This window comes from Microbispora sp. NPDC046933, from assembly GCF_040644635.1.
Taxonomy (GTDB): domain Bacteria; phylum Actinomycetota; class Actinomycetes; order Streptosporangiales; family Streptosporangiaceae; genus Microbispora.
On sequence record NZ_JBEYWW010000041.1, the window covers coordinates 1 to 56,282 of the forward strand.

Here is a 56,282-nt window from a genome sequence, read left to right on the forward strand (position 1 = left end):
ATCACCCCGACTCCGGTTCTGGTTCTGGTTCTCAAAGCCGAGCTCCTTGCAAGTCGTGCAGGACCCCTGACCGAGGGGGCGACTCCTGGTCCCACAAAGGGGGGTGTTCATGAATGCGAACGACATTCATGAGGAGGAACAACACGCATCAAATTACGGATCTGTTAAGCGCCGGTCAACGGATTCGCCCGCGCGAGTTTCCGCTCGCCCAGTCGCTCGCCCCGGTTGGGCAGGTGGAGGCGGACGGCGGTCGTCTGAGATCATCGTGAAACGTTCACGCCGGATCGCGGGGAAGGATTGGCGGATGAGCGAGGAACCGGGGGCGAGCACGCCGTTCAGCGCGTGGTTGCGGTCGGCGAGCGAGCCGGACTGGACGGCGGTGGTCACGCACCCCTTCGCCGCGGCGATCTGTCGCGGCACCGCCGACATGCGCCGTTACCTGGAGCAGGACTTCCAGTTCGTGGACGCCTTCACGGCGCTGCTCGGCGCCGCGGTCGCCGCGGCCGACACCTTCGAGTCGCGAGTGGCCGTGGGCCGCTTCCTCGGGCAGACCGTCGCCGACACCGAGCGCGGCTACTTCCACCGCGCGCTCGCCGAGCTCGGCGGTGAGCTGACCCCGCCCACGCTGGAGCCGGTGACGATCGAGTTCCGGGCCCTGATGGACGAGGTGCGCCGCAGCCAGGACTATCCGCTGATCCTTGCCGTGCTGTGCGTGGCCGAGTGGACCTATCTCGGCTGGGCTTCGTCGTGGGCCGGCCTGCCCGAGAATTTCGTCCACCGGGAGTGGATCGAGCTGCACAGCGGGCCGGAGTTCGAGGCGTGGGTGGGCTTCCTGCGCCGTGAGCTCGACCGTCTCGGTCCCGGCCTCGACGAGCACGGCCGGGCCCGGGTGCTCGACGTCTTCCGCCGGGCGACCACCCTGGAGCGCCGCTTCTTCGACATGGCCCTAGGCACGTAGGGCGAGGGCGGCGAGGCGGCGCAGGGACAGCCGCAGGAAGACCACGCTCACCGGCCCGGCGACCCGCCAGCCGATCCGCCCCACCGGGCCGAAGGGCACGTGGAGGTTCTCCTCCCAGATGATCCTGCTCCCGCCGCCGGGACGGGGCAGCACGTGGAACCGCCCGGTGCCGCGCACGACACGGCCGGTGTGGCGGACCTCCACCTCATGTGGCGGACGCCAGCCGGTGACGTCCATTGTGTCCATGAACGACAGCGGGCCGATCCCGGTGGCCGCCGCCAGCCTGCTGCCCCTGCTGCGGCCGTCACCGGCGACCACCCACGCCCGCGTCAGCAGCATCCACTCGTGCTGCCGGGGCCAGTCGGTCAGCACGGCGAAGACCCGCTCCGGGCTCGCCTGCGCGTCCACCGCCACCGAGAGGGTCTCCACCCCGTACGTCCTACCCAGGTGAGCGTCCTACCCCAGGAAGCGGATGTCGCGCGCGGACGCGTCGCCGGCCGCGAACTCCAGCAGGCACTCGCCCTCGGCAGCCAGCGCGTCGCGGGTGGCGGCGTCGAGCGGCGCGAACGGCTCGATCTCCAGGACCGCCTTCTCCCTGGCCCGCTCGGTCTGCCCCCGCTCGATTCGCCACAACCCCGCGACGAAACCGTCGACCAGGATCGTCGCGCGGATGATCCCGTTGATCGTGAAGACCCGCGGCCGGTGCTCCTCGGCCATCACCCGCGTCCGGTCGGCGTGCGAGAGCAGCAGGTTGTCGAACTCGGGCAGGAACCGCACCGGCGCGTCGGCGTCCGGGCCGGGCAGCGGCGCCCCGGGCAGGTCGAACAGCTCCACACCGTTCTCGTCGCGGTAGGTGACCAGGTCGAGGCCCTTCACCACCGAGCGCAGCCCGGTCAGCCCCGACCAGGTCTGCATGTCCTTCACCGACGCCGGCCCGAAGGCGCGCAGGTAACGCAGCACCATGTCGCCGGCGGCCGAGCCGTCGCCGAGCGGGCGGCCCAGCCACGGCTCGGCGGGGACGTGCCGCGCCTGGCCCGAGGCGCCCCACACGCCGCGCGGCGGCACCTGCACCAGCGGCACGACCGCGCGCACGGCCTTGGCCAGCACGTCGCGGCCCGGCCACCGCTCACCGAGCAGCTCCTCCAGCTCCGCGAAGCTCAGCGGCCGCTCCTCCATCAGGGCGCGGGCGGCGCTCGCCACCTCGCGGAGATCCACCCCGTCCAGCAGCCTGCCGTATGAGATGCGCAGCAACCGGTCGAGGAGCGGCTGCATGACCGGGCGCAGGGCGAGGCAGTCGTCGGCGCTGACGAGGTGGATGGTGCCGCGCATCAGCGCGATCCGTACGGCCGCGCGGTCGGTGAGCAACTCGGCCAGGTCCTCGTGCCGGAAGTCCAGCAGGCGGGTCCACAGGCCGACGTAGGCTGAGAGAGGAGCCTGCGACTGCATGCCGACCAGATGCTCGACCGCGGCCAGGGCCTTCGCGTCGTGGCGGCGCAGCAGCATCTGGCGGTCGAGCAGGGCGCGGTTGAGTTCGCGTCGGGTCAGCACGCCGCAAACATAACGCCCGGCACCGACAGAACCGGGGGGTGCCGCTGATGATCAGCATTGACGTCCCGCTGTGGGCCGCACGGCTGCGGGCGCTGCGCCGCGGCCGGTTGTGGAGCCGCCGCGACCTGGGAGAACGGCTGATCGAAGCCGCAGGGGAGGCCGAGCCCAGTCTGCCCGCGAACGCGGTGCGCGCGTGGGAGGCGGGGGAGCGGCGGCCGGACCCCGGCCACGCGGAGCTGCTGTGCCGTGTGTTCGGCGTGGACGAGGCTGACCTGTTCGTCGGGCCGCAGTCGGGCACCACCCTGTGGCACCACCTGACCGGCATTCCGCTGATGCCGGGCCTGTTCCCCGAAGAAGAGGAGGAGAGGGTCGGCCGGGCCATCGAGCGTCCCTGGCGCGCCGACGCGGGCACGGTCGGCTACTTCGAGCGGGTGCTCGACGCCTCCGCCGTGCCGCACGCGCGGCCGGCCGATCTCGCGGCGGTGCTGCGGCCCGTCTTCGCGGGCATCGAGGCGTTCCGCCGCGACGCCCGGCCGTCCGCGCGGGGGCCGCTGCTCGCGCTCGCCACCCGCGACGCGGAGTTGATCAGCGGGATGGAGCACGAGGCGGGCGACGCGCCCGGCGCGCGGGCCTGGTCGGACCGGGCGATCCGGGAGGCGCGCGAGACCGGCGACACCCTCACCGAGGTCTTCGCGCTGGTCCAGCGGGCCGAGCTGGTCGACGCCGCCGAGCCTGGCGAGATCGTCGAGGCGGCCGTGGCCGCCCGCGAGCGTGCGGGCGTCCCGGCGGAGGTCGAGACACTGTCCCGGCGGCACGAGGCCCGGGCGCACGCGCTGGCGGGTGAGGTGGAGCTGTGCCACCGCTGCCTTGAGGAGTGCCTGGAGGAGGAGTCGGGCGAGACGCGGGCGGAGCTCTGCGCGGGCTGCCTGGTCGACCTCGGCCGGCCCGGCGGGGCCGTCGAGATCCTGGAACGCGAGCCGGCGCCGGCCGCGCCCGCGCCCGCGTACCTCGCGGCGTACGCGCTGGCCCGCATGGCGCACGCCTACGCGGACGCGCATGAGCGGGAACGGTCGGCCGACCTCGCCCGGCAGGCGCTCGCGCTGGCGCGCCGCGCCGGGGCCGCCCGGGCCCTGCGCGAGCTGGGCCGCGTCCACCTGCCGCCCGCTCCGGAGGCGCGCAGGCACGCCTTCGTCTGAGTCGGTGACCCGCGTGGGTGCCGTGTGGGTGCCGTGGGGATGCGGGTGATACCACGAGGTGGCGCCGGGCTCGATGGGCTGGTGCGGACCGGGAGCCGGTTGCGTACGGCCGCCGCCCGGGCGTCACCGGGTGACGCCCGGGCGGGACGCGTGGGTCAGGCACAGGTCCGGCACAGGTCAGGCGCGGACGAGCGGCGTGTCCACGAGATGCTCGGCGAGGAACCACGCCTGCAGCTCGCCCGTACGGATGACCTCGGAGACGAGCAGGTCGTTGGTGCCGTCGTCGCCCATCTCGTCCGCCCGGGAGGCGGCGTCGTGCGCGGCGACCAGGATGGCCTCGTGCGCCTCCAGGAGCCGGGAGAGCATGGCGGGCACCTCCTCCACGCCGTCCGGAGGCCGCGGTATCACGGTCATCTCCGCCACCTGGCGCGGATCGCCGACGGCGACGCCGCCGAGGGTCTGGATGCGTTCTGCGACCGCGTCGATGATCGGCAGCTGCTCGCTCGCATGCTTGTCGAGAAGCAGGTGCAGCTGGTAGAAGGTCGGCCCCCGCATGAGCCAGTGGTGCTTCTTGTACAGGCTGTAGAGGATCTGCGTGTCGGCCAGGATCTGGTTGAGCCGCTGGCAGGAGTACTCCCGCGTCTCCCTCGGCAGCCCGACCGGGAAGTCCCGCACGGTCCCGAACGCCTGTATCTCGGTCCCCCGCTGGTGGAGCCAGGGCTGGCTGCTCTCACGGATTCTGGAGGAAGGGTTGACAGCCAAGACGTCTCTCCTCACTCGATCGGTTTATGTCCAATAGGTAGTCTTTCGCCAGTCATGACCTCTAAACACCCTCCTGGGGCTTTTGTCCTCGGATGTCTCCGGCGGGCCATGATCCGCCGGTGGTGATCTCCGTCGCCCGCGGCGCGTCGCCGTGATCGGAAAGGCGTGGCGCAGGAATTCATTCCATTGATTGGTCAAATATTTCCGACATGCTAGGTTCGGGATATTACGACAAGGAATTAGGAATGAATTTATTTGATGGGAGAATCATGGAGTCGCTGGTCGTCGAGCGGGTGGAGACGTTCGTCGTCGAACTGCCCTCCATCAGGTCGTTCAGCATTTCCGGAGGGACCGTCACCACGGCGGGAAAGCCCGCGGAACGTGTTCTCGTCAAGGTGACGGCCGGTGGCGTGACCGGCTGGGGTGAGGCGACGCCGACGCCCTCCTGGACGTACGAGACCGTGGAGTCGATATCGACGACCATTCACCGTTACCTCGCTCCGGTGTTGATCGGACGGCCGGCGTGGGATCTCGACGGCGCCTGCGCGGCCTACGAGAAGGTGATCAACCGGGGCCTCACGATCGGTTCCCCCATCGCCAAGTCCGCGCTCGACATCGCCCTGCACGACCTGCTCGGCCGGGCTCTCGGCGTCCCCGTCGGCGTGCTGTGGGGCCAGCGCCGACTCGACCGGATCCGGCTCGGCTGGATCGTGGCCGGGCAGACCCCCGGCGAGGTGCGCAAGGCGGTCGAGGAGGGGCGGGCCGAGGGCTACCACGCGTACAAGGTGAAGGTGGGCCTGCACGACGAGGCGACGGACGTCGCGGTCGTGGCGGCGGTCAGGGAGGCGGCGCCCGACGCGCCCATCTGGGTGGACGCCAACCAGGCCTACACCGTGGACGCGGCGCTGCGGATGGCGCGCCGGCTCGCGGAGTTCGACGTGTCGGCGTTCGAGCAGCCGCTGCCCGCCAACGACGTCACCGGGCTGCGCAGGCTGCGCGACCACAGCCCGCTGCCGGTGGCGCTGGACGAGAGCCTGCGCCACCCCTCAGACCTGGCCACGTTCGTGAAGCTCGACGCGGTGGACATCGCCATCGCCAAGGTCCAGCGTTCGGGCGGGCTGACGCTCTCACGGCGGCTGTGCCAGCTCGCCGAGGACGCGGGGCTGCGCATCATGGGCTCGGGGCTGACCGACACCGATCTCGGGTTCGCCGCCTCGCTGCACCTGTTCGCGGCGTTCGGCGTCGACACCCCCGTGGATCTGAACGGACGGCAGTTCGTACGCTCGGCGTACGTCGGGGGGAGCACGGTGGAGGTGGCCGACGGCACCGCCGCAGTGCCTGCGGGGCCGGGCCTCGGCGTCGAGGTGGACGAGGACGCGGTGCGCGCCCTCGCCTCGGCGCACTGGAGCGTCTGACGGCGGCTCCGGCCGGTGGCCTGGGGCGGGACGACCTCCCGCCCCGGGCAGTCTGTCCGGGCGCCCGGCTCAGTGCAGCCAGTCGTCCAGGTTGGCCGCGACGAAGTCGTCGTCCACCAGCCAGGGATAGGCGGCGCGCACCCGGGCGATCTCCTCGGCCTGCCCCGGGGACAGACCCTCGCCGGGGTCGAGGCACCACGTGCCGGCCAGGAGGCCCTGCCCGCGCAGCACCTCGTGGACCCCGGCGATGCAGCCGTGGAAGCCGCCCGCCACGTCGAAGACGGCGCCGTTGGCGTCGGTGAGGTCGGCGGCGCGACTCAGCAGGGAGCGCAGGACCTCGTCGTCCCCGGCCCACGCGCGCCGTACCTCCTCGAACATGAGCACGGCCGCGCGGGTCCACACCGCCCACTGGCCGAGCAGCCCGCCGACGACGCGGCGGCCCGCGACCGGCGTGAGCAGGTCGCCCAGGATGTTGTCGTCGTTGCCGGTGTAGAGCGCGATGTCGTCACCCCGTCCGGACGCGGCGACGGCCCGGACCACGTCGACCGTACGGTAGCGGTCGAAGGGCGCCATCTTGATCGCAACCAGGGACTCCTGCTCGCTGAGCGAGCGCCAGAAGGACGGGCTCAGCCGGTGGCCGCCCACCGCCTCCTGGAGGTAGAAGCCGATGACGGGCAGCACCTCGCCGACGGCCCTGGCCCGCTCCAGCAGTTCCGGCTCGCCCGCGCCCGGCACCTTCGGCGACAGCAGCACGGCGTGGTAGCCCAGCGAGGCCGCCAGCTCCGCCTCGGCGACGGCCTGCGCCGTGTCGCCGCACGCCCCGGCGACCAGGACGAACGGCCGGTCGGCCTCCTTCGCCACCACCTCGGCGGAGATCTCCAGCACCGGCCGGAGCAGCCCCGCCTCGCGGATCTCGAACTGGGTCGTGTGCACGGCGACGGCCACCCCGCCCGCCCCGGAGGCGAGGTAGTAGCGGGTGAGCGCCCGCTGGCGGCACTCGTCCAGCGTGCGCCCGGCGGTCAGCGCGAGCGGGTGCGCGGGGATGACCGTCCCCGCCGTGAGCAGGTCGAGCGACATCTCAGAACCTCCCGTCGCGAACGGCGAACTTGGTCGGCTTCCCGGACAGCGGCAGCCCCCGCGACAGCCAGCCGGCCTGCCATGCGATCAGCGTGTCCAGCGGCACGTCCGGATAGCCGAACAGGCCGTGGCAGCGGGAGGCGTCGCTCAGCAGCGCCGTGCCGCTCTCCTCGCCGGTGAAGGTCGCCTCGACGCCGAGAGCGGCGCCGAGCCGGGTGGCGATCCGCCGCACCGACGCCGTCTCCGGGCCGGTCAGGTTGAGCGTGAACGCCTCCGGAGCGCGGGCGTGCGACAGCGATCGCAGCGCGACCTCGTTCGCGTACCCCTGCCACACCACGTTGACGTGCCCGGTCGTGACGTCGACCGGTTCACCCGCCGCCACCGCCGCGGCGATGTCGGCGATCACGCCGTAGCGCAGGTCCACCGCGTAGTTGAGGCGCAGGATCGCGACCCGGGTGCCGTACGCGGCGGCGGCGTGCTCGAAGACGCGTTCCCTGCCGAGGCAGCTCATCGCGTACTCCCCGACGGGACCCGGCTGGTCCTCCTCCGCGCAGCCGCCGGAGGCGAGGTCCGCCAGCGGATACACGTTGCCGGTGGAGAAGGCCGCGATCGCCGAGTCACGGTAGCGCCGGGCGACCGCCGCGGGCAGCGCCGCGTTGACCGCCCACGCCTGGTACGGCGCGGCCGACGTGCCGAACTTGGCGCCGACCATGAAGACGACGTTCGCCGCGTCGGGGAGCCCGGCGAGGTCGTCGCCGCCCATCAGGTCGTGGCGCACCACGTCGACGCCCTCGTCCGCCAGCGCCCGCGCCGCGGCGTCGTCGGACCAGCGCGAGACCGCGTACACGCGGGCGGAGCCGCGTCCCGCGGCGTCCAGCGCGCGCCGGGCCAGCCGGACCAGGCTCGGCCCCATCTTGCCGCCGGCGCCGAGGACGACGAGGTCGCCGTCCAGCCGGCCGGCGTCGGCGACCAGCGCGGCCGAGGGGGTGGCCAGCCGGTCTTCGAGCTCCCGCTCAGAGGTGAACATGTCGCGCTCCTTGATGGTGTGGCCGGCGGTAGCCCACGCCCAGCCGGTCGAGGAGCGGCAGGTGGGCGGTGAGCCGCCGGGAGAAGTCGCCGAGGTCCCGGCCGGAGGTCCAGGCGGCCTCGGCGACGGCGCAGAGCCGGGGGAAGGCGTTGTAGTCGAAGCGTTCCCGCGTGGGGAGGTACTCGCCCCAGAGCTGGGCCTGCACGCCGAGGACGCCTTCCCCGGCGTCGAACCCGTAGACGGTCTCCAGCGGGAGCGGCCCGGCGATGCTGACCGGCTCGCCGGGGGCGTCCGACTCGGCGTAGTCGAGATAGGTGTGCGTGTGCGGCGCCGCCACCACGTCGTGCCCTGCCCGCAGGGCGGCCTCGATCCGGTCCACGCCCCGCCACGCCATGATCGCCATGTCCTCGGGCGGGTCGTGGTCGAGCATGTCGTCCCAGGCCACGGCGCGGCGGCCGAGCCCGCGCAGGTGCCCGGCGAGGAGCCGCCCCCACCAGCCGTGCAGGGCCTCCGGGCCGGGGAGTCCGGCGTCCGCCACCCGCCGGGCCGCCTCGGGGCTGGCCGCCCACTCCTCCGTACGGACCTCGTCACCCCCGATGTGGACGAACCGGGACGGGAACACGTCGCACAGCTCGTCGAGCACGTCGCGGGCGAACCCGGCGGCGCGGTCGCTCACGTTGAGCACGTGCGAGGAGATGCCCCACGAGGTGCGGACCCGCACGGGCTCGGCGGACGGGTGGCCGAGCCAGGGGCAGGCGGCGATCGCGGCCTGGGAGTGCCCGGGGAACTCGATCTCGGGGACCACGGTCACGCCCCGGGCCGCCGCGTAGTCCACCAGGTCGCGCAGCTCCCGCTGGGTGTAGAAGCCGCCGTGCGGGGTCCCGTCGAACCTGCCCTCCCGGGCGTGGCCCGCCGGGGACTCCGCGCGGTGGGCGCCGACCTCGGTGAGCGGCGGGTGCGCGCGCACCTCGAACCGCCACCCCTGGTCGTCGGTGAGGTGCAGGTGCAGCACGTTGAACTTGTGCAGCGCCAGCAGGTCCACGTACGCGCGCAGGAAGGAGACCGGGCGCCACCAGCGCGCCACGTCGATCATGACGCCGCGCCAGGCGTACCTGGGCACGTCGCGGACGGTCACGCACGGCACCGCGCCGGGCGCGCCGAGCTGGCGCAGCGTCTGGACGCCCCAGCCCAGCCCGGCGGCTCCGGCCGCGGCGATCCTGGCCGTTTCCGATGTGACGGTGAGCGTGTAACCCTCGTCCCCCAGCGACGGGTCGTCCACGAGGTCGAGGACGATCTCCCCGGGGGCGTCGCCGCCCTCGGGGAGGCCGAGCAGCTCCCGCGCCGCGTCCGCGTGCGGGCCGCGCACCCGGGCGCCCCGGTCGAGCGGGAACCGGCCCTCTCCCGGAATGAGCGAGGTGACCTGGGGAATCACCGCCCGAGCACCTCGCGGAACGCCGCGAGCGCCTCGCCGACGGGCGGCGCGTCGGGATACCACACGCGTTCCCATTCGAGCGCGAGATAGCCGGAGTATCCGATGCGGTCCAGCTCGGCGAGCACGCCGGGCACGCCCACCGCGCCCTTGCCCGGCAGCACCGGCGCCAGGTCGGCGGGCGACGCCGCGTCCTTGATCTGCACGTGCCTCAGGTAGGGCGCCAGCGCGTCCGCGGTGGCCGGGGCCGCCTCGCCCGCCCGCCACGGGTTGACCACGTCCCACAGCGCGCCGACGCGCGGTGAGCCGACCCCGGCCAGGACCGCGGCGATCGCCTCGCCGGTGAGGAAGACGTCATGGGTCTCCAGCAGCACGTCGACGCCGTTGTCCGGCAGCCGGTCCGCGACCTCCGCGAGCCTCCGAATCGCGGCGGCGGCCGGGCCGGCCTGCCCTTCGACGCCGCCGAAGACCCGCACGAACGGCGAGCCGAGCGCTTCGGCGATCTCCACGTGACGCAGCACCTCGGCCACCGGGTCGCCGTCCGGCCGTGCCACCCGGGTGTAGGAGCAGACGGCGACGATCTCGACCCCGGCGGCGGCGAACGCGCGGGCGACCTCGCGCAGCTCGCCGGTGGGCGTGTCGGGCGAGATGATCTCGCCGTCGGCGCAGCGCAGCTCCACACCCCTGCAGCCGTACCGGGAGGCCGTGGCGATGACGTCGCCGACAGGGGCGCCGGGCATGCCGAGCGTGCTGAACGCGAGAGGGTTCACGACTGTCCCTTCACAGTGATGGAGGACCCCTGACGGGATGACTCGTAGACGGCGAGGGCGACGTCCAGGACGGACAGCGCGTACTCGGGCGTGACCTCGGGTGAGCCGTTCTCCGCGCAGGCCCGCGCGAAGTCGGCGAGCTGCGCCGCGAACGCCGTGGCCATCTCGCCGGGCTCGGGCGCGGCCACCTGGGTGGCGACCCCTCTGCGGAAGGACCAGACGCCCTCGCCCCGGCTGATCCGTATCGCGCCCTCGCCGCACACGACCTCGGCCTCGTCGGTGAACGGCAGGCCGGTGCCGGTGACGGAGATGGTCGAGCGGGTGCCGTCGGCGTGCCGCGCCAGGGCGACCGCCTCGGTCTCGACCGATCCGCCCGCGGGTGCGGCGGTGTGGCCGGTGACCTCGACGATCGGCGAGCCGACGAGCATCTGGAGCTTGTCGATGCTGTGGGTGCCGACGTTGAGCACGATGCCGCCTCCGGCCATGCCGGCGTCGAGGAACCAGCGGGGTCGCGCCGGGTCCGCGTAGTCGGCGGTCCGCCGCTCCGAGGCCACCACGACGCGGCCCAGCTCACCCGAGGCGAGGTAGGAGGCCGCGGCGCGCAGCGTCGGGACGAACCGCAGCACGTGCCCGACCGCGAACACGACGCCCGCCGCGCGGCAGGCCTCGATCATGCGGATCGAGTCCTCGCGCGTGGTGGCGATCGGCTTCTCGAGCAGGACGTGCAGCCCGGCCGCGGCCGCGTCCAGGGTGATCGGGGCGTGCAGGGCGTGCGGGACGGTGATCACGACCGCGTCGAGGCCGCCCGCGTCGATCATCGCCCGGTGATCGGTGAAGGCGCGGGCCCCGGCCTCCGCGGCCAGCTTCTCCGCCGCCTCCTCGCGCACGTCGCACACCGCGACGACCTGCGCCTGCCCGCCGGTGCGGCGGGCGGCGGCCACGTGGAACTCCGCGATGGTGCCCGCGCCGATGACGCCCAGGCGCAGCGTAGGCAGGCGCAGCCCGGATGTTGTTGTCACGATTTCCTTTCCGGTTCGGATGGGGGCGCTTTCAGCCCTTGAGTCCCGCGGACATGGTTCCGCGGACGAAATAGCGCTGGGCCAGGACGAACACCACCAGCATCGGCAGCAGGCTCATCATCGCCGCGGCCGTGACGAGCTGGTCGTTCCCGACGAACTGGCCCTTGAGGCTCAGCACGCCGACGGGCAGCGTGTAGTGCTCGGGTGAGGTGAGATAGATCGTGGGTTCGAGCACGGCCTTCCACGACGTGGTGAACGTGAAGACCGCGAGCGTGGCCAGGGCGGGCTTGGCCAGCGGGAGGTGGATCCGCCAGAACACCTGCCAGGGGTTGGCGCCGTCGAGGCTCGCGGCCTCCTCGAAGTCCTTCGGGATGCCGAGGAAGGTCTGCCGCATCAGGAAGATCCCGATCGGCGTGGCCAGCCAGTACGGCGCGATGAGCGGCAGCAGGGTGTCCAGCCAGCCCAGCGAGCGGAAGAGCAGGAAGTTCGGGACGATCGTGATGACGGTCGGCAGCATCATGGTGCCGAGGGCCATGGTGAGCAGCGCGTCCCTGCCGGGCAGGCGCATCCTGGCGAGGGCGTGCCCGACCATGGCGCTGGTGAGCACGTTGCCGGCCACGGCGAGGGCCGCGATCACGAGGCTGTTGGTCAGGTAGAGCCCGAACGGCGTGCGCCGCCACACCTCCGCGTAGTTGTCCCAGTGGACCGGGTCGGGGATCCAGCTCGGCGGCACCTGGATGTACTGCGCGAAGCTCTTGAGCGAGTTGCTGAGCGCGGCCACGAACGGCACCAGCATGACCAGCGCGCCCGCCGTGACCAGGACGTAGGAGATGGTCTTACGCATAGTGCACCCACCTGCGCTGGAGCCGGAACTGCACCAGGGTCAGCGCGAGCACCAGCACGAACAGCACCCACGCGATGGCCGAGGCGTAGCCCATCTGGAAGAACTGGAAGCCCTGCCGGTAGAGGTGGAGCACGGTCAGCTCGCTCGCCCCGTGGGGACCGCCGTCCGTCATCACGAAGACCTGCTCGAACGACTGCAGCGTCTCGATCGAGGTGAGCACCAGCACCAGGAAGGTGGTGCCGGAGATGCCCGGCAGGGTGATGTAGCGGAACCGGTTCCAGGCGGACGCGCCGTCGATCTTCGCCGCCTCGTAGCGCTCCTCGGGGATGGCCTGGAGGCCCGCGAGGAAGAGCACCATCATGTAGCCGACGCCCTTCCACACCGCGACCGCCGCGAGCGTGGGGATGACCAGCGCCGGGTCCTGCAGCCAGTTCTCCGACGGCAGCCCGAGGAAGCCGAGCACCTGGTTGGCGAGGCCGGTCTGCGGGTTGAAGACGGCGTCGGCGACGTACGCGACGACCACCCACGACGAGACGACCGGGACGAAGTAGGCCGCGCGGAACAGGGCCATGCCGCGCAGCCGCTGGTTGAGCGCGATCGCCAGGCCCAGGGCCAGGGCCGTCTGGGTCGGCACGAACAGCACGGCGAAGTACGCCGTGTTGCCGAGGGTCCGCCAGAAGACCTCGTCGCCGAACAGCCGGGTGAAGTTGCCGAACCCGACGAACTTCGGCGGGGAGACCAGGTCGTAGTCGGTCATGCTGAAGAACAGCGAGGCCAGCAGGGGCCAGGCGGCCAGCGCGACCAGGTGGAGCAGGTAGGGCGAGGCGAAGGCGAACGCCCAGGCACGCTCGCCCGCGTGCCGTCTGCCGGACGATGGCCGCGGGTCGGCGGCCACCTTCCCGGCCTTCCTCGTGAGCACCGTCACTGCGTCTGCCCCGCGTAGAAGCGGTCGATGACCTCCTGGGCCTCCTTCTGGCCGGTCGCGAGCGCGGTGTCGACGGGCGAGGCGCCCGACAGCGCCTCGCTGATCCGCTTGGACAGGGCCTCGGTGTACTCCGACCACACGGCGTTGACGCCGAGGTCGGTGGCCGCGTCGAGCGAGTCGAGGAACGCCTGGCGGCGGTCGGCGGGCAGGGCCGTCGCGGCGACCTTCTTGTTGATCGGGATCGCCTCGCCCAACTCGGCCCATTTGCGCTGCGGGCCCTCGCCCGAGAAGAAGGTGATCCACTTCCACGCCGCGTCGGCCTGCGCCGGTGAGGCCGCCTTGCCGACCACCCACGAGTTGACGATGGCGACGTTGCCGCGGCCGGCCGGGCCCTTCGGCATCGGGGCCACGCCGAAGTCGACGCCCGCGCTCGCCGCGGGCAGGGTGCGGGCGTAGATCCCGTACGACATCGCGACCCGGCCGGTGGCGAACAGCGTGTGGACGACGCCCTTGCCGAGGCCCTCGGTGGTCGCGTAGTCGGGGGCGAAACCGTCCTTGCCCCCGTCCGTGCCCATCGCGCCGAGCATCCAGTCGAGCGCGGCCTTCGACTGCGGGCTGTCGACGACCACCTTGCGGTTGCCGTCGGTGACGATGTCGCCGCCGAACGCCTTGATGATCGGCCACCAGCTCTCGGTGAAGCCCGGCGAATAGGCGCGGAAGCCGTACGTGTCGGGCTTGCCGTCGTTGTTGGTGTCCTTGGTGAGCTTCCTGGCGGCGGCGGCCAGGTCGTCGTAGGTCCAGTCGGGGGTCGGCGTGTCGACTCCGGCCTCGGCGAACAGCTTCTTGTTGTAGAACAGCACCGGCGTCTGGGCGCCCTGCGGGAAGCCGTAGATCCGGCCCTTGGTGTCCCGGTTCAGCTCGATTCCGGAGTAGTCGGCGGCGTTGACGGTCTTGACCCGGTCGGTCAGGTCGGCGAGGGCGCCGCGCGCGGCGAACTCCTGCACGAGCACGCCGTCGGACAGCCACACCTGCGGCGCCTGGCCGCCGGCGATCTCGGTCCGCAGCTTCTCGAAGAACTTGACGTACGGTGCGACCTCCAGCTGCACCTTGATCGACGGGTTGGCGGCCGTGAACTCCTTGACGAGCTCCCGCATGGTCGTGTCGGCCGGGTCTCCGGCTGCGGCGTAGAAGCCGAGCTTCAGAGTGACGACTCCCGAGTCGTCGGCCGAGCCGCCGCCACACGACGCCGTGGCGGCCACGGTGAGCACGGCCGCCGCGGCGGCGGCGAGCATGCGCAGTCTCATTGGGTCCTCCAGGAGGAAGGGGGAAGGGGGTGAGGATGATGACGGCCGGCGTCAGCGGGGGACGCGGACCTCGACGAGGCTGCCGGAGGCGGCGCCGCAGGAGGCCCGTACGGCCAGGCGGGGCTGCAGCACGACACGGCAGACGGGGGCGGCGGGGCCGAGCTCGATCCGGCGGAGCAGCAGTTCGGTCGCCATGCGGCCCACCTCGGCCTTGGGCGGCGACACCGCGGTGAGCGGCACCTCGGACAGGTCGGCGACCTCGTCGTCGTAGGCGACGACGGCGATGTCGTCGGGGACGGTCAGGCCGACCCGGCGCAGGTAGGGCAGCAGCGCGGTCGCCTCGCGGTCGCCGAGGCACACCACCGCGCGGATCTTCTCCGTCACACAGGCGTTGGCGTACGCGAGCATGTCCGGGCCGGTCCAGACGGGCTGCCTGGCCACGGCGTCCGGGATCTCCGGCAGCCCGAGGTCGGCCACGGCCTGGCGGTATCCCGCGAACACCTGCTCGGAGGTGGCGGTGCCGATCCGGCCGAGGTAGCCGATCCGGCTCCGCCCGAGCCCGTTGAGGTGCAGGACCGCGGCGTAGCCGCCGCCGTGCACGTCGGTGCAGACGTAGGAGGTCGGGTCGGCCGGCCGGGGGTCCGGCGGCCTGCGCTCCACCAGCACGTACGGCACGGGCAGCTCGCGCAGGCGGGCCAGGTGCGCGGCGGGGTCGGCGGTGAGGTGCAGGTTGGGCACCAGCAGCAGGCCCGCGACGCCGACGTCGACGAGCTGCCGGATCTGCGCGAGCTCGACGCCGGGGTCGTAGTCGGAGCACGCGAGCACGAGCTGGACTCCGGCGGCGGTGGCCGCCCGCTCGATGCCCTGGACGATCTGGGGGAAGTAGTAGGTGTTCGACGGGACGAGCGCGCCGATGAGCCGTGGCCTGGCACCGGTGGTGGTGGCGGCGGTCACGAAGGTGCCCGATCCCTGCCGCCGCCGGACGAGTCCTTCCTCGACCAGCAGGTCGACGGCGCGGCGCACGGTGTTGACCCCGACCGAGTAGGTCTTCGCCAGCTCGGCCTCGGTCGGCAGCCTGCCGCCGACCGGCCAGCGGCCCTGCACGATCTCCTGCCGCAGGCGCGCGGCGAGAGTGCGGAATCGGCGTCCCCTTGGGAGGGAATTCATTCCGTCAGGTGGCTCCATAACGGGATTCTTCTCGTCAAATCCGGGCAATGTCAACCTAAAGTTATGCCCTTTTTTGGGCATTAGATGGCATGAATTCATGCCGTAATGCCGTAATGCCATAGGTCACCAGCGGGCGGTGACGTTCCTGTCCTTGTCGTACGCCCCGGCCCAGTAGCGGCCGGGAGCGGTCAGGCGGTGACCGGCGAACCCGACCTCGCCCGTCGGCTGCTTCAACGCCTCGGACGTCGCGGTGGCCCAGCCGTCCGCGCCCGCCTTCACCGTCACGTAGCGCCCGGCCGAGAAGGTGAACCGGCCGCGCACGGTCGCGGCCACCGGCTCCCCGCTCTCCTTGTCGACGACCCGCAGCCGCACCCGTGCGACACCGCCCTCCACCGTGACGGCCATCGAGTCCACCACCATCGGACGCAGGTCCGTGGTCCCGGTCGTCACCGAGACCGGGGCGGACGCGGGTCCGCGGTGCCCGGCGACGTCCACCGGCACGATCCTGTACGTGTACCCGGTGCCGGGCAGCAGTCCGGTGTCGGTGTAGGTCAGGCCGCGGGCCCGGCCGGCGAGCGTGCCCGGCCCGGGGGTGAAGCCCGGCTCGGCCGACCTGTGCACCTCGTAGTGGTCGACCTCGGTGTCGTCGTGGGCCCTGCCGTAGGTCAGGTCGACGGTGGCGTGGTCGAACGCGACCGCCTCAGGCGGCGAGCCGACCCCGGTCGGCGGGCCCGAGTCGGCGGGCGGCTCGGGCCACCGCGCCGACGGGCCCCAGATCGTGGGCAGCTCCCGATAGGAGTCGTAGTGGTGCAGCGCCACCCCGGCGAAGGCCGGACTGCCGGAGAACGCCTGGTAGACCTTCGCCAGCTCGGCCTCCAGCGCGTCCCTGCCCTCCTCGCGGAAGGTGATGCTGGACGGGTCGCCGCTCGTCGCGATGTCGAGCGTCTCCACCCCGACCACCACGGAGAGCGGCCTGCCGATCCGTTCGGCGTAGGCGATCTCCCCGGCCGCCTGCGCGATGATGCCGGCGCCGCCGTCCGCCTGGTCGCGGTAGTCCATGATCGAGACGTAGTCCGCCATGTCCTGGATGTGCTCGGCCATCGTCGCGGTCTTCCCGCCGTACGAGATGTCGGTGCAGCAGGCGGAGGTGTCCAGCCAGCGGGGGATCGCCGGGCCGAACAGCAGCGGCTGCCCGGACGCGTCCCGGCGCGCGATCATCGCTCGCAGCGTGTCCAGCCACTGGATCTGCACGTCCGGCTTGTCGCTGTTGAACCACGGCAGGCTGTACGGCTCGATGTCCACGTTGATCCCGTCGAAGCGCTCGGCCGGCGCCGACGAGAGGTTGTAGTCGAGCACCCGCTCCATCTCGCGGACGGCGCGGTCGCGATGCCGGGCGAGCGCTCCGAGGTAGGGCGGGCGGGTCCCGGCGGCCACCGTCGCGTGCACCTTCATCCCCCGGCGGTGCGCCCAGGCCACGAGGTCGCGCAGCTCCGGGCGCGCGTCCTCGATCATGTCGCGCCCCGCGTACGTGTCCACGCCCAGGTACATCGTCCAGCCGGGCGCGAGCACGGTCTCCAGCAGGCGGCGCGACCCGGGGTTGAGCACCAGGTTGTAGGAGGCCTTCTCCCAGATCCACATCGCCCGGTCCTGCCGGTGCGCCACCGGGCGCTCCTTCTTCGCCGCCCCGAACGCCACGTACGTGCCGGCCGACCTGGACACGTGGCCGCGCGCGTCGACCGCCTCGGCCTCCAGGCTCGCCATCACGTCGCCGTACTTCGCGGGGTTCACCGGCGCGACGTACCGCCCGCGGGCTCCGGCGGCGCGCTGCCACGGGCCGCCGTTGACCCGGATCCGCACCGTGCGGACGTCCGCGCCGGCGACGTTCACTCGCACGAGCGAGGGACGGGTGAGCCGCGCTCCGTCGGCGGGCTCGGCGATCGACACCTCCGGCGCCCGGGCCCGCGGGTTGTCCACCCGCAGCGTCAGCGGCTCCGACCACGTCCCGTACCGCGTCTCGGCGGCCGTGGCCTTGGCGTAGACCTCGACCTCGCCGTCCATTCCGCTGGTGTCCAGGTCGTAGGACCACGTCCCGGTGTCGTCCGCGTCCGGGTCGCTCACCCTGGCACGCTCGATCCGCTCACCGTTCACCACCACGTTCACGTCGTACGCGCCGGTGAAGCGCCCGGTGAGCCGGATGACGCCGGGAGCGGCCTCGGAGGAGTCGATCACCACCGACGGCGGGTCCGCCGCGGCGGCCGGAACCGCCGGCATGGCCGCCAGGGCGAGCACGAGCGCCCCGGCGGTCCTCAGAAGGCCTGCGGGCATGGAAGCACCTCCATAGGAATGAATTAATGCCGGATTACGAAATATCCGCACAGCGGAATCCGTGAGATGGCGAAACCATAGCTCCGATATAGAGCGATAAAAATGGAATGAATTGCCTCCCAGTCGCTACTGTGGAGCCGTGAATCGCGTACGCCTTCGGGCCGTGTCGCCGGCGCTCGCGCTGGTGCTGCTCGCGGCGACCGGTTGCGGGGGCGGCGGGAGGCAGACGCTCACCGTGTTCGCCGACACCGCGCTCACCGGGACGTTCGGCTCGCTCGGCAGGACGTTCGAGGCCGCCCACCCCGGCATCGCCGTCCGGTTCGACTTCGGCGGCGGCTCCGCCCTGGCGCAGCGGATCGTACGGGGAGCGCAGGCCGATCTGTTCGCCGCGGCCACGGCGGCCATCCGCCGGTCGGGGGTGCCGGGCCCGCGGGTCTTCGCCCGCGACCGGCTCCAGATCGCCGTGCCGAAGGGCAACCCGGCCCATGTCGCGGGTCTGAAGGACCTGGCCGCCTCCGGCGTCAGGGTGGCCCTGTGCGCCGCGTCGGCGCAGTGCGGGGCGGCCGCCCGCGCCGCGCTCGCCGCCGCCGGTGTGACCGTCAGGCCCGTCGCTCAGGAGGGGGACGCCAAGGCGGCGCTGACCAGGGTCCGGCTCGGCGAGGCGGACGCGGCGCTGGTCTACCGTACGGACGTCAGGGCGGCGGCGGGAGCCGTGGAGGGCGTGGACTTCCCCGAGGCGGCCGGGGCGGCCGAGGACTATCTCATCGCGACCGTCCCCGGGACCGGGCGCCTCGCCCTGACCCGGGAGTTCGTCGACCTCGTCCTGTCCGACCAGGGCCGCACGGTCCTCGCGAGCGCCGGCTTCACCCCCGTGACAGGGTGACCTGCGGGCCTTCCGCGAGCCTGGCCGCCGTACGCTCGGCCGTGGCCCTGGCCCAGCGGCCGGTCGTCAGGAGGGCGACCACCAGCACGATCAGCCCGTACAGGGCGTTGACGCGGTAGGCCGCAGCGCTGGAGGCCATGGACCCCGCGATGGCCACGCCGAGGGACTGGCCCACCTGCCTGCTGGTCGAGGCGACCGCGGCGGCCACCCCCGCCTGCGCGAGCGGCATCCCGGAGACCGCGGTGTTGGTGATCGGGGGGTTGAGCATGCCGAACCCGATCCCGAAGACCAGGTAGATCCCGAGCAGCAGGGGGAGCGGTGTGGTGAGCGTCACCTGGGACAGCAGCGCTCCGGCGGCGGCCAGGCACACGCCCGCGACGATCAGCGGCACGCGCGGGCCGCGGGTGCCGACGAGCCGTCCCGACAGCGGCCCCACGATCGTCGTGGTCGCCGCGACCGGCAGCGTGCACAGCCCCGCGGCGAGGGCGGAAAGCCCGCGATGGCTCTGCAGGTAGAGCGTGTTGAGGAACAGGAACGCCCCCAGCCCGGCGAAGCCCGACACCGCCATGACGGCCGCGCCCGAGAACGGCGCGCTGCGGAAGAACCGCATGTCGATGAGTGGTTCGGGCCTGCGCAGTTCGAAGACGACCAGCGCCGCCAGGGCCGCCGCCGCGACGACGAAGCAGACGGCGCTCACGGCGGGGCCCGCGGCCCGGCCCTCGATGATCCCGTACGTGAGCGTGCCGAGCAGGACGATGACCAGCACCTGCCCGACCGGGTCGATCCTCCGCGCCGAGGGCGCCTTCGACTCCGGGACGAAGCGCCAGGTCAGGAACAGCGCGAGCAGGCCGATGGGCACGTTGATCCAGAAGATGGCCCGCCAGCTCACCGTGTCGGTGAGCAGGCCGCCGACGACCGGTCCGAGTGCCATGCTGACGCCGACCACGCCGCCCCACACGCCGATCGCCTGGGCCCGCTCCCTGCGGTCGGTGAACGTGTTCGTGATGATCGACATGGCCACCGGGTTGAGCATCGACCCGCCGACGGCCTGGACGATCCGGGCGGCCACCAGCCAGCCCAGGCTCGGGGCGAGGCTACACAACAGCGACCCGGCCGTGAAGATCACCAGACCGGTCTGGAACGTGCGGCGACGGCCCACCCGGTCGGCCGTGGAGCCCGCCAGCATCAGCAGGCTCGCGAGCGTCAGCGTGTAGGCGTCCACCGTCCACTGGAGGCCGGAGACCGGCGCGTGCAGGTCGTGCCCGAGCGACGGCAGAGCGACGTTGACGATCGTGTTGTCGAGGGACACGATCAGCAGGCTCATGCAGCAGATGAGAAGGACGAGTATCCGCCGTCGGCGGGTCATTTGCGACACCACACCACACAACCGTACAGATCCGGTCATGGGACGCTTGCGGCAGGGCAAACCGAATGAAATTCTGCTCGCATGCGTGCGACGGCGAACGGCATCGAGATCTGTTACGAGGTTTTCGGCGAGCCCGGGGGACGTCCGGTCGTCCTCATCATGGGGCTCGGGGCGCAGATGATCAGCTGGCCCGAGGAGCTGATCGGGCTGCTGGTGGAGTCAGGCCACCGGGTCGTCCGGTTCGACAACCGCGACGTGGGCCTGTCCACCCACTTCACCCCGGCGGACGACTCCGCGCCCGCCCCGTCGTACACGCTGGACGACATGGCCGACGACACGGCCGGCCTGATGGACGTGCTGGGCTGGGAGAGCGCCCACGTGGTGGGCGCGTCGATGGGCGGCATGATCGCCCAGGCCCTCGCCATCCGCCACCCCACCCGGGTCCGTACGCTGACCTCGATCATGTCCACGCCCGGGCCCCGCGTGGGGAGGGCGACCGAGGCGGCCATGACCGTGCTGATGGCGCCCCCCGCGCGGGACCGCGACGAGGCGATCGCCCGCGCCGTCGCGACCGCGCGCGTGGTCGGCTCTCCCGGCTACGAGATGGACGTGGAGCGCGTCACCCGGCTGGCCGCGGAGGCCTACGACCGGGGGTTCGACCCTGCGGGCACCGCCCGGCAGTTCACCGCGATCCGGATCTCCGGCGACCGTACGGAGGGCCTGCGCGGGCTCTCGGTGCCCGCGCTGGTGATCCACGGCGAGGACGACCCGCTGGTCACCCTCGAAGGCGGGACCGCGACCGCGGACGCCATCCCCGGCGCGAAGCTGCTGACCTTCCCGGGGATGGGCCACGACCTGCCCCGCCCGCTCTGGCCCGTCATCGCGGAGGCGATCGCGGAGCTGACCGAGCGGGACTGACAGGGCGGTTCAGATCTCGAGCTTGTCCTCGATCGCACGGAGCTGGTGCCGGGCCATCGCGAGGTTGGCCCGGTTGCGGTCGAGGGCGAGGTAGAGGAACAACCCCTTGCCGCCGCGGCCGGTCAGCGGCCGGATGATGTGATACTGCGTGCCCAGCGTGATGAGGATGTCCTCGATCGCGTCGTTGAGCTTGAGCGCGTCGATCGCGCGGAGCTTGGCCTTGACCACCTCGGTGTTGGCCGCGGCGGCCACCTGGAGGTCGAGCTCCTTGGAGCCGCCGAGCGTGCCCAGCGCCATCCCGCTCCCGTAGTCGGCCACCGCCGCGCCGACCGCGCCGTCGATGGCCAGCATCTCCTTCAGCGAGACGTCCATGTTCGCCATGTCTGCTCTCCTGTTCTGGGTTGTCATCCGCGTTCGACGATGGCGGCGATCTTGTTCGCCGCCCTGCGTCCCTCGATCCGGAGCAGGCCGAGGTTGGCTCCCTGACCCGCGAGAACGGTGAGGACGAGCGTGGGGCCCGCGGCGTAGCACGCGGTGTGCCCCTGGGTGCCGGAGATCAGCGTCTCCTCCAGCCGCCCGATCCTGGCGAGATCGGTCATCTTCCGGCTCAGCGACAGCAGCGCCGACGTGAGCGCCGCGGTCTGCTCGGTGTCGGCGGCCAGGTCCGTCGTCACGAGCATGCCGTCGACCGTGCAGGTGAGCGCTCCGGTGATCTCGGGCGCCCGTTCGCGCAGGACGACCAGTTCCTCGTGTATGTCGTGGCGCAGGTCCACAGAGACACCCCTTCCGGCCCGCTTGAGCCACCCGATCACTACAGCGCCTCCAGCGCGTCACGCAGTCTGAGCAGCAGGTTCACGTCGGCCGCGTCGCCGTTGACCCGGGGGAGTCCCGAGCCGGCACGCCCGGGCGGCGGTGTTGGCGGCGGTGTTGGCGGCTTGGGCGTGCGCCTGGGCAGCGCCGCCGTCTCGCCCGTCACCACCAGGCCGGCCGCCGCGAGCTCCCGTACGGCCAGCAGCGTGGAGTAGGCCGGACGCCCGAGACGGCGGGCCAGCTCGACCGGCGTGGCGGTGGAGTCCGCGGCGAGCAGCAGCTCCCACTGCAGCCGGGTGAGCAGCGCGTGCGTGCCCGGGATCCGCCGCAGGGGCGTCACCGGCCGCGTGTCCAGCTCGGCCGACGGCCAGGCCCGCTCCAGCCGGGCCCGGCGCCTGGCGCACTCGCGTAGCAGCCCCGGCACGTCGAAGAACCAGTGGACCCCGAGCCAGTGGGCGTCGCCCTCCCTGAACCTGGTCCGCACCGTCCTCGATGTCAGAAGGAAGAACGCCGCGTCGAGCGTGGCGGACAGCAGGCAGAACTCCAGCTCGCCCCGGCTGAGCACCCCTCTGTCCACGAGCAGGACGCCGCCGTCGCCGCCGGGACCTGTCTCCTGCCGCGCGTGCCGCATCCCGTTCGCGCTGATCCGCCCCGACGCGCCGAGCAGCTCCTCCACCCCGGGCGTGGCCGCGCACTCCACGTACGACACCCGGCCGCGGACGTAGTAGACCGTGCCTTCCTTGCCCACCCGCAGTGAGCCGGTGGCCTCGTCCTGGGCGAGGCCGGTGAGCACGGCGTCGAGAGTCGGGGCGGCCACCGGTCAGGTTCCCATCAGGAGGCGACCAGCTCGTCCGTGATCGTGCGCAGCCGCCGCCGTGCCAGGGCGAGGTTCGACCGCTCCACGTCCAGGCGTACGCACAGCAGCAGCGGGCCGTCGAACATCATCTCCATGGGCCGCACCAGGTGGTAGGCCGAGCCCGTGGTCACGATCACGTCCTCGATCCGGAAACCCGTCTCCTGGGAGGCCATCGCGATCCCGTCGAGCGTGGCGCGGTAGGCCTCGCTGAGCCCCGCGGCCGCCCTTCCGGGATCGGCGATCCCCTTTCCCGCGACGGCCATGCCGCTGGTGTGGTCCACGAGAATGGCGCCGAGCGCGCCCGGGATCGACATGGCCTCGGTGAGGCAGTCCTCTATCCCGATCAACTCGTAACTCCTCGCCTCGCCGGTACAGCGCGGCCAACACTAGAGGAGCAGGTGGACGGGTCGCCCGAGCCGGAAACGGCCGGGATAAACGGATTAGTCCTGAAGAATAAGAATTCTTCTTCCCGGAATGGTAATCCCAGTTTTCGTGAAATTTCCTCGTATCATGGAGGCGTGGAACGGATTCTCGTCAGCGCCTGCCTGCTCGGCAGCAGGGTGAGGTACGACGGAGGGGCCAAGACCAGCGACGACGACCTGCTCGCCCGCTGGCGCGCCGAGGGGCGGCTGGTGCGGTTCTGCCCGGAGGTCGAGGGCGGGCTGCCCATCCCCCGGCCGCCCGCCGAGATCGAGGGCGGCGCGGGCGGCGCGGCCGTCCTGGCGGGCGCGGCCCGGATCCTGACGCCCGAGGGCGACGACGTGACCGCCGCGTTCCTGTCCGGGGCGCAGCAGGCCCTCGCCGTCGCCCGGTCCTTCGGCGTACGCGTCGCGATCCTCAAGGAGGGCAGCCCGTCGTGCGGGTCGCTGCGGATCTACGACGGCAGCCACCGGGGCAGGACCACCCCCGGGCAGGGCGTGACGACCGCGCTGCTGGAGCTGAACGGCATACGCGTCTTCGGCGAGGACCGGATCCCGGAGGCCGCGGCCTACCTGGCGGATCTCGTCACGGAGACAGGGGATCCGAGGTGACGATGACGGCCTTCTCGTCGGGCTTGTGCACCAGGACGTTGTCCACGTAGGACCGCACCGCCGCCTCCAGGCCGACGTCCTTGTCCGCGGCCTCCGACATGTACCAGCGGTGGTCGAGCACCTCGTGGAAGAGCTGGGCCGGCTCCAGCTTGCGCCGCAGGTCGGCCGGGATCGCGTTCACCACCGGCTGGAACACCTCCGCCAGCCAGCGGTGCGCCACGATCGCCTCGTCCTCGTGCCGCAGGCCATTGGACACCCGGAACGAGTCGAGGTCGTTGAGCAGCCGCCTGGCCTGGTTCTCCTCCACGTCGAGACCGGTCAGGCGCAGCAGGCGGCGCTGGTGGTGCCCGGCGTCCACGACCTTCGGCCGGACGATCAGGCGGGAGGTGCCGGCCTTGCGGCGCACCATCATCTCGGCGACGTCGAAGCCGAGCGAGTTGAGGCGGCGCACCCGCTGGTCCACGCGGTGCCAGTCGACCTCCTCGATGATCTCGTCCTCGGTCAGCTCGTCCCACAGCCGGTGGTAGCGCTCGACGAGCTGCTCGGCGAAGGCCAGCGGGTCGATGGTCGGGTGGAGCAGCCCGCCCGCCTCCAGGTCGAGCATCTCGCCGTAGATGTTGACGTGCGCCACCTCGATGTCGTGGGCTCGCTGGCCCTCGCTGATCGCCGGGTGGAGCTCCCCGGTCTCGGCGTCCACCAGGTAGGCCGCGAACGCCCCGGCGTCCCGCCGGAACAGCGTGTTCGACAGCGAGCAGTCGCCCCAGTAGAAGCCGGTCAGGTGGAGCCGTACGAGCAGGACCGCGAGCGCGTCGAGCAGGCGGATCAGCGTGTCGGGCCGCACCGAGCCCGACAGCACGGCGCGGTACGGCAGCGAGAACTGCAGGTGCCGCGTGATCAGGGCGGAGTCGAGTTCGGAGCCGTCCGGGGCGGTCCTGCCGGTGACGACGGCGACCGGCTCGACGGCGGGGGCGTCGTGCCGCGCCAGGTCCCACAGCAGCTGATACTCCCGCTTGGCGTACCGGGTGCTGATCTCCTTGATCGCGTACACCCGGCCGCTGAGCCGGGCGAAGCGCACCACGTGGCGGGAGATGCCGCGGGGCAGCGTCACCAGGTGGTGGACGGGCCACTCTTCGAGGGGGACGTCCCATGGCAGGCGGATCAGGTCGGGGTCGCTCGGGGCGCCGGTGATCTGCAGGGGCACCAATCGCTCCTTATCTGGGGGCTTCCACCCAAGTGTCGCGGATAGAGTCGGGCGCTATGACGCTGGTGGACGAGTTCATCGACTGGTACCTGGCCGAGAACCCGGTCAGGGCGGCCCTTCTGGGGGCCGACGGATACGACCGCACGCTGGGCGATCTCAGCGCGACCGCCTTCACGGCGCGGGAGCGGGCGGCCGAGGAATGGCTGCGCAAGCTGTCGGAGTCGACGCCCGAGAGTCCCGAGGACGAGATCGACAGGGACCTGGTCGCCGCCCATCTTCGCGGGCAGATCGCGCTGGCCCGCTGGCCCGAGTGGCGGCGCGAACCGGCCGCCTATCTCGGGGTGATCTTCGGGTCGATGTTCACGCCGTTCCAGCAGCGCCTCAAGCCGGAGGCCGAGCTGGTCGACGCCGCCGTCGCGCGGCTGGCCGAGGTGCCCGCCGTGCTCGCCGCCTGCCAGGCCAACCTGGACTCCGATCTCGCCGCCGACCTGCTGGTCAAGCGCGGCCTCGACCAGGCCCGTACGGGACGTCGCTTCCTGACCGAGACGCTGCCGGCGCTGGTCGGCGACCCGGAGCTGCGGGCGCGGCTGGCGCGGGCCGCCGAGCCCGCCGCCGACGCGTTCGACGGGCTGGTCCGCTTCCTTGAGGGCTTCGAGGCCCGGGGCACCTGGCGGATGGGCGAGGAGCTCTACTCCGCGCTGCTGCGTGAGCAGGAGATGCTCGGGTACGGCGCCGCCGAGCTGCACGAGAAGGGCCGCCAGGCCTGGGCCGAGCTGGACACGCGGATGACCGAGGTCGCCGCGCGCCTCGGCTCCGCCGGCTGGCGGGAGGCGATGGAGTCGCTCATGGACGACCACCCGCCGACCCTGGAGGCCATGCGCGCCGAGTACGAGGCCGAGACGCTGCGGGCGCGCCAGTTCGTCCTTGAGCGCGGGCTGGTGACCTTCCCCGAGGGGGAGGTGTGCCGGGTCGAGCCCTCGCCGGAGTTCCAGCGGCCCATCATCGCCGTGGCCAGCTACCTCGCCCCGCCGCCGCTGTCGTCCTCACGCGACGGGGTGTTCTTCGTGCCGTACACGCCTGACGGCTTCACCGAGGAGCAGGTGCGGCAGCGGCTGCGGACCAACTCGCGCCCGCAGATGCCCTCGATCAGCGTGCACGAGGGGTACCCCGGTCACCACTGGCACCTGTCCTGGATGGCCGGCAACCCGCACCGCGCCCGCAAGATCTTCCGTACGCCCTACTTCGTCGAGGGCTGGGGGCTCTACGTCGAGAAGCTCATGCACGAGCAGGGCTACTTCGACACGCCCGAGACCGAGCTCGCCCACCTCGACTGCCGCATCTGGCGGGCCGCCCGGATCGTGGTGGACACCGCGCTGCACTGCGACGACATGACGATCGAGCAGGCGGAGGAGTTCCTGACCACGAAGGCGTCGCTGTCGCCGGGCACCGCCGCCGGGGAGGTCAGCCGCTACTGCGCCTGGCCCACGCAGGCGCCCTCCTACCTGACGGGCGCGCTGGAGATCGAGCGCATCCGGGCGGACTACGAAGGCGATCTGCGGACCTTCCACGACACGATCGCGGGCTCCGGCGGGCTCCCGCTGGGCCTCGCCCGGAAGGTCGTGCTCGGCTGAGAGTTCAGCCGCTGAGTGCGCGTTCGATGACGGCGGTGAGCTGGTCCTCGGTGAGCACCGTGGGCCGGCCCACCCCGAGGGCGCGGACGTAGACCTCGCACAGCCACTCCAGCAGGCGCGTCGCCTCGAACGCCTGCTCCAGGCCGCCTTCATCGCCGCCGCCGATCGTCACCGCGCCGTGGCTGGCCATCAGGGCGGCCTGCCTGCCCTCGATCGCGGCGATGACGTTGCGGGCCAGCTCCGGCGTGCCGTACGTCGCGTACGGCGCCACCCGGACGGCGCCGCCGAGGAGCAGGGCGTTGTAGTGGATCGGCGGCAGCTCGGTCATGGTCGAGGCGACCACGGTGGCGAAGACCGAGTGGGTGTGCACCACCGCCCGGGCTCCGGTCGCCGCGTACAGCGCGAGATGCATCGGCGTCTCCGAGGAGGGCTTGCGCTCCCCCTCCACGACCCGCCCTTCGAGGTCGACCACGGGGCAGTCCTCCGGGCGCAGCCGGTCGAGCGCCACGCCCGAGGGCGTGACGACGACCAGGTCGCCCACCCGGGCGCTCAGGTTGCCCGAGGTCCCGATCACCAGGCCGAGGGCCGCCGCCCGCCGGCCGTACTCGCACAGCTCGCGCCGCAGCTCGTTCACCTGCTCGTCCACCTGCTCGTTCACCCGCTCGTTCATCCCGGCGAATCTACACAATCGGCGGTGTTTCGTGATGTCCTGATTTCATGTACGAGGCTTCCGAATGGCGCCGCGAGGGGGACACGATTCTCAGGACCGTGGTCGCCCGTGACTTCCGTACGGCCATCGCGATCGTGAACGACATCGCCGAGCAGGCCGAGGCCCTGAACCACCACCCCGACATCGACATCCGATGGCGCACCCTCCACCTGGCGCTGACCACCCACGACGCCGGCGGCCTGACCGACCTCGACTACAAGCTCGCCGCCCGCATCGACGCCATCGTGGCCGACCACGAGGCCGGACCGCCGGGGTCCTAGGGCAGTCCTAGAGCGCGTTCAGTGCGGCGACGAGCTGTTCCTCCTCGCGTGCGAAGTGCGCCTCCAGCTCGGCCGACAGGCGTGTGAGACTGGCCCTGACGGCGGCGGGGTCGCCGGAGCCCGCCTCGCCGGCCGCCGCACGCACCTCCCCCCTGATCCGGGCCAGCCGCACGTGCTCTTCGCGCAGGCGGTCGAGGGTCGGGGCCAGCCCGGGGAAGGCCCGCTCCAGCAGGGGGAAGCCCCGCTCGTTCTCGTTGACGTGGTGCTCCTGGAAGGCCGTGCAGAAGGACAGGCAGCGCTCCCGCAGCGCCCCCTCCAGGCCACGACCCGGCAGGTCCACCGGCGTGCCCGCGGCGAGCCCGTCCTCGACCGCGGCCAGCAGCGCGGCCATCTCCGCCCGCAGCCCGTCGTGGATCCGCACCAGCTCGTCGCCGATCGCCCGGGCCCGCTCGCGATCTCGCCGGTAGAGGGCGACGACGGGGATGACGCGGGAGGTGCGCGCCTGGTAGTCGGCGAAGACCGGGACCAGCTCGGCCTGGCGGGCGTACATGCGGTCGCGCTCCTCGCCCGTGAGAGGTACGGCCGTGGCGGTGAACGTCTCGATCGCCGTCCCGTCGCCCGCCTCGACGGTCACCGTGGGATCGGCCAGCAGGTTGTGGTACCAGTCCGGGTGGCGCGGCGCCCCCGCGTAAGAAGCGAAGACGAGAATTCTGTCCCCGTCACGCAGGCAGGCGACCGGGTTCGTCCGGGCGGCGCCCGTTCTGGCGCCGGTGGTCGTCAGCAGGATCAGCGATGCTCCCTCGAACGGTCCGCCGACCGTGCCGGCGTTCGCCCGGAACTCTTCGATGATCTTGTCGTTCCATTCGGACATGCGACGATGGCTCCTGAACCTCGAATGCATTTGCTTTGATAGCAAAGCTATTTTGGAGATCAACATATGTCAATGGATGAGGGACTGAGCCTGGATGAGGGGGTCCGGACCCTCCTGCTACTGATGCCGCGTCTGGTAGGGCGGGCCAAGCGCATGCCGGTCCCCGAGTCGCTCCGGACGCTCGACCTGGCGCCGCGGCACCTGTCGCTGCTGTCCTACCTGCTGTTCGACGGCCCGCTCACGGTGAACGAGCTCGCCGCCCGCCTGGAGGTCGCCCCGGCCACCGTGAGCCTCATGGTGAGCGACCTCAGCCGCAAGGGCGTCGTGGACCGGCGCGAGGACGACGCGGACCGCCGCCGCACGATCGTGAGCATCGCCGAGGCCAACCGGGAGGCCGTCGACGGCTGGCTCGCCCGTGGCGCCCATGCCTGGCGCAGCGCGCTGGAACCGCTGACCGGTGAGCAGCGGCGGATGTTCGTCGAGACGCTCCGCGCGTACGAGCGAGCCGCCGTCGCCGATGCCAAGTGACGCGCTATATGACCGAATTTAATTTCATATCGCGGTTTTGGTTCCTGCCTCGCTTGTGATTCCACGTTATTGGCTGGTGAGCTTGCCGCATGCCCGTGGCAGTGAAAGAATTCATACAGATTTTCGAATCGCTTGAGGGGGTGTGATGGGTCTGTTCGGGTCAGATGCCGAGCACCCTCGTCGTTCGAATAATGCCGACGGCGACTGGTGGGACCGGTTGATCGCCGATTCCCCTTTGTGGTCGTCCGAGGGTTCGCTCGCCCGCGACGAATGCGCCATTGGTGTTTTTCCGATCGTTGGAATGGAGGGCTCACAGAGTCCACGCGACGATTCAGCCAATGCCGGGTCTGGTAGTGCCGGGTCTGGTAGTGCCACAGCCGACAGTGCTGCTGGAGACGACGCGGCCGATGACGGCGGTGCTGCCGACGGTGCTGCTGACGGTGCTGCTGACGGTGCTGCTGGGGGCGACGCTGCGGATTCCGCTGGCGCGGGTGATCGCCGGAGCCGGTCGTCGTGGGTGCTGGTGGGTTCTCTTCGCGAGTCGGCGCAGGCGCTGGCGTTGGCGCCGTTGCCGGAGGATGTGGACGTCTGCCTGGGTGAGGCTGAGGAGTTGATGTTCGCGCGGGATCGGATCACGTGTGCTCTTGCGGAGCGGGTGGGGCGGGTGCATCGGGCGGGGCAGGCCAGGCGGCATGGGCATGCCTCGACCCGTAGTTGGTTGCGTACGGCCGGGGGGATGAGTGTGGCGGGGGCGGGGCGCCTGCTGACTCTGGGGGTGGAGTTGGCCCGTCTGCCGGGGGTGCGGGAGGCGTTCGCCGCCGGGAGATTGTCCGCGGGGGTGGTGGAGGCGATCTGCGCCGCCACCGCCAACCTGACCGATGAGCAGGCCGGGCTGGTGGAGCCGATTTTGCTGGAGCTGGCGGGCAGGGCGGGCCCGGCGGAGGTGGCCAAAGCCGGGCGTTACCTGCGTGCGGTGCTGGACCCGGATGGGGAGGAGCGTGATGAGCAGGCCGATTACGGGCGGCGGTTTTTGAGGGTCCGCCCCGGCAAGGGGGGCGGGCTGGAGGGGGAGTTCTACCTGCCCCGTGAGGCGGCCGCCCGGCTGCGTGCGCTGCTGGACGCCTACGCCAAACCCAAGGCCGAGGGGGATGACCGTTCGTTGCAGGTCCGCCAGGCCGACGCGCTGATCGCGCTGCTGGAGCAGAAGATCGCCGCCGAGCTTCTGGTGCTGGTCAACGCCGAGTCCCTCCCCGCCGATCCCGAGGACGCCACCCCCGCCGACAGCACCCACGCCGACGACACGAGCGACCCCGACACCAGCGGCCCAGACACCAGCGCCCCCGGCGATACCGGCGACACGGGAAGCGCCGCCGATCCCGGCGACATCAAGGACACCGAGGACACAGGCGACAACGACGCCAGCGATACCCACGACACCGGTGACTGCGCCCCCCGCGACACCGGCGACATCGAGGACAGCGGCGATATCGAGGACACCGGTGCCAGTGCCCCCGAAGACACCAGTGCCAGCGGCCCCCGCGACACCGGTGACTGCGCCTCCCGCGACACGGGAAGCGTCGACGACCCTGGCGGTGCCAGTGCAGAGGCCGGGGCCGGTGTGGCTGTGGACGCCGCTGCCGAGAGTGCCGCCCTTGCTGCCGCCGGCCCCTGCGGTGAGGAGGCCGGCGGCTCCGGGGCCGGTCAGCAGCGGGCCGGTGGGCGCGGGCCGCGCGACACCGTGAGCACCGCCTCTGCCGAGGGCGGCGACACCGCACCCGTCAAGGGCGAGGACTGCGCCCGTGCCGAGGGGCAGAACCGGGCCCCCGCGACGGGGGACGACGGTGCCCTTGCCGAGGCGGAGGACAGCGTCGTTGGTGAGGCGGAAGCCACCGGCCCTGGGTGTCCTGACCAGATGGCCGACGCCGAGTTTCCCGGCGGCGGTGGCACGCCTCCGCACACAGCGCCTCCGCACACAGCGCCTCCGCACACAGCGCCTCCGCAGGCAGCGCCTCCGCAGGCAGTGCAGCCGGATCCTCCTCCCGAGGACGCCGCTGTGCGTCACACCCACGCCGGGCACCGGCCTGCGGGGGAGTGTCGGCATGGGCAGGGCACGCCTGGGGACCACGGCGACATCCGCTGCGGACAGCCGCCACCAGGAACGCCACAGGGAATGTCACCGGGGACGCCACCGAAATCGGCACCGGGATCGGCAGCGGAGGCGTCACGGGAGGCGCTCCTGGGGACGGCGGGGACGCTGCCGGGGGTGCTGGGGACGCTGGGTGCGGCGGTGCCGGGGTTGTTGCTGGTGACCGGGCAGATGCTGCCGGTCTCCGGCGTGCACCGCCTGGCCCGCACCAGCGCCCTGGTGCGCCTGGTCATGGACGCCGACGGGCAGGTGCTCGACATGGGCCGCAAAGTCCGCCTGGCCACCCCCGCCCAACGACGGGCGATCTTCGCCCGCTACGCCACCTGCTGGATCGACGGCTGCCCACTGCCCGCCACGATGTGCCAGATCGACCACGCCGACAACTGGAGCACCGGCGGCCTGACCGACCTGAAACTGCTCGGCCCCGCCTGCCAGTTCCACAACCGCGACCGCTACCGCCACCCCGGCCGCTACACCCGCCGCAAGGAAGGCACCGACCGATGGGCCTTCACCTACCACCGACTCCCAGGAGCCAGACGACTGCGGGAAGGACGACCAGGATGACGCGAGGTCTGTAGTGCGCTGTCCACAAGGTTCATCGGGGTCGAGGGAGCGGAGCGGAAGGGAGCGAGGACCGGAGCGAAGGCCCAGCGGAGCGGGCTTCGCGAGGACCGGAGGTTCCTTCCGGCGCAGTGAGCGACACGGCCAAGGTTCTTGGAGTGGATGGACCCGGCCAAGGTCCTTGGAGTGGTGACCGACCTCGCCAAGGTCCGCCAAGGTCTGTGGACAACGCACTAGTCGAACAGGCCGGGCGGGGGGACGGGGGCGAGGATGGCGTCGCCGTCGCGGATGGGAGCGGCTCCCGCGACCAGCCGGGTCAGGTCCTCGTCCGCCAGGCATCGAGCCTGGGTGAGGCCGCCCGCCGCCTTCCTGGTGAGCGCCTCGATCGGCAGGTCGCCGGGCGAGGCCGCCAGGACGACGTTGCCGAACCTGCGCCCGCGCAGGATGCCGGGCTCGGCCAGCAGCGCGACGTGCGGGAAGACACGGCTCACCGTGGAGGCGACCCGTTTCACGAAGGGCAGGCCCTTACCGTCCGCCACGTTGATCAGTGCGGTGCCGGAGGGGCGCAGGACGCGAGCGATCTCCGCCATGTACTGGACGGTCGCCAGCTCGACCGGCATCGTCGCGCCCGTGAACGCGTCGAGCACGAACAGGTCGGCCGAGTCGTCCCCGAGGTCCGCCGTCGCCGCGCGGCCGTCCATCACCCGGACCTTCAGCCGGGGCACCGACTTGAGGTTGAGCTGGTCGCGTACGAGCTGGACCAGCTCGGCGTCCGGCTCCACGACGATGTGGCGGGAGCCGGGCCGCCGTGCGGAGATGTAGCGCGGAACCGTGCAGGCCCCGCCACCGATGTGGACGGCGTCGAGCGGGCCCTCGGGCAGGCAGTCGATCACGCTCGCCATGAGCTGCGTGTATGAGAAGTCCAGATAGGTGGGATCGGTCAGGTCCACGTACGACTGGGGGACACCGTCCCTGATGAGCATCCACCCGTCCGGCCGGTCGAGGTCGCGCAGGAGCTCCACCTCGCCGAAGGTCACTGGATAGCGGCCTGGCAACGGTTCTTTGCTCCTTGCCACCTATGGCTCCTTTCACGTGATATGAGAACCGTATGCGGAACAGGGCCCTGCTCGCCCTCGTCATGGTCGCCGCGGCCATCTTCGTCTTCGGCGTTGCCGGACTCATTGTGTCCGGCAGGCAGGAGCCGGTTTCGGACTTCGTCGCCGCGCCGCGGGGGACACCCGCACCCGCCGGCCCGCAGACGCTCCAACTCCGCCCCGACTCGTCTCCTGAGCCGTCCCCCGCAAGCTCCCCGGAAGGCTCCCCGGACGAGACCGCCGCCGCCTATTTCCAGGCCTGGGTCAAGAGCGACTACGACGCCATGCGCGAACTGGTCGACGATCCCCCGGACGACTTCGCCGACCAGCACCGGGAGTTCGAGGATGCCGCTCTGTCGAGGTCGTTGCGGATCATGGTCGGCAACCTCGTACGCACCGGGGACGATACGGCCGAGATCCCCTTCACCCAGGAGCGGGACGAGCAGGACGCCGGCAAGTGGCGCTTCGACTCCAGCCTGCACCTGGCCGTACGGGACCTCACCTGGAAGGTCGTCTGGACGCCGGCCGTCCTGCACCCGGAGATCCAGCCCGGTGGAAGTCTCGTCAGGACCGAGCCGGACGCCGGGCCGCTGCGGCCGGTGACGAGGGAAGGGCGGGAGTTCCCGCAGAACTCGGGCGCCGAGGCGTACCTCGACAACCTGATGGCCCAGGGGGTGGCGCCCACGAACGGCGTGGCCGTGGGATGGGCGCTGGAGGTCGACAATCCGGGCATGCCGGCGAAGACCGTCCTGTCCTACAAGCCGGAGAAGCGGCCGGTCGGCGTACGGACCACGATCGACTATGCGGTGCAGGCCGCGGCGGCCCGGGCGCTCGACGGCGTGCAACGGGCCGCCATCGTGGCCGTGCGGCCGTCCACGGGGGAGGTTCTCGCGGTCGCGGACCGGCTGGGCGGCAAGGGGGCGTTCGATCTCAAGTACCCTCCCGGTTCGACGTTCAAGACGATCACGGCGGCGGCGCTGCTCAACAACGGGCTGTCTCCCGACAGCCCGGTGGACTGCCCGGCGGTCTACCAGATCCCCTTCCACCGGTCGATCCACAACTACAAGGACGAGAACCACGGGACGGTCACCCTGCGGCAGGCGTTCGCCCTGTCGTGCAACACCACGTTCGCCCGGCTGACGATCGAGCGGTTGAACGGTGACACGCTGGTCGATCAGGCCAGGGCGTTCGGCTTCCGCGCGGAGGGGGACAGCGGTGACACGTGGACGTGCGGCAGCCTGCAGCGGCCGGAGATCCCCGACGCGCTCGCCGAGGACTCCTTCGGACAGGGCACGGTCGAGGCGACTCCGCTGTGCATGGCGCTGGTCGCCGCCGCCGTGGAGAGCGGGGAGTGGCGGCAGGCCCGCCCGCTGGCGGACGAGGCGCCGCAGGGCGAGCTGCGGCAGAGCGTGCCCCTGCCGTCCAACGTGGCCGAGGGGCTGCGCTCGCTGATGAGCGCGGTCACGATCGACGGGACCGCCGCCGGGTCGGAGCTGCCGCAGGGGGTCGCGGGCAAGACCGGCACCGCCGAGGACGGGCAGGGCGGGCAGGACCACGCCTGGTTCATCGGCTACCGGGGCGACCTCGCCTTCGCCGTGTTCGTCGAGCACGGCGGCACCGGCCGCAGCGCCGCCGTGCCCATCGCCGCCCGCTTCCTGAAAGCCCTTTAGGACCCTCAGACGCCGGGCCAGGCGAACCGGTGCGTGTGGATCCCGAAGTAGGTGAACGCCTCGGCTCTGGTGACGCCCGGCACCCGCTTGACGTGGTCGTTGAGCACGCTGAGCAACTCGGCCGGTTCCCGGCACACCACCTCGGCGAACAGGTCGAACGAGCCCGCCGTGAGCACCACGTAGATCACGCCGGACAACTCGCTGATCCGGTCGGCGACCTCGTGCACGTCGCTGTCGACGCGGACGCCGATCAGCGCCATGACCGGCAGGCCCAGCGCCATCGGGTCGGTGACCCCGACGATCTGCACGACGCCCTCGTCGCGCAGCCGCTGCACCCGTTGCCGTACGGCGGGAGCCGACAGGCCGGTTGCCTCGGCGAGGGCGGTGTAGGAGGCCCGGCCGTCCCGCTGCAGCTCGCGCAGCAGGACCCGGTCGACCTCGTCGAGAGTCACGCGACCAGGTCCGCCACGGCCGCGGCGAACACCTCGTGGTGCAGGTCCACGTCGGCCTCGGTGGTGGCGGGGGACATCAGCGCCATGTTGTGGAACGGCGTGAGCAGCACGCCCCGGTTGGCCAGGTAGACGTGCAGGTAGTCGTCCAGGTCGGGGTCGCCGGCCGCGTTCGACTCGCCGCCGTTGCGGGGGGCCGGGCTGGTGAAGCGATACTCGGCGCGCGCCCCGAGCTGGGTGACCGACCACGGCAGGCGGTGCGCGTCGATCACCTCCTGGACGCCCTTGGTGAAGCGGGTCGCCAGCTCGGTCATGGCGGCGAACGCGTCGTCGGTGAGCACGTGCTCCAGCGTGGCGCGCATCGCGGCGACCGACAGGGCGTTGCCGGCGAGCGTGCCGCCGACGCCGCCCATGTCGACCAGGTCGAGTCCGTCCATCGCCTCGATGCGCGCGGCGACCTCGGCGGACAGGCCGTAGCCGCCGCTGGGGATGCCGCCGCCGATCGCCTTGCCGATCGTCACGATGTCGGGGTGCAGGTCCCAGGCCTTCGTGCAGCCGCCCGGGCCCGCCGAGAAGGTGTGCGTCTCGTCGTTGATCAGCAGGCTGCCGTACCGCCGGGTCAGCTCCCTGACGCCCTCCAGGTAGCCCGGCTCGGGCAGCACGATCCCGATGTTGGTGAGGGCGGGCTCCATGAGGACCGCCGCGACGTCGCCGTACGCCAGTTCGCGCTCAAGCGAGGGCAGGTCGTTGAACTCCACGACGCGCGAGGTGACGGTGGGATCGACCGGAGCGCCGACGTTGCCCTCGCGGGACACCTGCTCGCCGTCCGGGCCGACCACGATCAGCACCTCGTCGACGCTGCCGTGGTAGCAGTAGCTGTTCACGAGGATCCTGGGCCTGCCGGTGATCGCCCTGGCCAGCCGGATGGCCCACCGGTTGGCGTCCGTGGCCGTCAGCGAGAAGCTCCAGTAGGGCAGGCCGAACCGGCGGCCGAGCTCGGCGCCGACCCAGGCGGCGTCCTCGGTCGGCATCATCACGGTGGCGCCGCCCCGGCGGCCGAACCGGTCGGCGACGGCCTCCACGGTCGCCTGGGGGGAGTGCCCCGCCATCGCGCCCGTGTCGCCGAGGCAGAGGTCGACGTACTCGTGTCCGTCGAGGTCGGTGACGCGGGCGCCGTGAGCCTCGGCGAGGTAGAGCGGGAAGCCCGCGGCCGTCTTGTTCATCCACGTCATCGGCACACCGCCGAACAGGTGGCCTCTCGCCTGCTCGTACGCGGCGGCCGAGCGCGGGTTGCGCTCACGGAACGCGCCGCGCTCGCGGTCGAGGAGCCGGGCCAGGCGAGTACGGTCGATCATCATCCCTGCCTCAGAAAAGATCGCTGGAATCCGTGTAGACCACGGAATCTGAAGCAAAGGTACACAAACGCGTCTGAATCGTCACGCCAGGGCCGCGAGCGTCCGTCGCAGTCCCTCCACGATCGCGGCCAGCCCGACCTCGAAGGACAGGTCCGCCGGCGGCCGTCCGCTGGAGGTCGCGGCGTCGTCGCGGGCGCGCACCGTGGCGGTGAAAACGGGAACCTGCGGGGCCAGCGGGCCGGCGTCGAACATGTCGGGCGGCGCCACCAGGTCGAGCGCCGAGCCGAGGATGAAGGACTCCACGGCCACCATCACCGGGATGACCATCGCCTCGGGCCAGCCGCCGCGCCGCAGACCGGCGACGACCTCCTCGTACATCCGCAGCGTGCGCAGGGCTCCGGTGATCGGCAGCGTGGCCAGCAGCGAGATCGCGGGCGGGTGCGCGGCGAACGCGTCCCGGTAGCCGTGGGCCCACAGCACCAGCGCCTCGTCCCAGGGCAGCTCGGCGAACATCGAGGCGTCGATGGCGTCGGAGACGATCTCGCGGACCGCCGCCAGGATGTCGTCCTTGCCGGCCACGTGGTTGTAGAGCGAGGACGGCCGCACCCCCAGCCGTTCGGCGAGGGCCGCCATGGAGAACCCCTCGGCGCCGGCGTCGTCGATGAGAGCCAGCGCGGCCCGCGCGATGGCCTCCCTGCTCAGCACCGGCTTCGCCGGCCGTCCCGCCCGCCGCCGCATTCGGCCCGCAGCCCCCTTCCGCTTTGCCCGCCGACAACCTATCCTCATCCCACTAAACGAACGTCATTCGATTTATTGGGGACGCCCATGTCGCGCACCCTCTTCCACCGCACCCTCTTTCACGGCGGCGTCGTCTGGACGGGCACCGGCACGACCACCGACGCCCTGTCCGTACGGGACGGCCGGATCGAGGCACTCGGAGCCGCCGCCCTGGCGGGAACCCATGATCAGCGGGTAGACCTACGCGGCGGGATGCTGTTACCGGCCTTCGGCGACGGCCACTGCCATCCCGACCACGCCGGGTTCGAGGCGATGGGCCCGGAGGTCAGGGGGCTCGGCACGGTCGAGGAGATCGTCGAGGAGGTGCGCCGCCACGCCGCCGCCCATCCGGAAACCGAATGGATCATCGGCGGCGGCTACGACGCCACGATCGTCCCGGACGGCCTGTTCGACGCCCGATGGCTGGACGAGGCCGTGCCCGACCGGCCGGTCGCGCTGCGCGCCTGGGACTACCACACGTTGTGGTGCAACTCCGAGGCCATGCGGCGGGCCGGCCTGGACGCGTCGACGCCCGACACGCCCCGTGGCCGGTTCGCCCGCCGCCCCGACGGCGAGCTGCTCGGAACCATGATGGAGTGGGACGCGGTGGACGCCGTCCTCGCCGCCGCCCCCGCCCGCACCACCGAGGACCTCGTCACCGCGCTCGCCGCCGCCACCGAGGCGTACGCCGCGGCCGGGGTCACCTGGATCCAGGACGCGTGGGTGGAGCACGGCACGGTCGAGGCCTACCTGGAGGCGGCCCGCCGCGGGCTGCTGGCCACCCGGGTCAACCTCGCCTTCCGCGCCGATCCGGTGCGGTGGCGCGAGCAGCTCGCCGAGTTCGCCGCCGACCGGGAGCGGGTGCGAATGCTCGGGGACGACAGGCTGACGGCCGACACGGTGAAGTTCTTCGTGGACGGCATCCTGGAGAACCGCACGGCGTCGCTGCTGGCGCCGTACAGCGACGATCCCTGCACCCGCGGCATGCCCGTCTGGCCGTACGGCGAGCTGCTCGAGGCCCTGACGGCGGTGGACGCGATGGGCCTGCAGGCGCACCTGCACGCGATCGGCGACGCGGGCATCCGCACCGCGCTCGACGCGATCGAGCACGTGACGCGGGTGAACGGCCCGCGCGACCGCAGGCCGGTGATCGCCCACGTCCAGGTGCTCGCGGAGGAGGACCTGCCGCGGTTCGCCCGGCTCGGCGTGATCGCCAACCTCCAGCCCCTGTGGGCGCGCACCGATCCCCCGATGACGAAGCTGACCTTCCCCAGGATCGGGCCGGATCGGGCCCGGCGGCAGTACCTCATCGGCTCGCTGCTGCGCGCCGGAGTGCACGTATCCTTCGGCAGTGACTGGCCGGTGAGCGACCACCGCCCGCTGGCCGGGCTGCCGGTAGCGGTGACGCGGGAGAACGCCGAGCGTGAGCCGTCCGGCGGCTGGCTGCCCGAGGAGCGCATCGGCATCGAGGAGTCGCTGTCGGCGTACACCGCGGGGGTCGCCCACCAGGCGTTCGCCGAGGACGAGCGCGGCACCCTGGCCCCCGGCAAGGCGGCCGACCTGGTCTGGCTGGACCGCGACGTCCGGCGGCTGGACCCCCACGAGATCGCAGACCTGACGGTCGTCCTCGGCACGTGGACGGCCGGCACGAGAACATACCTCCCAGCCCACAGGAGTGGCGTATGACCGATTCCGCCGCCGGCTCCGGATTGAAGCGCGTTCTGGGCGTACCGGGCCTGACCTTGTTCGGCCTGACCTACCTCGCCCCCGTCGCCGTCTTCACCACGTACGGCGCCGTCACCCAGGTCACCGAGGGCCACCTGCCGGCGGCCTACGTGGTCGCCCTCGTGGTCATGCTGTTCACGGCGTTCAGCTACGGCAGGATGGCCAGGGCGTACCCCACCGCCGGGTCCGCCTACACCTACACCCAGCAGACCTTCGGCGGCCACATCGGCTTCATGACCGGGTGGACGCTGATGCTGGACTACCTGTTCCTCCCGATGATCAACTTCCTGCTCATCGGGATCTACCTGAACAGCCAGTTCCCCGAGGTGCCTCAGTGGATCTTCACCCTGGCGGCGCTGCTGCTCGTGCTCGTGCTCAACGTCGTCGGCATCACGGTGATGAACCGGGTCAACGTCCTGGTCGTGGGGCTGTCGGTGGTGCTGATCGTGGTGTTCGCCGCGCTGTCGCTGAAACACCTGGCCGGTCACCCCGCGCCGTCGCCCTTCGCCCCCTTCACGCCGGGGTCGAGCGTGTTCGCGGGCGCGGCGATCCTGGCGCTGAGCTTCCTCGGGTTCGACGCCGTCTCGACCCTGTCGGAGGAGGCGAAGGAGCCCCGCCGGGCGATCCCCCGCGCCATCGTGCTCACCACGCTCATCGGCGGCCTGCTGTTCGTCCTGGTCGCCTGGATGGGCAGCCTCGTCCACCCCGGGTACGACGACTTCGCCAACGCGGACACGGCCGGTGTGGACATCATGTCCGCGCTCGGCGGCGCGGCGTTCGAGACGATCTTCGTCGGGATCTACGTGGTCGGCGCCTTCGGATCCGCGATGACCACCCAGGCGAGCGTCTCGCGCATCCTCTACTCGATGGGCCGCGACGGCGTGCTGCCCCGCGCGGCCTTCGCCCGGCTGCACCCGCGTTTCCGCACCCCGGTCGTCGCCACGGCCGTGGTGTCGGCGGTCTCGCTCGTCGCGCTGTTCATCAGCCTGGACAACGCCGTGGTCATGGTCAACTTCGGCGCGCTCATCGCCTTCTCCATGGTCAATCTCACGGTCGTCAAGCACTACCTGTTCGACGAGGGGCGCCGGTCGGCCGGCGACCTGGTCCGGTACGGCCTGGTCCCGCTGGTGGGCTTCGCGTTGACGATCTGGCTGTGGACCAGCCTCTCGGGCGTCACGTTCACCGTCGGCCTGATCTGGATGGCGGTGGGCTTCGTCTACCTCCTCGCGCTGACGAGGATGTTCACCCGCAGGCCGCCGGTGATGAGCTTCTCGGAGGCCGAACCTACCCTTGCGGCCTGAAAAATGTCCTCTTCAGGTGCTATCTGAGCGGAAACCATTCACATAGACGCCCAGATATGAGGGAATCATCTCGTTTCCTAGCATGACGCGGAGGCGAAATGGACCCCACCACCGTGCACGACGCCCTCGCACGGCACCTGCTCGTCGACGGCTACCGTCTCGTGCTCGACCTGGACAGGAGCGCCGGATCCTGGCTGGTCGACGCCCGGGACGGCCGGAGGTATCTGGACTTCTACACGTTCTTCGCGTCGTCGCCGCTCGGGGCGAACCCGTTCGCCGACGACCCGGAGTTCGTCGCACTGCTCGGCCGGGTGGCCGCCAACAAGCCGGCCAACTCCGACATGTACACCGTCCACCTCGCCGAGTTCGTGGAGACGTTCCGGCGGGTGCTCGGCGACCCCGAGCTGCCGCACCTGTTCTTCGTCGAGGGCGGGTCGGCGGCCGTGGAGAACGCGCTCAAGTGCGCCTTCGACTGGAAGAGCCGCTGGAATGAGGCCCACGGCCGCCACCCCGGCCTCGGCACCCGCGTCCTCCACCTCACCCGGGCCTTCCACGGCCGCGGCGGCTACACGCTCTCGCTCACCAACACCGACCCCGTCAAGACCGACAGGTTCCCCCGGTTCTGCTGGCCGCGCGTCGACGTCCCCGCCATCCACTTCGGGGACGTCGAGCGGGCGGAGGAGCGGGCGCTGGCGCAGGCCAGGGAGGCGTTCGAGCGGTTCCGCCACGACATCGCCTGCTTCGTCGCCGAGCCGATCCAGGGCGAGGGCGGCGACAACCACATGCGCCCCGAGTTCCTCCAGGCGATGCAGGCGCTCTGCCACGAGTACGAGGCCCTGTTCGTCCTGGACGAGGTGCAGACCGGCGTCGGCCTGACCGGCACCCCCTGGGCGTACCAGCAGCTCGGCCTGGCCCCCGACATCGTGGCCTTCGCGAAGAAGGTCCAGGTCGGCGGCATCATGGCGGGCCGCAGGGTGGGCCTCGTGCCCGACAACGTGTTCCGGGTCAGCGGCAGGATCAACTCCACCTGGGGCGGCGGCCTGGTCGACATGGTGCGCTCCCGCCGGATGCTGGAGATCATCGAACGGGACGGCCTGATCCCGAGGGCGGCCATCCTGGGCGAGAAGCTGCTGGGCGCCCTCCAGGGTCTGGAGAGCGAGGGCCTGGTCGCCAACGCGCGCGGGCGTGGGCTGATGTGCGCCTTCGACGTTCCGGACCCCGGCGGGCTGGTCACCCGGCTCCGGGAGGAGCACGCGATCCTGGTCCTGCGCTGCGGCGAGCGGTCCGTACGGCTACGCCCTGCCTTGTCCGTCCAGCCCGACGAGCTTGAGTACGGGCTGGCCGGTCTGCGTGCCGTCCTCGGCGGGGATCGGGGCTGACGGCGGCGGGGGCGGGGGCGGGGGCGGGGGTTCGCCGCGCCAGCGGCAGATGGCCGTCATCCTCGAGTCCACGCCCAGCTTCGCGTAGATGCGGTTGACGTGGTTCTTCACGGTCTTCTCGCTCAGGAACAGCAGCCGCGCGATCTCGCCATTGGAGTGACCGGTCGCGATCAGCTCCATGACCTCGGCTTCCCGCTTGCTCAGCCCCATTGTGCGGTCGTCGATTCTCATCCGGCCTCCGTGGAAGACGATCAGAGATCGCCGAGGCCCCCGCACGGCGGTTGTGAGGCAGCATAACCCGCAACGTCCACCTTTGGGGAAAAGTGGACTGACTTGACCGGGTCAATGCCCTTCATGGACCGTGACGGTCTCGAGGTGCGGATCGGCGGCGATCTCCGCCTCGGTGAAGCGCTCGGTCACCCACCCGCCGCGCGAGAACAGCGCCGTCTGGTCGGTGTGGTGCGGCGACGCGGGGTTGGCGGACAGGGAGTAGGTGAGGACGGTCCGCGTGCGGGGGCCGCCGGGGGTGAGCTCGACGGCCATCATGAAGCTGGATCCGGTGTTCACCTCCGGGTAGCGCCCGTCCGTGCCCAGCGGTCCGCCCGTGCGCACCCGGTCGAAGCAGCCCTCCCCTTCGGTGCAGCCGGGAATCGGGATCGAGGAGTAGCTCTGGGCCTGCCCGGGGGTGAGCGTCAGGGGGATCCGGTTGGACCGGAAGAAGAGCACCGCGTCGGCGAGGGCCTGCCGTACGCCCGGGTCGTCGATCTTCAGCCCGCTCGGGGTGGTCAGCGGGCGCGCGGGGTCGAACGGCACCCGCCACGGGCTGAAGACCGGCTCTCCCGGCTTGGTGGGACGGCCCAGCCGGGTGAAGAACTCGCGCCACAGGACGGCGCCCTCACCGTCGAGGGTGGCCCGCCCGTCCCACTTCCCCAGCGTCCGGCAGGCGTCGCGGAGCTCGGGGCGGGAGCGGCACAGCTTGAGCAGGTCGTCGCGCATCAGCTCGAAGGTGAGGTTGCGCTTGCCGCGCACCGTGGCCTGCAGCGTCTCCAGCGTGAAGCCGGGCGCGCCGAGCCCGTCGGCGCCGGACAGCCGCCGGGCGATCATGTCGAGGCTGACCCGGGGGCGCGGCTCCAGGTCGGTGCCCGTCTCGCCGTACGCCTTGGGATAGCCGGTGAGCGGCTTCGCCGGGTTCGTCATCCAGTAGGTGTTGTTGGAGTTGGCCACGTAGTCGGCGCGGACCAGCCGCGGCTGGTTGCCCGGTCCGAAGATGCCCGGCACGACGGCGTCGCCGTCCCTGCCCCACAGGCACGCGGAGGTCGAGCCGTCCAGCACGTACGCGTCGAGGCCCTGAACCGGCGAGGGCCCGGGAGAGGACGCCGCGCAGCGCTTCGCCTCGGCGTCGGTGACGTGGGGGACGACCGAGGTGTCGGCGAAGTAGGCGGTCCCGCTCGCGTCGGTGGCGAGGGTGTGGACGAACGGCATCCCCTGGTGGGTCCGCTGGGCCGCGCGCAGCTCGTCGAGGCCGCCCGCCCTGGCCATCGCCAGCCACTCGTCGGCCGCCCGCAGGTTGGCGGCGTTGGCGTCGGCCAGCGCGTACGCGGCCTCGTCGGTGTGGCCGACCGCGAGCACCGGGCCGTAGCGGGAGGTGAGGAGCGTGTGGCCGGAGACGGTGCCGTCCGGCAGGGTGACCTCCACCTCCTGCTCGCCCATCGGCTCCGCACGGCCGTCCACCATGTAGCTGTGGCCGTCCGCGAGCTTCAGCCGGTAGACGGTGAAGCGCTGGGCGTGGGAGACGGTGTGAGTCCAGGCGACCCTGGCGTTGTGACCGATCTGGACGACCGGCGTGCCGTACAGGCTGCCGCCGGAGACGTCGAGCACGCCGGGGATGGTGAGCTGGACCTGGTAGAAGCGGCGGATCCCCTGCCAGGGGAAGTGCGGGTCGGCCAGCACCATGCCGCCGCCCCCGCGCGTGGCCTGACGGCCCAGCGCCCAGGCGTTGCTGCCCGCGGCGGGCTTGGGCTCCGGTCCCTCGGCCTCGCGTTCGGCGATTCCGGTGATGGCCTCCTTCAGGCTGGAGCTCGAGACCATCCGGCTGAGGTCGAGCAGGTTGTTCCACATGTCGTCGGCGGTGATCGGGCCGACCCACGCCTTGCCCCGGCAGGTGGGGTCGGGCAGGTTCGCCACGCCGGTGTCATCGAGGTAGCGGTTGTATCCGGCGACGTAGCCGTCCACCAGGCGGCGCAGGTCGTCGCTCGGGCCGACCGGCGCGGGCCGGGCCAGCAGCCGCCGTACGACGCCGGAGTCGGCGACGCTCTTGTAGTAGACGTCGCTGGCGAGGTTGGCGACCGGTCTGACCGGGTCGTCGGACTCGGCCTTCGGGCCGAAGTAGCGGGAGCGTTCGCCGCGCAGCGTCACCACCCAGGAGGCCAGCGTGCACAGGTTGTCCTGGGCGAAGGCGTAGCCGTACCCGAATCCGAGGCCGCCGTAGTCCTTGGCGGTGATGTGCGGGATGCCGTACTCGGTGCGCCGGATCGTGGCCGAGTAACTCCCGCCGGCCGCCGTCGCAGGCGCTGCCGCGACGGCGGGGGCGAGTAAGGCCAGCGCGATCGCCAGTGGCCTGATCTTCATCGGGCTCCTATTCGAAACGTGCGTTGTCGGGCGTGGTCATGCGCCGCAGCAGCGGCAGCGTCGTGAGGATCACCAGGAGGGAGGCGGCCAGGCCGGTGCCGAGGGAGGCGAAGTAGACGGGTCCCGGCATCGCGAACGACGCGCTCTTCATCGCGAGGGCGTCGATGAGCGGCTCGGCCACGCCGAAGCCGGCGCCGGCGGCGAGCGCGGCGGCCAGCACGAGCGGCAGCGCCGACTCCAGCAGCACCACCGCGGCCAGGGTGCGCGTGGGCGTGCCCGCCAGCCGCAGCAGGGTGAACGGCTGCCTGCGCTCCACCAGCCCGCCGCCGGCCGCCACCACGAGGCCGCAGGCACCGGCGACCAGGGTGAGCCCGACCATGGCCAGCGCGACGTTCTCCGCCCGGGTGTAGAGGTCCGCCCTGACCTCGGCGACCTCGGCGAAGGTCATCGGCGCTTCGACGGTGTGGCCGGACAGCAGGGTGCGCAGCCGCTCCAATGTCGCAGGATCGCGTGTGGTGATCATGACGGCCGCCAGGTCGAGCCCGTCGGCGGAGGCGGGCGGGCTGGCCGGGCCCGCCAGCGGAAGGAGTCTGTCGACGGTGAGAGGGTTGTCGGCGCCGATGATGCGGGCGAAGTTGCCCGCCACGGCCCGGGCGCCCCTGCTGCCGATGTTCACGGGGCAGCGGCCGAGCACGGGGAAGCGGGCCAGGTCGGAGCACTCGACGACGTACGGCGCGGGCGGCGGGCCGTCGGGCCGCGGGGGGACCTTCTCCGTGTCTGCCCGGGCGTAGATCGGCAGCACCTCAACGCCCGGGTGGGCGCGCAGCCGGTCGAGCAGCTCCGTCCCGGCCCGCGGTGACAGGCCGGAGACGCCCGGCCGGTCGAACCTGGCGCCCAGAACGTCGTTGAGCGTGCCCCCGGCCACCTTCTGCTGGCCGGCGACCACGGTCGGCACGAGGGCCGCGATCGTCGTCCCGATGAACACCGCCAGCACGAGCCCGCTCACCGACCTGAAGGCGGTCTTCGGATCGGCGGCCAGGCGCCGCGCGGCCAGCAGCGTCGCCCCGCCCCGGGTCAGCCGGGCGGCCAGGCGGGCGGCGACCATGGTCAGCCAGGGTCCGGCCAGCATCAGCCCGACCATGACCAGCGCGAGCGCGACGACGGCCAGCAGATCGTCGGGCTTGCCGTTCCGGTACACCGGGCCCGCGAACATCCCCAGCCCCGCCAGCAGCGGGATCACCCGCCACGCTCGCGGCGGGGACGCGGCGGTCTTCCTCGCCACGCCGAGCGGCGAGATCCGCACCCGGCGCAGCGACCACAGGGCGGCGCAGGCCGCCACGACCGGCACGCCGCCGAGCACGGCCGCGTACTGCCAGGCGTGCGGAGCGACCAGTTCGGGGAAGAACCGGGCACCGGTGATCCGCACCCCGGCCACGGCCGGCCGTACGAGCTGGAAGATCGCGAAACCGGCCAGCGTGCCGGCCAGCGCGCCCAGCGCGGCGTCCACCGCCGCGAGCACGTTGACCTGCCGCGTGGTCGCGCCGACCAGGCGGATCGCGGCGAAGCGGGTCTCGCGGCGAGCCGCGGCCAGCCGGGTGGCGGTGCCCACGAGCACCAGCATCGGGACGATCAGCCCGACGGCGGCGACGCCGAAGCCGAACCGGTAGACGTCCGCGCTGTCGTCGGCCGCGGGCATGGTGGAGACCGTGGAGACAGTGGAGCGCGTGGAGACCGTGTCGACCTGCCTGGCGCCGGGCATGGCGGCGACCTGATCCGGCGTCCGTCCCACCACGACGACCAGTTCGTCGGGCCCGGACAGCGCCGCCTCGCCGATCAGCCCGGCCCGCGTGCCGGGGAAGCGGGCGGCCAGCTCCTCACGGGGAGCCGAGTCCAGCAGCGCGGCCAGCGCGGGCGAGGCGTAATACTGCCCCGGGCCGGGCATGCGGGACAGTCCGGGGACGACCGGCGCCCGCGTGCCGAGCGCGGCGGCGTCGAGCCTCTTGATCGTCCGGCCCGCGTAGAAGTCCTCGTGGTAGCTCCACAGCGCGCCGTCGGCCGTCGCGTCGAGGGCCCAGCCGCTGGGCGCCGAGCCGGTCGTGCACTCCCAGCAGGGACGGCCGCCGGTGGCCTGGAAGGCGTTGAACAGCGACAGCGTGGCCAGCAGCACCACGACGCCGGCCGCCACCCCGACGACGATCAGCGCCAGCCTGGCCGCCGCCTCCCTGCCGCTGCTCAGCGACAGCCGCAGGCCCAGCCGGATCATCGGACGGCCCCGGTCGTGTACGGGTCGGAGACACGGCCGTCCCGCACCACGACCTCCCGGTCGGCGCAGGCGGCCACCCGGGCGTCGTGGGTCACCACGATCACGGTGGCGCCCTCCTCGCGGGCCAGGCCCACCAGCAGGTCCATCACGTGCTCGCCGGTGAGCGTGTCCAGCGCGCCGGTCGGCTCGTCGGCGAACACGACCCGCGGCCGCGTCACCAGCGCTCTGGCGATCGCCACGCGCTGTGCCTGCCCGCCGGACAGCTCCCCGGTGCGCCGGCCGCCCAGGTCGGCCAGCTCCAGCCGCTCCAGCCATTCGGCCGCCCGCCGCTCCGCGTGCTTCCTCCTGGTGCGGCCCAGCAGCAGCGGCAGCATCACGTTGTCGGCCGCGGTCAGCTCCGGCACGAGCTGGCCGAACTGGAAGACGAAGCCGAAGGCGGTGCGCCGCAGCTCGCTGCGGCGGCCGTCGTCCAGGGTGTCCAGGCGGCGGCCGTCGAACCACACCTCGCCGCTGTCCGGCGTGAAGATGCCGGCCAGGCAGTGCAGCAGCGTCGACTTGCCCGACCCGCTGGGACCCATGATCGCCACGACCTCGCCCGCCGCCACCGACAGGTTCGCCTCCCGCAGGGCGGGCGTGCTGCCGTAGGAGCGGCTGACTCCCCGAGCCTCGATGATCACGACCCACGCACCATTTCGGCCAGCGCCCCCAGCCGGGCCTGGGTGACGTCGATCCACCGCAGGTCCGCCTCCAGGTGGAACATGGCGTGGTCGGCCAGCAGGGCGTCGGTCAGGGGGCCGCCGCGCTTGACCTCCGCCAGTTCCCGCATGCGCCGCATGTGCGTCGCGCGCTGCGCGTCCAGGTAGGCGGCCGCGTCACGGCCCAGCATCAGTGCCAGCACGACCTTGGTGAACAGCACCGTCTGCAGGTACGGCTCGGCCGCGACCGGCTCGGCCAGCCACGTGGCGACCTCCTGTCTGCCCAGGGGGGTGATGGCGTAGCGCTTGCGCTCAGGCCCGTCGCCCGGTTCGCTCTGCCCGGTGACCTTGCCGTCCCTGGCCAGGCGGCCGAGCGTGGAGTACACCTGCCCGAAGGGCAGCGGCCTGCCCCGGCCGAAGAAGGCGTCGTAGTCGCGTTTCAGGTCGTATCCGTGGCTCGGCTCCCGTTCGAGCAGGCCGAGCAATGCGAGGGGAACGGTCATGCCCGCAGACTATACGCTGAGGGTATATACGCGAGGGATAAGTGCCGACGAAAAAACGAACGGCCGGTCCGTCGGGACCGGCCGTTCGCCGTTGGGGTGAGTGATGGGACTTGAACCCACGACATCCAGGACCACAACCTGGCGCTCTGCCAGCTGAGCTACACCCACCATGTCCGCCGCGTTCGAGGCGTACGAAGAAAGTGTAGCGGTATTTCGGAGTCCTCCGCGCCTCCAATACCGCTCGCCTCACCTCATGATCCGGAGACGGCCTCCGCGACCTCGCGGGCGGTGGCGGAGTCGGGGCCGGGCTGCGGCACGAAGACCGCGGCGCGGTAGTAGCGCAGCTCCCTGATGCTCTCGGTGATGTCGGCCAGCGCGCGGTGCCCGCCCTGCTTCTCGGGAGAGGCGAAGTAGACCCGGGGATACCAGCGGCGGGCCAGCTCCTTGATCGACGAGACGTCGACCATCCGGTAGTGCAGGAACGCGTCCACCAGCGGCATGTCCCGGGCGATGAACGCGCGGTCGGTCGCGATGGAGTTGCCGCACAGCGGCGCCTTCTTGGCCTCGGGCACGTGGGAGCGGATGTAGTCGAGCACGACGGCCTCGGCCTCCGCCAGGGTCACCCCCGCCGCGAGCGCCCGCAGCAGTCCCGAGGCCGTGTGCATCTCCCGAACGACCTCGGACATCTGCTCCAGCGTCTCGGCGGGGGGCTTGATGACGACGTCCACGCCCTCATCCAACTGGTTCAGCTCGCCGTCGGTGACGATACAGGCCACCTCGATAAGCGCGTCACGGCCGAGGTCGAGCCCGGTCATCTCACAGTCGATCCAGACCAGCGGGTCAGTCATGGCTCAAGAGTAATGCTGAAGGGTAATGAGGACGTCACTGAGATTGGAGCGAGTCCTCCAGGCGCTTGATGACCGACTGGTCCAGGTTGTCCGGCACCGAGACGTACAGCATCGCGGGACGGGCGTTCTGGCCGCGGTCCACGAGGACGATCGCGCCCTTCTCCTTCTTCCACTTCAGGCCGTTGGCCTCGGCGACCTTGGTGAAGTCCATCTCGAACTCGATGACCCAGCCCTGCTTGCCGCTCACGGTCAGCGCCTCGTTGCGCAGGATCTTGCGCTCGTGCTGGATGCCGTAGAAGTACGGATCGTAGGTGAGCAGCAGCGCCTGAGACAGTTGCCCGAAGCTCTGCGGGCCGCTGTAGGGGAAGATCTGGGGCACCTCGGCGGTGTAGACGCTGCCCACCCAGTCGTTGCCCCTGCCGTCGTAGTTCGTCTGGGACGTCGTCTGGCAGGCGCTCGTCCACAGCGGTCTCGCCGGGTCGGCCGGGTTGTTGATGTTCTTCGACTCCGGCACCTGCCACTTGTCGCCCGGGTACGCGTACGACAGGCCGGTCACCGGGTCCTGGATGCGGTCACCGGACGGCTGGGGGAGCTGGGGCAGCGCCGGGGTGGACTGCTGCGGATCCGGCTCGGGCGGCACGGTCTGGTCGAGCTGCGGGGCCGTCGCGGTGATGTCGGGCCGGGCCATGGCCGTGCCGGCGCGATCGCGCAGGACGATGACCGCACCGCCGATGACCAGCGCGAGCACGACCACCGCCGCGATGCCGCCCACGATCCACGGCCAGACCGGCGCCGTACGCCGCGGCGCGCCGAACTCGGGCATCGGAAGCTGCGCCGTCTGGTTCGGAGGCCCCCACTGGGGCTGCGTCCACTGTGGGGCCTGCTGTGGGGCCTGCTGTGGGGCTTGCTGCGGGGCCTGAGGCGGCGCCCCGGCCTCCTGCCCGGGAGCGTGGGTGGCGTCGGTCCACTGGGTGCCGTCCCACCAACGGAGGAGAGGGGAGCCGTACGGGTCCGGATACCAGCCGGCGGGGGTCGTCGTCATGCGCGCCACACTAATGAAATCAGCATTTGTAGGTGAAACTTGCCTTGTCCTGGATCGGCTTCCCCGTCGTCGTGGGGGACAGGACACGGAGCGTGGCGGTGCCCTTGAACGAACCCGATCCGGTCACCTTCCAGTGCAGGGGGAGGTCCACCGACGTGTCACCCGAGGAGATCCGCTGCTCCTGCTCCAGCGGCTCGCGGTCGTCGCTGCGGATCCAGAGGTAGCGGATCGTCCCGGCCTCGCCGTTGGTCGTGACGACGCCCACGAAGTCGGCCCTGCCGTCGCAGCGCACCGTCTTCTTGGGCGCCTTGACGTCGACGCCGCTCACCGCGAGCGGCGCGCCGGGAGCCTGGCGCAGCCAGAGGATGACCACCGCGATCAGGATCGCCAGCAGCAGTGTCCCCGCCCACGCCGTCGTACGCCTCCGGCGCCGCCGGGGAGCCGCTTCGGTGGTCTGGGTGGCCGTGATGGCGGCGGAGGTCTGCCCGGACCGCCAGATCTGCGCGGCCGTGGTCTCGGTGGGCACACCCGGACCGAACCGCATCATCACGTCAGCGGGGCCGTCCGCCGCACCCGGCAGGTCGAGCAGGGTCATCACCTCTCCGCCGGAGGAGCCGGTGGCCGCGCCGGCGGGGAGTTCGGGGGACGCGGGCGCGTGGAAGCCGTGTGCGGCCTGGGCCAGCCGGTCGCGGCCCATCCCGGGGAACGCCTCGCGATCGGCGAGCAGGGTGTCCCGCGCGGCGGCCAGCCCCTGGGCCGAGGCGGTGGCGGACGCACGCCGCAGTGCCGCAGCGGCGTGTCCCTGAGCGCAGTTCGCGGCCAGCGCGCCGGCGAGCGCGGCCCAGGCAGCGACGTCCTGCTCCGCGGACGCGGGCTCGCCCCGCAGCGCCCGCAGCAGGCCGCGCTCGGCCAGCAGCGCCGCACCGTTCTCCGCGATCACGATCGTGCCGGGATGCAGCGCGCCGTGGGCCAGCCCGGCGGCGTGTACGGCGAGCAGCGCCTGTGCGGTCTCCAGGAGGACGGTCGCCGCGCCGCCCGGGTCGAGCCGGCCGGCGGCCAGGAGGTCGGCGACGGCCGGCATCGCCCGTCCGGTGATCAGCCAGACCTCGTCACGCGCGGCCACCAGGTCGACCACGGGCAGCAGCCCGATCGGCCCGCCTCGCTGGAGACGCACGTCGGCGCCGACCGCCGCGACGAGCCGTTCGCGTGCCTGAGCCGTCGCGACGCCCGCGGGATCGAACCGCAGCACGCCGGACGGCCGCCCGTCGGGGGAGACGGCGTCCGCCCAGGTGCCGACCTCGCCGGGCCGGGTGCGGCCGGTGAGCCGGTGCCCCGCGACCGTCGCGCCTTCTCGCATCTACCGCCGCCTTCGGTGCCGTCCGCGCATGCGTCCCATGGCCAGTGTGGCGGGAACGAGGCCGGTCGTCACCAGGCCGGCGGCGAGCACGCCGATCGGAGCCTCCGACGAAGCACCGGGCGAGAGCGTCAGCGTGGGCTGCTCGGAAGTGTCGGACTGCGTGGGCTGGGGCGAAGGCTGGGTCGAGGGCTCGGGCGATGGCTGCGTGGGCCGGGACGTGGGCCGAGACGTGGGCTGGGTGGTGGCCTGGCTGGGAGCCGGCCTGCTCGTCTGCGGGTTCTGCGGCAACGTGACGGGCGAGTCGTCAGAGGGGCTCGGCTTCGGCGAGGGCATCGGCCTGCGCGTGGGCTTGGCGGTCGGCGTGGGCTTCGGCTTCGGCTTCGTGCTCGGCGAGGGGCTGGGCCTGCGGGTCGCCCGGTCGGTCGCGGTGGGCCGCACGGTCGGCCTCGGCGAGGCGCTCGGCTCGGGGGTGGTGGCCGCCGGGGTGGGGGTGGCCTCCTCCGGCTCCTCGGTGGGCTCGTCGCCGGTGTCATCGCCGGTGTCGTCGGTGTCGTCTTCGACCTCGGTGGACGGGAGGTCGGCCGCGGGCGGGCTCGACGTCTCGATCGTCGTCCCGGCCTGCAGGGTCGTGCCGCTCACGGTCTGGACCAGCGCCACCGTTCCGCCCGCGATCACGACCATCCCGGCCAGGGTCAGGCCGATCTTCATGCGGGTCCGGCCCAGCAGCCCGCCGAGCCTCGTCTCGGCCAGCGCGGTGCCGCTCTCAGGGGCCTTCTCCTTCAGCGGGAAGAACGGCACGAGCAGCCCGGCGAGCGCCGCGAGCCGGCGCCGTCCGCGCTCCTCCCAGGCCGGGCCGTACGCGCCGGCGGCGACGATCTCCAGCTCCCGCAGGAACTCCTCGGCCGACGTGAACCGGTCCTCCGGCCGCTTGGCCATGCCGCGCTCCACGAGGTCGCGCAGCGGGGGCGGCACCTCGTCGGTCGGAGGAGGGGTCGCCTGGTGCTGGCGGGCCAGCGCGGCCATGTTCTGCGCCCGGAACGGCCTGCCGCCGGTGAGGCACTCGAAGAAGACGACCGTGGCGGCGTAGACGTCGCTCGCCGGCCCGGCCTTGCCGCCCGCCCACTGTTCCGGGGCCATGTACGGCGGCGTGCCGGCCGCCCTGACCCCCTCGCCGGCCTGCGCCGCGATGCCGAAGTCGACGAGCTTGCTGGTGCCGTCGGCCTCGACCATGACGTTCTCGGGCTTGTAGTCCCGGTGGACGACGCCGATGGAGTGCGCCGCGGCCAGGCCGAGCAGCGAGCCCTTGAGCACGGTGAGCGCGGCCTCGGGGCCGGTCGGGCCCTCCGAGCGGAGCATCGCGCGCAGCGAGACGCCGTCGATGAGCTCCATGACGATGGCCGCGCCGCGGGCGGTCTCGACGTACTCGTAGAAGCGGGCCGCGTGGGGGTTGGGGTCCATGGCGGCGAGCAGGCGGGCCTCGTGCCGGAACCGGGCGACGAAGTGGAGGTCCGTCATCATCTCGTCGGACAGGTACTTGATCGCCACCGGAACGTCGTCGGCGTCGTGCCGTGCGAGCACCACCCGCCCGGCGCCCCCGGTGCCGAGTTCACGAATCTCCGTATAGCCGGGGACGCGCCAGGCGCCCGTCTGGCCGTGCATAACGGTCTGTCTCCTCATCGCCTGGGGCCCCCGCCAAATAACGAGACCGTAGCTTAGTGACGGACCGCCCAATGCGCCGAGAAGTCACGATTTAGTCAGTCGCGCCTGTCAGGAACGGCCCCGGTCCCTGACATGCGGGGGGACCGGGACGCCGGGCGCGAGGCGCGGGTCGGGCTCGGGGGCGCCCCACGACACGGCGAGCGGCAGCACGCCCGCCCAGACGGGCAGGTCGTAGTCCTCCTCGTCGTCCTTCGGCGGCCCCTGCCGGATCTTCACCGACGCCTCCTCCAGGGACAGGGCGACCACGGCGGTGGCGGCCATCTCCTTGCGGTCCGGCAGGCGTACGACGTCCCACTGCCCGGGGGCGAGCTGCTCGGTGAGGGCCCGCAGGCCGGCGAGCCGTTCCTCGGGGTCGTCCACCATCCGGGCGAGGCCGTAGACCATGGCGGACCGGTAGTTCACCGAGTGGTGGAACGCGGAGCGCGCCAGCACGATGCCGTCGAGGTGGGTCACGGTGACGCAGACCGGGTTGCCGAGCGTGGCACGCAGCGAGGTCGCGCCGGTGGAGCCGTGCAGGTAGAGCGTGTCGCCGATCCGCCCGTAGCCGGTGGGGACCACCATGGGGGACCCGCCGGCCAGCACGCCGAGGTGACAGATGAGGCCGGCGTCCAGGATCGCGTACAGGTCGGCGCGGTCGGTCCGGGCGCGGTCTTTCGAGCGGTTAAGGGTGGTACGGGCGGTTGTGGAGAGCATGTCCGTTACGTTAGGGAGAAGTGGACCGGTGGAACACGTCCACTCGGTGCCCATACGGAGAGACCACTTTGCGTCTGACGATCGATGTGCCGCTGGCGGTGGACCGCGAGTCCCCGGTGCCGCTCGCCGTCCAGGTGGCCGGCCAGCTGCGGGATGCCATGCGCACCGGCCGGCTCAGGGCGGGGGAGCGGCTGCCGTCCACCCGGAGCCTCGCCTCCCTGCTGGGCGTCAGCAGGACCGTCGCGACCGACGCGTACCAGCAGTTGTACGCCGAGGGGTGGCTGGACGGGCGGCACGGCTCGGGCACCTATGTGGCCGACGACGCGCTGCCCTATGAGAAGGCGGACGGCCAGGCCGTCCGCGCCCGCCGGGGCGTCCACCGGGAGGAGGCGCCCGCGGGGGTGGTGGACCTGCGGCCGGGACGCCCGTGGGTGCTCGGCTACGACACGGCGGCATGGCGGCGGGCCTGGCGCTCGGCCGGCGAGCTCCCGCTGAACGCGTTCCCCGACCCCTACGGCCACCCCGAGCTGCGCGAGCTGCTGGCCGAGCACCTGCGCAGGGCCAGGGCCGTGCCGGTGGGCGCGGGGAACGTCATGGTCACCAGGGGCACCGGCAACGGCCTCGACCTGATCGCCGCCACGCTGCTCGGGCCGGGGACCCGGGCCGGGGTGGAGGAGCCCGGCTGGCGGGCCGCCCGGCGGATCTTCGCCTCCCGGGGGGCGGAGGTCGTGCCCTGCCCGGTGGACGAGCAGGGCGTGATCGTCGAGGCGCTCCCCGACGACCTGCGGGTGCTCTACACCACGCCCGCGCACCAGTTCCCGGTCGGCGGCAGGCTGCCGATCCCGCGCAGGGAGAAGCTGCTCGCCTGGGCGCGCAGGACCGGCGCGATCGTCGTCGAGGACGACTACGACGCCGAGTTCCGCTACGACGTCGCGCCGCTGCCCGCGCTCTACGGGCTCGACCCCGGGCGGGTGGTGCTGCTCGGCACGCTGTCGAAGTCGCTCGGCCCCGACGTCGGGCTCGGCTGGCTGGTCGCCCCCGCGGACCTGCTCGAGGCCGTCGCCGAGCGCCGGACGCACCTCGCCGACCGCACGTCGGGGCCGGTCCAGCGGGCCGTGGCGACCCTGCTGGAACGCGGCGACCTCGACCGGCACCTGCGCAGGATGCGGCTGGAGTACGCGCGCAGGAGGGCGGCCATCGTCGAGGCGCTCGGGCCGTACGTGCGGGGTGACACGGCCGGGCTCCACGTCATGGTCGCCCTGCCCGCCGGCGTGGTCCCCGGCCTCGTGCGGCGGGCCGGGGAACGCGGCGTGCTCCTGGACACGACCGAACCCCACCACCTCGGGCCGCCTCGGGTGCACGGCCTCGTGCTGGGCTACGGCTCGGCCTCCCGCGCCGACGTGCGGCGCGGGTGCGCGGTGATCCGCGAGCTCATACCTCCTGAAGAAGCCTGAGCTCGTCTCTCGGCAGGGAAACCTCCAGGTTGAGCGCATCCTCGCCGATGATGCGGGCGATGTCGATCGACCCCGGGTCGCCCTCCCTGGTGCCGGGCACCTGGGAGTGGCCGAAGTGCCCGCCCCGAGCCCACAGCCGTTTGCTGCGCTCGGCGGCCAGGGAGTGCGGATAGGGCAGTGGAGGCCCGGCCGGCCAGCGGCGCGGCACCTCCCAGGAGTCGAGCCAGGCCAGGATCTCGTCCAGGCCGTCGAGTTTGGTGTCGGTGAACGGTTCCCTCGCCGAGCCGATGACTTGGATCTGCACGCAGACCCGTCCGTTCCTGCCCAGGTCCGCGGTGAGCCCGCCGCCCGCCCGGGTGGGCGGGAGCAACTGGACGATCTCGCCGGTCACCGGGTTCCACACCAGGTGGGAGGGCCGGCGGAGCTGGACCAGCCGCTGGGCGACGGACCTGGCGGAGACCCCTTGGGGATCGGCGGGCCAGATGAACCAGACGGTCCTCGGGGCTCCTCCGAGCATCGCTCCGGAGTCCCCGGGGGAGGGAAGTCGGCTTGCGCCGGGCAGCCATGCTTGGGCCACAATGCCCCCTCAAATCCTCGGTCGCGTCGTTTTTCCCCTTTCAAACTTCCGCTGACACCTCGCGAATCCTGATTGTTACTGGCGGGTGCCAATCTTCCTACATTGGTGTAACAAATGGTGATTTTGTGACGGATGTGTCAGAGAGAGGGAGTCGCCACGGCGTCGCCGGCCGGAGGCTCGGTCGTAGGGCTGGTCGTGGGATCGCTCGTGGGATCGGTGGTGGTGTCGGGGGTCGGGTCGGGCACCGGGTCGCCGTCGCCGTTCCCCTCCCGGCCGTCCCAGGTCACCCGGCACGAGGGCCGGCCTGCCGAGGACTCGAAGGTCACCGTGCCCCTGCCCGGAACGCCGGGATCGACGACGGCGAGCGTGAGGCGGCCGCTCGCTCCCGCGCGGAGCCTGCCGTGCCGGGGCGAGACCGCGATCCCGCCCGAGGTGACGGCCGTCCACTCGATCACGGCGCCGCGCGCGGCCAGCGTGATCGACGCGCCCGCGGCCCCGCCCAGGTCTCCGGGGCACAGCGCCGTCAGCGCCGGCTTGGGCGCGCGTGGCGTACGGGTGGGAGAGGGCCGCGACCGCCCCGAGGGTGCGGTGGGGTGGGGCGGGGCGGTCGCGGCCGATTGGGGGGAACCGTCTTGTGGGGGTGTCTCGTCTCCGGATGCGCCGGGCGTCGCCGTGGGCGGGTCGCCTTCCTCAGGGCCGAGCGCCAGGTTTTCAGGATCTTCGGGGGCAGGATCTTCGGGGGCGGGATCTTCGGGGGCCGCCGTCGGGGGTACGCGTATCGTCTCGAGGCGCTCGGCCGGAGCCTGCCCGGAGACCAGCGCGAGCCCGCCGGCCGTGCCGAACACGCAGACGGCGGCGAGCATGACGGGGGCGGCCCGCAGCGGGCGGGAGCGGGCCCGCCCGCGCCCTGTCCGCCCGCGCCCTGCCCGCCGGCGCTCTGTCCGCCCGGGGCCTGCCCGCCTGCCGGTGGTCGCCGGGAAGCCGCGCCGGTCGAGCTCGGCCGTGACGGCGGCGGTGGCGCCGTCGCGCCCGTCGGCGTGGAGCACGGACTCGATCACCCGGCCGCGCAGCGAGAGCGGGGGAAAGGCGACGGGGATCATGTCGAGCAGCCGCTCGGCCGACACGTGCCTGCCCCTGCCCTCGCGGCAGATCTCACAGGCCGCGATGTGCCTGCTCAGCCGCTTGCGCAGGGGAG

53 protein-coding genes and 1 tRNA gene (1 of these 54 running past the window's edge) are annotated in these 56,282 nt (G+C 72.1%); 16 read left to right on the top strand and 38 right to left on the bottom strand.

The annotated features are described in order from the left end of the window. Positions 1-304: 304 nt before the first annotated feature. Positions 305-958: a TenA family protein gene (locus ABZ857_RS37290; RefSeq protein ID WP_357053276.1), complete on the top strand. Its 654-nt coding sequence runs from the start codon at positions 305-307 to the stop codon at positions 956-958. Here the strand turns inward: ABZ857_RS37290 and ABZ857_RS37295 are convergent. Beyond that, positions 947-1,387, bottom strand: coding sequence for an SRPBCC family protein (locus ABZ857_RS37295; protein ID WP_357053279.1), 441 nt, complete (start codon positions 1,385-1,387; stop codon positions 947-949). The genes ABZ857_RS37290 and ABZ857_RS37295 overlap by 12 nt on opposite strands. Before the next feature lie 27 nt (positions 1,388-1,414). Beyond that, positions 1,415-2,506, bottom strand: a complete 1,092-nt coding sequence (locus tag ABZ857_RS37300; RefSeq protein WP_357053282.1) for a winged helix DNA-binding domain-containing protein — start codon at positions 2,504-2,506, stop codon at positions 1,415-1,417. A gap of 47 nt (positions 2,507-2,553) precedes the next feature. Here ABZ857_RS37300 and ABZ857_RS37305 point away from each other — a divergent pair, with 47 nt between their 5' ends. After that, positions 2,554-3,702 (top strand): helix-turn-helix transcriptional regulator, encoded by a 1,149-nt coding sequence (locus tag ABZ857_RS37305; RefSeq protein ID WP_357053285.1) that lies wholly within the window; start codon positions 2,554-2,556, stop codon positions 3,700-3,702. 177 nt (positions 3,703-3,879) lie between these two features. Here the strand turns inward: ABZ857_RS37305 and ABZ857_RS37310 are convergent, their stop codons facing one another. Continuing rightward, entirely contained in the window at positions 3,880-4,464 is a 585-nt protein-coding gene (locus ABZ857_RS37310; protein ID WP_357053287.1) for a DNA starvation/stationary phase protection protein, read from the bottom strand. 269 nt (positions 4,465-4,733) lie between these two features. Between ABZ857_RS37310 and ABZ857_RS37315 the strand changes: the two genes are divergently transcribed. After that, entirely contained in the window at positions 4,734-5,879 is a 1,146-nt protein-coding gene (locus tag ABZ857_RS37315; protein WP_357053290.1) for an enolase C-terminal domain-like protein, read from the top strand. 69 nt (positions 5,880-5,948) lie between these two features. Here ABZ857_RS37315 and ABZ857_RS37320 read toward each other — a convergent pair whose 3' ends face one another. The 10 genes from ABZ857_RS37320 to ABZ857_RS37365 form a co-directional block, all read right to left on the bottom strand. Further along, on the bottom strand, positions 5,949-6,956 hold the full coding sequence (locus ABZ857_RS37320; RefSeq protein ID WP_357053293.1) for a dihydrodipicolinate synthase family protein: 1,008 nt from the start codon (positions 6,954-6,956) through the stop codon (positions 5,949-5,951). Position 6,957: 1 nt separating this feature from the next. Next, on the bottom strand, positions 6,958-7,983 hold the full coding sequence (locus tag ABZ857_RS37325; RefSeq protein WP_357053296.1) for an NAD-dependent epimerase/dehydratase family protein: 1,026 nt from the start codon (positions 7,981-7,983) through the stop codon (positions 6,958-6,960). Continuing rightward, on the bottom strand, positions 7,970-9,415 hold the full coding sequence (locus ABZ857_RS37330) for a beta-N-acetylhexosaminidase (RefSeq protein WP_357053299.1): 1,446 nt from the start codon (positions 9,413-9,415) through the stop codon (positions 7,970-7,972). The genes ABZ857_RS37325 and ABZ857_RS37330 overlap by 14 nt, the downstream gene beginning before the upstream one ends. Further along, the gene (locus tag ABZ857_RS37335; protein ID WP_357053302.1) at positions 9,412-10,182 is read right to left on the bottom strand and encodes a sugar phosphate isomerase/epimerase family protein; all 771 of its coding nucleotides are present in this window, start codon (positions 10,180-10,182) and stop codon (positions 9,412-9,414) included. Before ABZ857_RS37335 ends, ABZ857_RS37330 begins: the two co-directional genes overlap by 4 nt. Next, on the bottom strand, positions 10,179-11,201 hold the full coding sequence (locus tag ABZ857_RS37340) for a Gfo/Idh/MocA family oxidoreductase (RefSeq protein WP_357053305.1): 1,023 nt from the start codon (positions 11,199-11,201) through the stop codon (positions 10,179-10,181). The genes ABZ857_RS37335 and ABZ857_RS37340 overlap by 4 nt, the downstream gene beginning before the upstream one ends. A gap of 31 nt (positions 11,202-11,232) precedes the next feature. Further along, positions 11,233-12,045: a carbohydrate ABC transporter permease gene (locus tag ABZ857_RS37345; RefSeq protein ID WP_079316631.1), complete on the bottom strand. Its 813-nt coding sequence runs from the start codon at positions 12,043-12,045 to the stop codon at positions 11,233-11,235. Continuing rightward, positions 12,038-12,970, bottom strand: coding sequence for a sugar ABC transporter permease (locus ABZ857_RS37350; RefSeq protein WP_357053308.1), 933 nt, complete (start codon positions 12,968-12,970; stop codon positions 12,038-12,040). The genes ABZ857_RS37345 and ABZ857_RS37350 overlap by 8 nt, the downstream gene beginning before the upstream one ends. Beyond that, positions 12,967-14,274: an extracellular solute-binding protein gene (locus tag ABZ857_RS37355; protein WP_357053311.1), complete on the bottom strand. Its 1,308-nt coding sequence runs from the start codon at positions 14,272-14,274 to the stop codon at positions 12,967-12,969. Before ABZ857_RS37355 ends, ABZ857_RS37350 begins: the two co-directional genes overlap by 4 nt. Positions 14,275-14,325: 51 nt before the next feature. After that, positions 14,326-15,441 carry a GntR family transcriptional regulator gene (locus ABZ857_RS37360; RefSeq protein WP_357053313.1) on the bottom strand — a complete coding sequence of 372 codons (1,116 nt, stop codon included), beginning with the start codon at positions 15,439-15,441 and terminating at the stop codon, positions 14,326-14,328. Between the two features lie 123 nt (positions 15,442-15,564). Then, complete coding sequence (locus ABZ857_RS37365) at positions 15,565-17,766, bottom strand: hypothetical protein (RefSeq protein WP_357053316.1); 2,202 nt, start codon at positions 17,764-17,766, stop codon at positions 15,565-15,567. A gap of 139 nt (positions 17,767-17,905) precedes the next feature. On the opposite strand from ABZ857_RS37365, the gene modA reads away from it, so the two are divergent. Further along, a complete protein-coding gene (gene modA / locus ABZ857_RS37370) occupies positions 17,906-18,649 on the top strand; it encodes a molybdate ABC transporter substrate-binding protein (protein WP_357053319.1) in 744 nt (247 codons plus the stop codon). Here modA and ABZ857_RS37375 read toward each other — a convergent pair. Beyond that, on the bottom strand, positions 18,630-20,054 hold the full coding sequence (locus ABZ857_RS37375; RefSeq protein WP_357053322.1) for an MFS transporter: 1,425 nt from the start codon (positions 20,052-20,054) through the stop codon (positions 18,630-18,632). The genes modA and ABZ857_RS37375 overlap by 20 nt on opposite strands. A 42-nt stretch (positions 20,055-20,096) precedes the next feature. Here ABZ857_RS37375 and ABZ857_RS37380 point away from each other — a divergent pair, with 42 nt between their 5' ends. Then, on the top strand, positions 20,097-20,933 hold the full coding sequence (locus ABZ857_RS37380) for an alpha/beta hydrolase (protein WP_357053325.1): 837 nt from the start codon (positions 20,097-20,099) through the stop codon (positions 20,931-20,933). 9 nt (positions 20,934-20,942) lie between these two features. Here ABZ857_RS37380 and ABZ857_RS37385 read toward each other — a convergent pair whose 3' ends face one another. The 4 genes from ABZ857_RS37385 to ABZ857_RS37400 are packed head-to-tail and all read right to left on the bottom strand — an operon-like array spanning position 20,943 to position 22,946. Further along, on the bottom strand, positions 20,943-21,314 hold the full coding sequence (locus tag ABZ857_RS37385; RefSeq protein ID WP_357053328.1) for a hypothetical protein: 372 nt from the start codon (positions 21,312-21,314) through the stop codon (positions 20,943-20,945). Between the two features lie 23 nt (positions 21,315-21,337). Next, positions 21,338-21,706, bottom strand: a complete 369-nt coding sequence (locus tag ABZ857_RS37390; protein ID WP_193201560.1) for a roadblock/LC7 domain-containing protein — start codon at positions 21,704-21,706, stop codon at positions 21,338-21,340. 38 nt (positions 21,707-21,744) lie between these two features. Further along, positions 21,745-22,560: a hypothetical protein gene (locus ABZ857_RS37395; protein WP_357053331.1), complete on the bottom strand. Its 816-nt coding sequence runs from the start codon at positions 22,558-22,560 to the stop codon at positions 21,745-21,747. Between the two features lie 14 nt (positions 22,561-22,574). Continuing rightward, positions 22,575-22,946 (bottom strand): hypothetical protein, encoded by a 372-nt coding sequence (locus ABZ857_RS37400; RefSeq protein WP_079316638.1) that lies wholly within the window; start codon positions 22,944-22,946, stop codon positions 22,575-22,577. A gap of 171 nt (positions 22,947-23,117) precedes the next feature. Here ABZ857_RS37400 and ABZ857_RS37405 point away from each other — a divergent pair, with 171 nt between their 5' ends. Continuing rightward, the gene (locus ABZ857_RS37405) at positions 23,118-23,630 is read left to right on the top strand and encodes a DUF523 domain-containing protein (protein ID WP_357053334.1); all 513 of its coding nucleotides are present in this window, start codon (positions 23,118-23,120) and stop codon (positions 23,628-23,630) included. On the opposite strand, the gene ABZ857_RS37410 is transcribed toward ABZ857_RS37405, so the two are convergent. Beyond that, positions 23,605-24,831, bottom strand: coding sequence for a DUF4032 domain-containing protein (locus ABZ857_RS37410; RefSeq protein ID WP_357053337.1), 1,227 nt, complete (start codon positions 24,829-24,831; stop codon positions 23,605-23,607). The genes ABZ857_RS37405 and ABZ857_RS37410 overlap by 26 nt on opposite strands. A 56-nt stretch (positions 24,832-24,887) precedes the next feature. Here ABZ857_RS37410 and ABZ857_RS37415 point away from each other — a divergent pair, with 56 nt between their 5' ends. Next, positions 24,888-26,462 (top strand): DUF885 domain-containing protein, encoded by a 1,575-nt coding sequence (locus ABZ857_RS37415; protein ID WP_357053340.1) that lies wholly within the window; start codon positions 24,888-24,890, stop codon positions 26,460-26,462. A gap of 4 nt (positions 26,463-26,466) precedes the next feature. Here the strand turns inward: ABZ857_RS37415 and ABZ857_RS37420 are convergent, their stop codons facing one another. Next, positions 26,467-27,132 (bottom strand): class II aldolase/adducin family protein, encoded by a 666-nt coding sequence (locus ABZ857_RS37420; RefSeq protein WP_357053342.1) that lies wholly within the window; start codon positions 27,130-27,132, stop codon positions 26,467-26,469. Between the two features lie 47 nt (positions 27,133-27,179). Here ABZ857_RS37420 and ABZ857_RS37425 point away from each other — a divergent pair, with 47 nt between their 5' ends. After that, entirely contained in the window at positions 27,180-27,452 is a 273-nt protein-coding gene (locus tag ABZ857_RS37425; protein ID WP_357053345.1) for a 4a-hydroxytetrahydrobiopterin dehydratase, read from the top strand. Positions 27,453-27,459: 7 nt separating this feature from the next. On the opposite strand, the gene ABZ857_RS37430 is transcribed toward ABZ857_RS37425, so the two are convergent. After that, positions 27,460-28,323: a nitroreductase/quinone reductase family protein gene (locus tag ABZ857_RS37430; RefSeq protein ID WP_357053348.1), complete on the bottom strand. Its 864-nt coding sequence runs from the start codon at positions 28,321-28,323 to the stop codon at positions 27,460-27,462. A gap of 123 nt (positions 28,324-28,446) precedes the next feature. On the opposite strand from ABZ857_RS37430, the gene ABZ857_RS37435 reads away from it, so the two are divergent. From ABZ857_RS37435 to ABZ857_RS37445, 3 genes are all read left to right on the top strand, one after another. Next, positions 28,447-28,851, top strand: coding sequence for a MarR family winged helix-turn-helix transcriptional regulator (locus ABZ857_RS37435; protein ID WP_357053351.1), 405 nt, complete (start codon positions 28,447-28,449; stop codon positions 28,849-28,851). 368 nt (positions 28,852-29,219) lie between these two features. After that, positions 29,220-29,465: a hypothetical protein gene (locus tag ABZ857_RS37440; RefSeq protein WP_357053456.1), complete on the top strand. Its 246-nt coding sequence runs from the start codon at positions 29,220-29,222 to the stop codon at positions 29,463-29,465. Continuing rightward, positions 29,465-31,561 carry a DUF222 domain-containing protein gene (locus tag ABZ857_RS37445; RefSeq protein ID WP_357053450.1) on the top strand — a complete coding sequence of 699 codons (2,097 nt, stop codon included), beginning with the start codon at positions 29,465-29,467 and terminating at the stop codon, positions 31,559-31,561. Before ABZ857_RS37440 ends, ABZ857_RS37445 begins: the two co-directional genes overlap by 1 nt. Positions 31,562-31,791: 230 nt before the next feature. Here the strand turns inward: ABZ857_RS37445 and ABZ857_RS37450 are convergent, their stop codons facing one another. After that, positions 31,792-32,634: a fused MFS/spermidine synthase gene (locus ABZ857_RS37450; RefSeq protein ID WP_357053354.1), complete on the bottom strand. Its 843-nt coding sequence runs from the start codon at positions 32,632-32,634 to the stop codon at positions 31,792-31,794. Positions 32,635-32,666: 32 nt separating this feature from the next. Here ABZ857_RS37450 and ABZ857_RS37455 point away from each other — a divergent pair, with 32 nt between their 5' ends. Continuing rightward, a complete protein-coding gene (locus ABZ857_RS37455; RefSeq protein WP_357053357.1) occupies positions 32,667-34,322 on the top strand; it encodes a penicillin-binding transpeptidase domain-containing protein in 1,656 nt (551 codons plus the stop codon). Positions 34,323-34,327: 5 nt separating this feature from the next. Here the strand turns inward: ABZ857_RS37455 and ABZ857_RS37460 are convergent, their stop codons facing one another. From ABZ857_RS37460 to ABZ857_RS37470, 3 genes are all read right to left on the bottom strand, one after another. Further along, positions 34,328-34,774 (bottom strand): Lrp/AsnC family transcriptional regulator, encoded by a 447-nt coding sequence (locus tag ABZ857_RS37460; RefSeq protein WP_030511648.1) that lies wholly within the window; start codon positions 34,772-34,774, stop codon positions 34,328-34,330. Next, positions 34,771-36,126, bottom strand: coding sequence for a transaminase (locus ABZ857_RS37465; RefSeq protein WP_357053360.1), 1,356 nt, complete (start codon positions 36,124-36,126; stop codon positions 34,771-34,773). Before ABZ857_RS37465 ends, ABZ857_RS37460 begins: the two co-directional genes overlap by 4 nt. An 81-nt stretch (positions 36,127-36,207) precedes the next feature. Beyond that, a complete protein-coding gene (locus ABZ857_RS37470) occupies positions 36,208-36,864 on the bottom strand; it encodes a TetR/AcrR family transcriptional regulator C-terminal domain-containing protein (protein WP_357053363.1) in 657 nt (218 codons plus the stop codon). Between the two features lie 87 nt (positions 36,865-36,951). Here ABZ857_RS37470 and ABZ857_RS37475 point away from each other — a divergent pair, with 87 nt between their 5' ends. The 3 genes from ABZ857_RS37475 (at position 36,952) to lat (ending at position 41,308) form a co-directional block, all read left to right on the top strand. Continuing rightward, complete coding sequence (locus tag ABZ857_RS37475) at positions 36,952-38,589, top strand: amidohydrolase (protein ID WP_357053366.1); 1,638 nt, start codon at positions 36,952-36,954, stop codon at positions 38,587-38,589. Beyond that, positions 38,586-39,929, top strand: coding sequence for an APC family permease (locus tag ABZ857_RS37480; RefSeq protein WP_357053369.1), 1,344 nt, complete (start codon positions 38,586-38,588; stop codon positions 39,927-39,929). Before ABZ857_RS37475 ends, ABZ857_RS37480 begins: the two co-directional genes overlap by 4 nt. Before the next feature lie 98 nt (positions 39,930-40,027). After that, positions 40,028-41,308, top strand: coding sequence for an L-lysine 6-transaminase (gene lat / locus ABZ857_RS37485; protein ID WP_357053372.1), 1,281 nt, complete (start codon positions 40,028-40,030; stop codon positions 41,306-41,308). Here the strand turns inward: lat and ABZ857_RS37490 are convergent. The 11 genes from ABZ857_RS37490 to ABZ857_RS37540 form a co-directional block, all read right to left on the bottom strand. Continuing rightward, positions 41,222-41,539, bottom strand: coding sequence for a response regulator transcription factor (locus ABZ857_RS37490; protein WP_357053375.1), 318 nt, complete (start codon positions 41,537-41,539; stop codon positions 41,222-41,224). The two genes, lat and ABZ857_RS37490, sit on opposite strands and share 87 nt — an antisense overlap. Before the next feature lie 111 nt (positions 41,540-41,650). Continuing rightward, positions 41,651-43,936 carry a penicillin acylase family protein gene (locus ABZ857_RS37495; RefSeq protein WP_357053378.1) on the bottom strand — a complete coding sequence of 762 codons (2,286 nt, stop codon included), beginning with the start codon at positions 43,934-43,936 and terminating at the stop codon, positions 41,651-41,653. Between the two features lie 7 nt (positions 43,937-43,943). Further along, positions 43,944-46,199: an FtsX-like permease family protein gene (locus tag ABZ857_RS37500; RefSeq protein ID WP_357053381.1), complete on the bottom strand. Its 2,256-nt coding sequence runs from the start codon at positions 46,197-46,199 to the stop codon at positions 43,944-43,946. Further along, positions 46,196-46,876 (bottom strand): ABC transporter ATP-binding protein, encoded by a 681-nt coding sequence (locus ABZ857_RS37505; protein ID WP_357053384.1) that lies wholly within the window; start codon positions 46,874-46,876, stop codon positions 46,196-46,198. Before ABZ857_RS37505 ends, ABZ857_RS37500 begins: the two co-directional genes overlap by 4 nt. Continuing rightward, positions 46,873-47,397 (bottom strand): PadR family transcriptional regulator, encoded by a 525-nt coding sequence (locus ABZ857_RS37510; RefSeq protein ID WP_357053387.1) that lies wholly within the window; start codon positions 47,395-47,397, stop codon positions 46,873-46,875. The genes ABZ857_RS37505 and ABZ857_RS37510 overlap by 4 nt, the downstream gene beginning before the upstream one ends. Positions 47,398-47,489: 92 nt before the next feature. Then, positions 47,490-47,565: transfer RNA gene (locus ABZ857_RS37515), tRNA-His, on the bottom strand. An 83-nt stretch (positions 47,566-47,648) separates the two neighbouring features. Further along, positions 47,649-48,245: an oligoribonuclease gene (orn, locus tag ABZ857_RS37520; protein ID WP_357053390.1), complete on the bottom strand. Its 597-nt coding sequence runs from the start codon at positions 48,243-48,245 to the stop codon at positions 47,649-47,651. A gap of 34 nt (positions 48,246-48,279) precedes the next feature. Continuing rightward, on the bottom strand, positions 48,280-49,287 hold the full coding sequence (locus ABZ857_RS37525) for a DUF2510 domain-containing protein (RefSeq protein ID WP_357053393.1): 1,008 nt from the start codon (positions 49,285-49,287) through the stop codon (positions 48,280-48,282). A gap of 19 nt (positions 49,288-49,306) precedes the next feature. After that, on the bottom strand, positions 49,307-50,644 hold the full coding sequence (locus ABZ857_RS37530) for a hypothetical protein (protein ID WP_357053396.1): 1,338 nt from the start codon (positions 50,642-50,644) through the stop codon (positions 49,307-49,309). Next, positions 50,645-52,303 (bottom strand): protein kinase, encoded by a 1,659-nt coding sequence (locus ABZ857_RS37535; RefSeq protein WP_357053399.1) that lies wholly within the window; start codon positions 52,301-52,303, stop codon positions 50,645-50,647. 108 nt (positions 52,304-52,411) lie between these two features. Then, a complete protein-coding gene (locus ABZ857_RS37540) occupies positions 52,412-53,056 on the bottom strand; it encodes a pyridoxamine 5'-phosphate oxidase family protein (protein ID WP_357053402.1) in 645 nt (214 codons plus the stop codon). A 68-nt stretch (positions 53,057-53,124) separates the two neighbouring features. On the opposite strand from ABZ857_RS37540, the gene ABZ857_RS37545 reads away from it, so the two are divergent. Next, entirely contained in the window at positions 53,125-54,510 is a 1,386-nt protein-coding gene (locus ABZ857_RS37545; protein WP_357053405.1) for a PLP-dependent aminotransferase family protein, read from the top strand. On the opposite strand, the gene ABZ857_RS37550 is transcribed toward ABZ857_RS37545, so the two are convergent. Both ABZ857_RS37550 and ABZ857_RS37555 read right to left on the bottom strand, forming a co-directional pair. Further along, entirely contained in the window at positions 54,488-55,027 is a 540-nt protein-coding gene (locus ABZ857_RS37550; RefSeq protein ID WP_357053407.1) for a hypothetical protein, read from the bottom strand. The genes ABZ857_RS37545 and ABZ857_RS37550 overlap by 23 nt on opposite strands. A 197-nt stretch (positions 55,028-55,224) precedes the next feature. Continuing rightward, positions 55,225-56,282, bottom strand: the 3' portion of a protein-coding gene (locus ABZ857_RS37555) for a sigma factor-like helix-turn-helix DNA-binding protein (protein WP_357053410.1). The gene runs 634 nt beyond the window's last position; 1,058 of the gene's 1,692 nt are visible here — the last part of the coding sequence; its start codon lies off the right edge, out of view; it ends in the stop codon at positions 55,225-55,227.

Bases quoted from the DNA above. Each gene is read 5' to 3' on its own strand.
- ABZ857_RS37290 (WP_357053276.1), top strand. From the start codon at position 305: ATGAGCGAGGAACCGGGGGCGAGCACGCCGTTCAGCGCGTGGTTGCGG.
- ABZ857_RS37305 (WP_357053285.1), top strand. From the start codon at position 2,554: ATGATCAGCATTGACGTCCCGCTGTGGGCCGCACGGCTGCGGGCGCTG.
- ABZ857_RS37315 (WP_357053290.1), top strand. From the start codon at position 4,734: ATGGAGTCGCTGGTCGTCGAGCGGGTGGAGACGTTCGTCGTCGAACTG.
- ABZ857_RS37320 (WP_357053293.1), bottom strand. From the start codon at position 6,956: ATGTCGCTCGACCTGCTCACGGCGGGGACGGTCATCCCCGCGCACCCG.
- ABZ857_RS37325 (WP_357053296.1), bottom strand. From the start codon at position 7,983: ATGTTCACCTCTGAGCGGGAGCTCGAAGACCGGCTGGCCACCCCCTCG.
- ABZ857_RS37345 (WP_079316631.1), bottom strand. From the start codon at position 12,045: ATGCGTAAGACCATCTCCTACGTCCTGGTCACGGCGGGCGCGCTGGTC.
- ABZ857_RS37355 (WP_357053311.1), bottom strand. From the start codon at position 14,274: ATGAGACTGCGCATGCTCGCCGCCGCCGCGGCGGCCGTGCTCACCGTG.
- ABZ857_RS37360 (WP_357053313.1), bottom strand. From the start codon at position 15,441: ATGAATTCCCTCCCAAGGGGACGCCGATTCCGCACTCTCGCCGCGCGC.
- ABZ857_RS37365 (WP_357053316.1), bottom strand. From the start codon at position 17,766: ATGCCCGCAGGCCTTCTGAGGACCGCCGGGGCGCTCGTGCTCGCCCTG.
- ABZ857_RS37375 (WP_357053322.1), bottom strand. From the start codon at position 20,054: ATGACCGGATCTGTACGGTTGTGTGGTGTGGTGTCGCAAATGACCCGC.
- ABZ857_RS37380 (WP_357053325.1), top strand. From the start codon at position 20,097: ATGCGTGCGACGGCGAACGGCATCGAGATCTGTTACGAGGTTTTCGGC.
- ABZ857_RS37385 (WP_357053328.1), bottom strand. From the start codon at position 21,314: ATGGCGAACATGGACGTCTCGCTGAAGGAGATGCTGGCCATCGACGGC.
- ABZ857_RS37415 (WP_357053340.1), top strand. From the start codon at position 24,888: ATGACGCTGGTGGACGAGTTCATCGACTGGTACCTGGCCGAGAACCCG.
- ABZ857_RS37420 (WP_357053342.1), bottom strand. From the start codon at position 27,132: ATGAACGAGCGGGTGAACGAGCAGGTGGACGAGCAGGTGAACGAGCTG.
- ABZ857_RS37425 (WP_357053345.1), top strand. From the start codon at position 27,180: ATGTACGAGGCTTCCGAATGGCGCCGCGAGGGGGACACGATTCTCAGG.
- ABZ857_RS37430 (WP_357053348.1), bottom strand. From the start codon at position 28,323: ATGTCCGAATGGAACGACAAGATCATCGAAGAGTTCCGGGCGAACGCC.
- ABZ857_RS37435 (WP_357053351.1), top strand. From the start codon at position 28,447: ATGCCGCGTCTGGTAGGGCGGGCCAAGCGCATGCCGGTCCCCGAGTCG.
- ABZ857_RS37445 (WP_357053450.1), top strand. From the start codon at position 29,465: ATGTTCGCGCGGGATCGGATCACGTGTGCTCTTGCGGAGCGGGTGGGG.
- ABZ857_RS37455 (WP_357053357.1), top strand. From the start codon at position 32,667: ATGCGGAACAGGGCCCTGCTCGCCCTCGTCATGGTCGCCGCGGCCATC.
- ABZ857_RS37465 (WP_357053360.1), bottom strand. From the start codon at position 36,126: ATGATCGACCGTACTCGCCTGGCCCGGCTCCTCGACCGCGAGCGCGGC.
- ABZ857_RS37470 (WP_357053363.1), bottom strand. From the start codon at position 36,864: ATGCGGCGGCGGGCGGGACGGCCGGCGAAGCCGGTGCTGAGCAGGGAG.
- ABZ857_RS37475 (WP_357053366.1), top strand. From the start codon at position 36,952: ATGTCGCGCACCCTCTTCCACCGCACCCTCTTTCACGGCGGCGTCGTC.
- ABZ857_RS37480 (WP_357053369.1), top strand. From the start codon at position 38,586: ATGACCGATTCCGCCGCCGGCTCCGGATTGAAGCGCGTTCTGGGCGTA.
- lat (WP_357053372.1), top strand. From the start codon at position 40,028: ATGGACCCCACCACCGTGCACGACGCCCTCGCACGGCACCTGCTCGTC.
- ABZ857_RS37490 (WP_357053375.1), bottom strand. From the start codon at position 41,539: ATGAGAATCGACGACCGCACAATGGGGCTGAGCAAGCGGGAAGCCGAG.
- ABZ857_RS37495 (WP_357053378.1), bottom strand. From the start codon at position 43,936: ATGAAGATCAGGCCACTGGCGATCGCGCTGGCCTTACTCGCCCCCGCC.
- ABZ857_RS37500 (WP_357053381.1), bottom strand. From the start codon at position 46,199: ATGATCCGGCTGGGCCTGCGGCTGTCGCTGAGCAGCGGCAGGGAGGCG.
- ABZ857_RS37510 (WP_357053387.1), bottom strand. From the start codon at position 47,397: ATGACCGTTCCCCTCGCATTGCTCGGCCTGCTCGAACGGGAGCCGAGC.
- orn (WP_357053390.1), bottom strand. From the start codon at position 48,245: ATGACTGACCCGCTGGTCTGGATCGACTGTGAGATGACCGGGCTCGAC.
- ABZ857_RS37525 (WP_357053393.1), bottom strand. From the start codon at position 49,287: ATGACGACGACCCCCGCCGGCTGGTATCCGGACCCGTACGGCTCCCCT.
- ABZ857_RS37530 (WP_357053396.1), bottom strand. From the start codon at position 50,644: ATGCGAGAAGGCGCGACGGTCGCGGGGCACCGGCTCACCGGCCGCACC.
- ABZ857_RS37535 (WP_357053399.1), bottom strand. From the start codon at position 52,303: ATGCACGGCCAGACGGGCGCCTGGCGCGTCCCCGGCTATACGGAGATT.
- ABZ857_RS37540 (WP_357053402.1), bottom strand. From the start codon at position 53,056: ATGCTCTCCACAACCGCCCGTACCACCCTTAACCGCTCGAAAGACCGC.
- ABZ857_RS37550 (WP_357053407.1), bottom strand. From the start codon at position 55,027: ATGCTCGGAGGAGCCCCGAGGACCGTCTGGTTCATCTGGCCCGCCGAT.